The following is a 56080-nucleotide window of genomic DNA, read 5'->3' on the forward strand; positions in this document are numbered from 1 at the left end:
ATGCGTTAAGCTAACCAATACTAATTGCTCGTGCGGCTTGACCCTATAACTTTGATTGGGCCCTCCCTTAGATGGGCCCCTTGCAAAGAAACACTGCAACTGCAGTTATGCCAAAGACTTGAGATCAGACCATGATGGGCACCACAGCGTGTTACAATCACTGGCTCAGGTCGGCGCAATCAAATTAAACGCTGATAGCACCAAGCCCCAAAGCTTGATGCCGACTCTATGAATTCGCTTCGAAAGCAGCAATGCCCTGATCGACCGATCAGCGCAAAGCCGCCAAGGAGCAAAAAGTTATGCCTGATGACCATAGCAAGTTGGTACCACTCCTTCCCATCCCGAACAGGACAGTGAAACGACTTCGCGCCGATGATAGTGCGGATTCCCGTGTGAAAGTAGGTCATCGTCAGGCTTTTATACTGATCAACCCCTCTGCTCTACCGAGTAGAGGGGTTTTTCTTTTTATCTCGTCGCAGCAATGGTTTGCGGCTGGTTTGGGGGAGTTGTGATGCAGTTGCAGGATATGTTGTACTCGCAGGGTTTTGGGGTACGCCGTGTGTGCTCGGGCCTGGTGCAACAAGGCTGGGTGCAGTTGTGGGATGCGCAGGCGAACGAGTGGGTGCAGGAGACTGACTCGACCGCCGATGTGGAGCCCGAGGGCCTGCGCTACAAGGTACAAGGCGTGGAGTGGGAATACCACGCATTGGGCTATGTGCTATTGAACAAGCCAGCAGGCACCGAGTGCTCGCAAAAACCCTCGGCCTATCCCAGCATCTACAGCCTGCTGCCGGTGCCGCTGCGCACGCGTCCCAACAAGAATGCCATCCAGGGTTTGCAGGCCGTCGGCCGCCTGGACCAGGACACCACGGGCATGCTGCTGCTCAGCGATGATGGCCAGTTTATCCATCGCATGAGCTCGCCCAAAAAGCATGTTCCCAAGCGCTACCAGGTGACGGCCAAGCATGGGGTGACCGAGCAGCAGGTCGAGCGTCTGTTGGCGGGTGTGGTGCTGGATGATGATCCCAAGCCCGTCAAGGCCGCGGCTTGCGTGAAAACGGGTGACAACACCTTGGATCTGACCTTGACCGAGGGCAAATACCACCAGGTCAAGCGCATGCTGGCGGCGGTCGGCAACCGGGTGGAAGGCCTGCACCGTGCCCAGATTGGCGGGCTGGTGTTGACGGAAGCGCTCAAGCCGGGCGAATGGCGCTGGCTTACTGCGGACGAGTTGGCACTGCTCAAACCCTGACGGTTTTTGACCTTGTGTGGCTTTGGCGCAAGATCAACGATTATTTACATCGCCAATCGCCCCTTGATGGCGCTGCAATTTATCGCGGGCAGCTACACTCGCTGCGTTACTAGTAGGAATTGCTCGTGAAGCCTTTCGTTTTTGCCCGTTCCCTGATCGCGGTGATGGCCTTTGCGGCCACTGCGGTGCATGCTGCCAATCCCATCCTGGTGCTCAACTCGCTGGACGCCAACATCAGTGTGATCGACCCCACGACCTGGAAAGAGGTCAAGCGCATTCCTACTGGCAAGGAGCCCCACCATCTGTACCTGACGCCGGACAGCAAGTCGGTGATCGTGGCCAATGCCACCGGCGATTCGCTGACCTTTGTTGATCCCAAGACGGCCGAGGTGCAGCGGGTGATCCAGGGCATTTCGGATCCCTACCATCTGCGCTTTTCGCCTGACATGAAGTGGTTTGTGACGGCGGCCAACCGCCTCAACCACATTGATATTTACCGCTGGGACGGGCAAGAGCCCAAATTGGTCAAGCGTATTGCTACGGGCAAGACCCCCAGTCATCTGTGGATCGACAGCAAGAGCAAGACGATCTACTCGACGATGCAGGACAGTGATGAGCTGGTGGCCATCGACATTGCGACCCAGACTCTCAAATGGCGCACCAAGACAGGGCAGATGCCCGCTGACTTGTATGGCAGCCCGGACGATAAATTCGTTTTTGTGGCCCTGACTGGTGGTGACGGCGTGCAGGTGTTTGATATCAGCGGTGCCGAGCCCCAACTGGTCAAGACCATCAAGACCGACAAGGGCGCACACGCCTTCCGCGCGACCGGCGATGGCCGCCATCTTTTCGTCAGCAACCGGGTGGCCAATACCATCAGCAAGCTCGACATGGTGAACCAGGCGGTCGTTGACCGCTATCCGGGCCCCAGTGGCCCCGATTGCATGGATGTGAGCCCGGACGGCCGCTATATCTACCTCAGCTCGCGCTGGGCGGGCAAGATGAGTGTGATCGACACGGTTGAGCGCAAGGTGGTCAACCAGGTGAAGGTCGGCAAATCGCCGCATGGCATCTGGGTGCTGGACCACGCACCACGTTAGTGCCTTATTGAGTCGGTAGCAGAGGGGATAGCCACGCTATGCGCAGCAAGTTTTTCTGGCTTCTGGCCGCCAGTTTGGGCAGCGCTCCTGCCTTTGCTCAGGCCCCGGCTACGGTGCCTGCTGCAGCGGCCGCTGCTGAGGGCAGGTGCAGCAAGCCCATTTATTTGACCCTGGACACTGGCCATATGGGGGTGGCCGACCAAATCGCAGAGGTGCTGCGCAAGACCCAGGTCAAGGTCACCTTCTTTGCCGCCAATGAGCGCACCAAGGAGGGCGATGGCAGCCTGGGTGACCACTGGGCGCCCTGGTGGCGCGCCCGCGCCGCAGAAGGCCATGTCTTTGCCTCCCACACCTGGGACCACACCTACTGGCGTGGTGATGTCAAAGTGCCGGCAGGCGCTGCGCCCCGCTTCAAGGTCCAGCCTTCGCAAGGCCCGCAGGCCGGGCAACGCTTTGAATGGACGGCTGCGCAGTACTGCGCGCAGATTCAACAATCCGAGGACCGTCTCGCCAAGATCACCGGCGTCAAGCCCTTGCCGCTGTTTCGCGCCCCAGGCGGCAAGACCTCCCCCAGCCTGATTGCAGCGGCCAAGGGCTGCGGCTATGCCCATGTGGGCTGGTCGCCAGCAGGCTTTCTGGGTGATGAGCTACCCAGCGACAAATACCCCAACCAGCAACTGCTGGACAAGGCGCTCCGCGACATCCGCCCCGGCGATATCTTGCTCGCCCACCTGGGCATCTGGGACCGCAAGGACCCTTGGGCGCCAGCAGTTTTGCAACCATTGATTGAAGGCTTGCAGGCCAAGGGATTTTGTTTTGCCACCTTGCGTGAACATCCGCAATACAAGGATTGGATTCTTCAGCATGGAGGCTGAAAGCGCTTGCAGCGGCGCACACTGGTGGCTGCAGGGCTTGAGGCACTCATCGAACTAATGGTTAGCCATGGAATTTCTCAGCACGCTTTTTGACAACGCACAGCAGTGGCTGTTTGAGCAGCTGCTGCAGCCGCTGCTGTTCAACCTCGGCCTCGCCAGCTATCTCGAAGATGGCTATACGGCAGCCGGCTGGTTCCTGGTGGGCTGCATTCAGATCCTCATCATGGTGCTGGTGATTGCACCACTGCAGCGCTGGCGGCCCGTAGAGGCGGTGACCGATCGGCATGCGATCCGCGTGGACATGCTCTACACCTTTATCCACCGTCTGGGCCTGTTCCGTCTGGCCTTGTTCTTTACCATCGATCCGCTGTGGGACATGGTGGTAGGCGCAATGCGCGTGCGCGGCTTTGAGACCTGGCACCTGGATGCGCTCTGGCCCGGCGTTACCGACCTGGGCTGGGTGAGCCTGCTGATCTACCTGTTGGTGTTTGACTTCGTCGCGTACTGGATCCACCGGGGCCAGCACCAATTCGTCTGGTGGTGGCGGCTGCATGCCTTGCACCATTCGCAGCAGCAGATGACGATGTGGAGCGACAACCGCAATCACCTGCTCGATGACCTGGTACACGACAGTATTCTGGTGTTTGTCGCGGTGTTGATCGGCGTCGCGCCCAGCCAATTTGTGGCGATTGTCGCCATCACCCAACTGAGCGAAAGCCTGCAGCATGCCAATCTGCGCCTGTGGTTTGGCCGCCTGGGTGAGCGGCTGTGGATCAGCCCGCGTTTTCACCGCCGCCACCATGCGATCGGCATTGGTCATGAATCACCCGCTACCACCGCCGCACCCAACGCTGCCGTGAAGGTTGGCGAGGCTGCCCAGCGCACCCGCCTGGGTGGTTGTAACTTCGGTGTGCTGTTGCCTTGGTGGGATATGCTTTTTGGCACCGCCAACTTCGAGCTACGCTATGACCCCACCGGTATCCGTGATCAGGTGCAGCCCAACCGCCAGGGGCAGTTGCGCAATTACGGACGCGGCTTCTGGAGCCAGCAATGGCGAGGGCTGCTTCGCCTGGTAGGCCGTGCCTGACTATGGCGCACCGGTTGACAGCACATCGCTGAGCGGCAGGTAGGCTGCCAGCCCCGACCACTTACACAAGGAGTTCAATCCATGCCCCTCGCGTCTGCGGGCTCTCGCCTGATGTTTGATGCCTTCTGGCGTGCTGCGGCCTATTGCTTTCGGCCCCGTGTGATGCTGCTGTCGGTGCTGCCGCTCATCGTGATGCTGGCAGCCTTGGGTGGCTGGAGCTATTTCTTCTGGTCTGGCGCAGTGGCCACCATGCAGCACTGGGTCGAGACCATTGGCTGGCTGCGCACGGTGTTCAGCTGGTTTGGCAGCAGCGGCACCGAGGGTTTTGCGGCCGGCATTGCGCCCTTTGTGGTGCTGATCCTGATCACGCCGGTGGCGGCGGTGGTCGCGCTGCTGGTGATTGCGCTGCTGATGACGCCGGCTCTGGTCAACATGGTGACCGAGCAGCGCTTTGCTCAGCTGGAGAAGAAAAAAGGCATGGGCCTGGTGACCAGCGTGCTATGGGCCTTGAGCACCTCAGTGGTTGCGATTGTGGCCTTTGTCATCACCATGCCGCTGTGGCTGATTCCACCCTTGGTGCTGATCGTGCCGCCGGTCATCTGGGGCTGGCTGACCTACCGGGTCATGAGTGTGGATGCCCTGGCCGACCATGCCAGCAAGGCCGAGCGCGATACGCTCCTGCAGCGCTACCGTTGGCCGCTGCTGCTGATGGGCATCATCTCCGGCTATATCGGCATTGCGCCCAGCGTCGTCTGGGCCTCGGGCATGGTCTTTACCATTGGCTTTGTGGTACTGATACCCATAGCCGTGTGGATCTACGCGATCACCTTTGCATTTTCCTCCCTGTGGTTTATCCATTTTTGCTTGGCTGCGTTGCAGCAGTTGCGGATCGAGAATGGTGAGCCGGGTGTGCCGCTGCCGGTGAACGATCCGGTGGTGCTCGGCAGAACCGATGGCGTTTTGCTGCCCGAGGCGGGAGAGCCGAAGTAAACCATCGGTTGGCAGGCCAACCCCTTGACTTGGTTGGCGCTGCACTAAAAAGGTGCACAACTAACCATTTTGGTGCAACTGAAGCAGTTCCGCAAAGGCGATTCAGATTTGCACCATATTGGTGCTTTGGTGCACCATAGCATCGGCCGGCACGGATCTGGGTGGCCGGCTGCAAAATCCTCGGCACCCCATCAGGGCACAGGGCAAAAGCGCGGTACAGTCTGGCTTCGGGCAAAGTCCGGCTGCGGTGGCGTTGTGCCAGGCCCGCATTTTCTGGTCGGCATGGGCATGTCATAAAACTGGCACGTAAACTGCTTTATTGTTGGCACAGCCCTTTTTATTCACGATTTTCTTTGGAGCATTAGATGGCCAAGAGCGTTGCAGATGTGATGAGCATGTTGGACGAGAACGAGGTCAAGTTCGTTGATCTGCGTTTTACCGACACCCGTGGCAAGGAACAGCACGTCACGGTGCCTATCTCGCACTTTGACGAAGACAAGTTCACCTCGGGCCACGCGTTTGATGGCTCCTCCATCGCTGGCTGGAAGGGTATTGAAGCATCCGACATGCTGCTGATGCCCGATCCCAACACGGCCAACATCGACCCGTTCTTCGACGAAACCACGATGTTCCTGCAGTGCGACGTGATCGAACCCGGTGACGGCAAGGCCTACGACCGTGATCCCCGTTCCGTTGCCAAACGCGCTGAAGCCTACCTGAAGGCATCGGGCCTGGGCGATACCGCCTACTTCGGTCCAGAGCCAGAATTCTTCATCTTCGACGGCGTGCGTTGGAGCACCGAACCCAACAACCCTTTCTTCGACATCGAAGAATACGAAGCACCCTGGAACAGCGGTGCCAAGTTTGACAACGGCAACCGTGGCCACCGTCCACGCGTCAAGGGCGGCTACTTCCCCGTGCCTCCTGTTGACAGCACCCAGGACATGCGCGCTGAAATGTCCCTGCTGCTCGAGTCGCTGGGCATTCCCGTCGAAGTGTTCCACCACGAAGTGGCGGGCGCTGGCCAGAACGAACTGGGCACCCGTTTCTCCACCCTGGTGGAGCGTGCAGACTGGACCCAGGTGCAGAAGTACGTGATCTGGAACGTGGCGGACACCTACGGCAAGACCGCAACGTTCATGCCCAAGCCATACTCGGGCGACAACGGCTCGGGCATGCACGTGCACCAGTCCGTGTGGAAAGACGGCAAGAACCTGTTCGCCGGCGACGGCTATGCCGGTCTGTCCGATTTCGCGCTGTACTACATCGGCGGCATCATCAAGCACGCCCGTGCACTGAACGCGATCACCAACCCTGGCACCAACAGCTACAAGCGCCTGGTTCCTGGTTTCGAAGCGCCTGTAAAGCTGGCTTACTCGGCCAAGAACCGCTCGGCATCGATCCGTATTCCTTACGTGAGCAACCCCAAGGGCCGCCGCGTGGAAGCACGTTTCCCTGATCCCCTGATGAACCCCTACCTGGGCTTCGCAGCGCTGCTGATGGCCGGTCTGGATGGCGTGGAAAACAAGATCCATCCGGGCGAAGCCGCCACCAAGGATCTGTACCATCTGCCTCCAGAGGAAGACAAACTGGTCCCCACCGTGTGCCACAGCCTGGACCAGGCACTGGAAGCATTGGATGCCGACCGCGCCTTCCTGACCAAGGGTGGTGTGTTCAGCGACAGCATGCTGGATGCCTACATCGAGCTGAAGATGGGCGAAGTGACCCGCTTCCGCCAAGCGGTGCACCCAGTCGAATACGATATGTACTACTCGCTGTAAGCCAGTCCCTGCCAGGCTCTTGTGGCCTGGCTATTGGGGCAAAGGCGACCTGCCAGCCTTCCGGGGTGGCAGGTCGTTTTTTATGCGAAATCAGGGGGCAGGGCACGTAACCGGGCCGCGACGAATCTGTAACAGCCGGAACTGTTCGGCGTGATCTGCCTCCTTTGTAGCTACACTGCGGGTTGCAGAGGGGTGCCATCGTGCAAAGCCGCCAAAGGCTGTCACGGACATACAGGCAAAGTGGGGCGAACGGGCGAAACGGGGTTATGCATACAAAGTTGTTGTTTTTGATGGTGGCAGTGGCATCTGCGCAAGGCGCTGTGGCGCAGGATCGCATCTATCGCTGTGGCAATGAATACACCAACGATGTGGCCAAGGCGCGGCAAAAAGGCTGTGCCGTGGTGGAGGGCGCCAACGTCACCATTGTGCAAGGTACGCGCCCGCACACCTCTGCTGCCAGCCCGGCACCCGCACCCAATGCCCCAGCCGCTGCACCACGCCCCGCGCGTGCACCCGCTGCGGCCACACCCGCACCACGCTCTACCACGGCCGAAGGCCGCGCCCGCGATTCCGACGCGCGCCTCATCCTGGAGACTGAGCTGAAGAAAGCCCAGGAAAAGAAGATTGCGTTGGCGCGGGAATACAACAACGGCGAACCTGAGAAGAACGCCTTGGAGATGCGCAATCCCGCCTTCTATACCAAGCGCGTCGAAGATCTGAAGCAGGAAATCGCACGCAACGACAGCGATATTGCTGGCATCCAGCGTGAGCTACAACGCCTGCCGGCCCCATAATCAGGGCTTCTACCTTTCAGGGCACATCCCATGTCTGACCTCAGTGCCATGGATCGCGAGTGGCAGGCGCTGGAGCACATCGCCACCTTGGTCGCCGTGCTACGACTCGATGGCGCTGCAGCGAGGGTCAACGCCGCGCTGGAAAATGCGCTGGGCGTCTCACGCAAGAGCATTCTGGGCCATTATTTTGGCGGCTTTTTCCAGGATGACGAACTGATCCACAAGGCCTTGGTCGATGCGCGTGCGCAGCGCTTTTCGTCGCTGCGCTTTGAGGCGCAATTGCGGCGCAGCCTGCAGGACTCCTTTCCCGTGCATGCCAACCTCTCGTGGTGGGAAGAAGAAGAGAGCATTCTGGTGGAGCTCTGGCCGCTGGAGCAGCAGGTGCGCCAGGACCGCGAGGAGCGCGTGCGCGAGCAGGCGCTGGCCAACAAGGAGCTGATCCGCAACCTGGCCCATGAGATCAAGAACCCTCTGGGCGGCATACGCGGCGCAGCCCAGTTGCTTGAGCTGGAGCTGCCCGACGCCCAGCTCAAGGAATACACCGACGTCATCATCCATGAGGCCGACCGCCTGCAGGCGCTGGTCGACCGCTTGCTTGCGCCGCACCGCCATCCGCACACGGTGGGTGATGTCAATATCCATGAGGTCTGTGAACGTGTCTGCCAGCTGGTGCTGCTGGAGTACCCGCAGGGCCTGCGCATCGAGCGTGATTACGACACTTCGCTGCCCGAGATCCGTGGCGATCGCGAGCAGTTGATTCAGGCTTTGCTGAACATTGTGCAGAATGCAGCACAGGTGCTGGTACCGCAAATGGCCCAGGACAATGCGCGCATTACCTTGCGCACCCGCATTGCCCGGCAGCTCACCCTGGGCCGAAAGCGGCATAAGTTGGCACTGGAATTGCATGTCATCGACAACGGTCCTGGCATCGAGCCGGACATCAAGGAGCGGATCTTCTACCCCTTGGTGACCGGGCGTGATGGTGGCACGGGCCTGGGTTTGCCGCTGGCGCAGACCTTTGTGCAAAGGCACGAAGGCCTGATCGAATGCGAGAGCGAACCCGGGCGCACGGATTTCCGCATCATGCTGCCGTTGACAGACTAGGGGGCAGTTGGCTTCCCTTGCTGCAGGACCCCGGTATGTAGAACTGTAAGGGTAGGGTGATAGCGACAATGAAACCAATCTGGATAGTGGATGATGACCCATCCATCCGATTCGTACTGGAAAAGGCACTCGCCCGCGAGCAACTGCCTACGCGCAGCTTTGTGCATCCCAAGGAAGTACTCGAAGCCTTTGACAACGTGAGCGACCAGGCGTTGGCACCCTCGGTGCTGGTCAGCGACATCCGCATGCCCGGTGGCAATGGCCTGCAATTGCTCGAGCAGGTGCATGAGGACCATCCGCAGCTGCCGGTCATCATCATGACCGCCTACTCGGACCTGGACAGCGCCGTCTCGGCCTTCCAGCGCGGCGCTTTCGAGTATCTGCCCAAGCCCTTTGATCTGCCCAAGGCCGTGGAGCTGATCAAGCGCGCCGTGCAGCAAAGTGAAAGCCAGGCGCCTGAGCTGTCCCAGTCCGCCGGCAATGGCGAGATGCTGGGCCAGGCACCGGCGATGCAGGATGTGTTCCGCGCCATTGGCCGGCTGTCGCAAAGCAATGTCACCGTGATGGTGACGGGCGAGTCCGGCTCGGGCAAGGAGCTGGTCGCGCGTGCGCTGCACAAGCATTCGCCGGTGGCCGGTGGCCCCTTTGTGGCCATCAACACCGCCGCCATCCCCAAGGATTTGCTGGAGAGCGAGCTGTTCGGCCATGAGCGCGGCGCCTTTACCGGCGCGCAAACCCAGCGCCGTGGCCGCTTTGAGCAGGCCGAGGGCGGCACGCTGTTCCTCGATGAAATCGGCGACATGCCGTTTGACCTGCAAACCCGGTTGTTGCGCGTGTTGTCCGATGGGCATTTCTACCGCGTTGGCGGCCATGTGCCGGTCAAGTCGCATGTGCGCGTGATTGCCGCGACCCACCAGAACCTGGAAGACCGGGTGCACAAGGGCGTGTTCCGCGAGGACTTGTTCCACCGCCTCAATGTGATCCGCCTGCGCCTGCCACCGCTGCGCGAGCGCAAGGAAGACATTCCCATGCTGGCCCGCCACTTTCTGGCCGCCAGTGCCAAGCAACTGGGCGTGGAGCCCAAACAGCTGTCGGAAGCCGCACTGGCCCAGCTCGCCCAGTTTGCCTTCCCAGGCAATGTGCGGCAGCTGGAGAACATCTGCCACTGGATCACCGTGATGGCGCCCGCGCAGTGGGTGTCCGTGCAGGATCTGCCACCGGAAGTGCTGCAGGCTACGCCGGCTGCGCCGCTGGCCACCAGCAGCCTGCCCAGCACCGTGCAGCCAGTGCAGGCTCCTGCGCAGGACTACAGCTACCGGCCCGCTGCTGCTGATGTGCCGGCTCAGCCAGCGGCCCAGCCAACTGCCGTTTCCATGCCGGTCCACGGCAGCGCCAACGGTGCTGTCCATGGCGCTGCACCAGGCGGCGATTGGGAAAGTGATCTGGCCCGCGAGGCCGATACGCTGCTGCAGTCCGGCAGCACCGAGGTCTGGGATGTGCTGAGCCGCCGCTTTGAGTCGCAATTGATCAAGAGCGCCTTGGCTGCCACCCACGGCCGGCGCATGGAGGCTGCCCAGCGCCTGGGCATTGGCCGCAACACCATCACCCGCAAGATCCAGGAGCTGGGGCTGTCGGCCAGCGATGATTGATGCCTTAACGCATTGAGAAGCAGATAAACCGCCGCCTTCCAAGGCGGCGGTTTTGCTTACAGAGGCCAGCCATCGCTGCGGTTTGAACCGTGCCACAATGGGCGATTCCCTGTCTGCCCGGTGGTGCAATCCATGCAAAAGATGACTTCGGTGTTTTCGGCCCAGGCGTACCGCAATTCGCCCGAACGCATTGGCCGTCAGCGCTCGGCGCTGCTCAATACCTTGCGGCTGGCAGCCTCCACCGCCAATGGCATGGCCCAGCTCGCGGGCGACGCACTGCACGGCGCGATGGCCGGCGGCCTGCCACCCAAGGCCAAGGCCCTGTGGGGCAACCCGGCGCGCGAAGACAGTTACTGGCGCAGCCACTACCAAAGCATGGATTTTTATGTGGCTGGCCAGCCTTTTGAGGCCTACCGCCCGGCGCTGGCCTTGGGCTGGTATGCGGCGCAGCGCAACCCCTCCGGTTTTGATGCACTGGCCACCCAGCTCGAAGTGCAGTGGCAGCATGTGCGCGGCAGCAATCCCATGGACTGGCCCGAGGCGCGCACCATAGCGCGTGCCGCCTATGACCATGCCATCAACGGTCTCCAGGGCGAGCAGCTGTCTGCCGCCCAGGTGCAGCATGCGGTGCGCGTGCTGCAACAAGGCCTGGCCGATTGCGAAGAGTGCCTGGTGGCGGGCAGTGAGCAAGCCCGCGCGATTGCCTTGCGCAGCCATCTGTATGCGCTGGCCGAGCAATTCCGCGCGATGGACTGGCAATTGCAGGATGTGCAGCTGCAACTGGCCGAGCCCAGTCCGCTGGTGGAGCGGCCCGGATTGAGCGCTGCTGGCCGCATGCATCGCTGCTGGACCGAGTTCAAGCAGCGCGCCAATCTCGATAGCGACCGCGATCTGATTGCCGAATGCAACCTCTGCCTGGTGTTGGTCGCAGAGCGCTACCAGCGCGTGCTCGAATCGGCCTTGCCGTTGGACGTGCGGCCCCTGCTGCAAGCACAGGCGCAGCAGCTGCGCCGCTATACCGATGAGCTGCAGCACATGCAGGATGCCCGCGCGCGTTAAAATTTACTCTTTATAAGCTGTTACAAATCTCTTATGCAGCAGCCGGTAGGTGGCCTGTTTTGTTGCCTGCGCCTTGCCGTAGTTATGGTGGCAGGTGTGTAAAACTTCCCGTGAATTGGGAAAAAATTACCATTTAGGCGCCTACTTTCTCAGTGTGCGCGCGCTAACCCGCAAAAACTTGCGGCTACAATCGGGCCCGCAGAACCTGCAATCCTGCCGTCCAAGGCAGCCTCATTGCTCTTTCCTTCAATGGCGGATCGACCGCCTGTACCCGTCAGCAATGCCTGCCCGGGCTGGAAAAGCGCACACAGTCCAGCACCTCCCTGCTGATGTGCCGCACACGAGGTCCACCGCGCACTGGACGGCACCATAAATCACACACATCAAAGGTATTGGTTATGGCTCTCACGGGCAAAAAGGGCTCTTCGTCGGCGCTGTGGATTTTGGCGGCGATGCTGGCAGGCATTGCGCTGGGCTATGCCGTCAACGCAAGCGCCGATGATGCAGCCGCAGCCAAGGATATTGCTGGCTACATCTCCATCGTCTCCGATGTGTTCCTGCGCCTGATCAAGATGCTGATCGGGCCGCTGGTGTTCTCTACCCTGGTGGTGGGCATTGCGCACATGGGCGATGCAGCATCGGTGGGCCGGGTGTTCTTCAAGGCCATGATGTGGTTCCTCACTGCATCCTTGGTGTCGCTGCTCTTGGGCATGGTGCTGGCCAATGTGCTGAAGCCTGGCGCCAACCTGGGCCTGCCGCTGCCCGATGTGAGCGCGGCCACCAACCTGGCCACCGGCAAGTTCACGTTGCGCGAGTTCATCAACCACACGGTGCCCAAGTCGTTTGCCGAGGCCATGGCAAACAACGAGATCCTGCAGATTGTCGTGTTCTCGATGTTCTTTGGCGTGGCCATGGCTGCGCTGGGCGACAAGGCCAAGACCTTGCTGGCCGCCATCGATGAACTCTCGCATGTGATGCTCAAGATCACCGGCTATGTGATGAAGCTCGCGCCGCTGGCGGTGCTGTCGGCCATGGCCTCCACAGTCGCCATCAATGGCCTGGGCATTCTGCTGAAGTTTGCCGTGTTCATGGGTGAGTTCTACCTGGGCCTGTTCATCCTGTGGTCGCTACTGGTGCTGGCAGGTCTGGCCTTCCTGGGCAAGCGCGTGTTCAAGCTGCTGACCCTCATCAAAGAGGCCTTCATGGTCTCCTTTGCCACCGCCAGCTCTGAGGCCGCTTATCCCAAGATTCTCGATGCGCTCGACCGTTTTGGCGTCAAGCGCAAGATCTCGAGCTTTGTCATGCCCATGGGGTACTCCTTCAATCTCGATGGCTCGATGATGTACTGCACCTTTGCGACCTTGTTCATCGCACAGGCCTATGGCATCGAGCTGTCCTTGGGCACGCAGATCACCATGCTGCTGGTGCTGATGCTTACCTCCAAGGGCATTGCCGGCGTGCCGCGCGCCTCGCTGGTGGTGATCGCTGCCACCTTGAGCCACTTCAATATCCCTGAAGCCGGCCTGCTGCTGATCCTGGGCATCGACACCTTCCTGGACATGGGCCGCTCTGCCACCAATGCCGTGGGCAACTCGCTGGCTTCTGCTGTGGTTGCGAAGTGGGAGGGCGAACTGCTGTCCGAAGAAGACGCCGAAGCGCTGAGCCGCAAGCTCGATGCCGAGGCTGCGCTGGCGATGCATGCGCTGCCGGAGACCGACGGCAAGGCTTGATCTGGATGCTGCGCTCAGCGTAGTAGAGACAACAAAAAACGGGCTGCGGCCCGTTTTTTTGCATGGGTTGGTGGCTTGATCAGCCCAAGGTCACCACCACAGGTGCATGGTCGCTGGGCTGCTTGTTCTTGCGCGGGGCACGGTCAATCGTGCAGGCGCTCACCGAGCCCTTCAGTGCTTCGCTGACCAGGATATGGTCAATGCGCAGGCCCCGGTTCTTCTGGAAGCCCAGCATGCGGTAGTCCCACCAGCTGTAGCTTTTCTCGGGCTGCTCGAACAGGCGGTAGGCGTCGGTCAGACCCAGCGCCAACAGTCCCTGGAACGCATCACGCTCTTCCTTGGTGTGGTGGATGGTGTCGCGCAGACCATCGGGGTCGTAGCTGTCGCGGTCTTCCGGCGCGACGTTGAAGTCACCCACCAGCACCAGGCGCGGGTGCAAGGCCATCTCCGCCTTCACATAGGCTTCCAGCCCCGTGAGCCAGCGCAGCTTGTAGGCAAACTTGTCCGATCCCGGCTCCTGGCCGTTGACGAAATAGCAGTTGATCACGCGGATATCACCGGCCGGGCTGGCCACCGTGGCGGCAATGATGCGCGATTGCTCATCGGCAAACTGCGGGTTGGCACGCACCACATCCTTGAGCTCGCCCCGGCTGAGCAGGGCTACGCCGTTATAGGTCTTCTGGCCAAACGCCACCGCCTGGTAGCCAGCCTCCACCAAAGCCTCATGCGGAAACTTGTCGTCGGTGAGCTTGAGCTCCTGCAGGCCCAGCACATCAACCGGGTTGGCGGCCAGCCATTCCAGCACCTGCGGCAGACGGACGGAGAGGGAGTTGACGTTCCAGGTCGCTATGCGCATAAGAATCTTTCTTTATTTCTATTCATCAATGGATTATTGAATCAGTAGGCAGTGACGAACTCATACCGGCCATTGCGGCTGGCAGCAATTGCGACCATGAGACCGAATCAGGGTCAAACGCCATAGGCCTGTGCGATGCGTGCCAGAAAATCGGAGGCGGGTAAGGCGCCCAGTCCGAGCGCCTTGGGGTCAAGAGAGTCGTCCTTGCGTGCTGCAGCAATAAAACGCTTCATATCATCAGCGATTTTCGCCTCAAGAGGAATGCGTGTGGAAGGGGCGAGCAATTGCGAAAGTCGCAGCACATCGTTGGCATGCTTGCGGATGCTCTTGGCATCCACTTGCTCGCCTTGTGCACGGCGTGCGCTCAGCTCAAGCCAGGCGACGGCTTTCAGTGGAATCAGTCGATCCTCTCCCACCCACGCCAAGCCTTCTGACTCGCGACGCCCAGAGATGATAAATGCATAGTAGACATCGTCCAGCAAGATGGCCGACAGGCTTGAAACTGCCTCGTCGAACGGAATAGGCGTGAGCTGTCCGCTCTGGATAGGCCTCAGGCTGTCGGGCGCCCGTGAGAACAGTTCGACCATGACCGGAAAACGGTGGTCGGTCGGCTTCTGAAAGCGGTAAAAGGCAGGCCTGCCGGTGTCGCTGGCCTGTCGGATCGCATAGCCACCCGCTTCGATAAAGCGCCAGAAAGTCTCGCCGAACGCTGGCGTCAGTGCCTCCACATGCAGCACCACATCCAGGTCCTTGGTGGCACGAAAATCAAGCCCTGCCTCTTCCATGGCCAACATGGCTGCGGTGCCGCCGATCAGCATGTACTGGTCTGGGTAGTCAGCAAACCATTCGCCAAATACATCCAGTCCTTTCACCATGGCAACTGTTCCTTCACTTCATCCAGTGCGCTTTGCACCCGTTCATCAGTGGTGTCCCGCAAGCTCAGCATGAGAGAAAGGGGGTCCACCATATCGCTGTCTGGCCCTAGCGCGGGGGAGTAGTTCCATAACTGGCACTCATAGGCGTTGGGCATGCCTTCGGGCAGTTCGTCGATATCTGCTTTCAGCGTCTTCCAGTCGCTGCGGTTCACAGCGAATACGGGTGAGCGCGGTTCGGCCAGCATCGATATACGCGCAAGTGCGCTGAGGCCCGCGACGCGCATGGCAGGCTTGGTCGGTGGCGGCGTAGCTATCCAGACCCTGCGCTGCACAGGACTGCGCAGCAGGGGCAGCGCCTGCTCCCAGGTCTCAGTGGCAGAAGACTTCATGTTCAGGCACTGGGATCGGCCCGCCTTTTGCACCTCGGCAAACCCTGCCGCAACCAGCTCCCGCACCGCCCGCGAGAGCGTCATCGCCGTATAGCCCAGTATCTTCGCAGTCTCTGCGGGCTGCCATTCGGTCTCCCAGCGAGGGCGCAGCAATGCGGCAATCAACATGGCTTGGGCTGAAGGGCTAAGGGGGGTCTCCGCCGAGCGGGGGCGTTGTCGGAAATACTCGCGCAGGTCCAGCCCCAAGTCGGGCAGATAAAGCTGGTTGCCGGGAACAATAAACGGTACTTTTTGCACGATCAAGCGTTGGCGTTCATACGAGGCCAATGCTTCGGTCACATACACCACGGGCAGCCCGGCAACCGCACGCAACTTATCCAGCCGGTTGCGGATATCCGTGATGGACGCCTTGTCTGGATGGCGTTCCAGGGCCAGCAAGACCTGGTGGTCCAGAATTTCCAATTGCTGGACGTCTAAGGCGTCACGCAGAAAGTAGGGCAGGCTCTCCAGGCCCACCCACGGCGCATGCCTGGACGTGGCTACGCCCAGCGTGTCATGCAAGTATTTCTGAGCGCTGGTGGCAAGGGTGGTCACAGGAATGTAGGTGGATAACCAAATATATGAACGATAACATTGTTGCTGTTATCGTGCAAATTTAGGTTAGGCATCCCTCCAGCCATACCCCCTAACGGTTGGACCGGGACCAGCGAGGCTCCGGCCATTGACCGCACTAAAGTCATCTGCAAGACCTCACCCCAAACGCAACAAAGCCGCCGAGGCCGCGCACACCAGCAAAAACGGAATGCTGATGCGATGAAACTCCCACAGCCCATTGGGCAGCCGGGCCAGGCGCAGCGCGATCAGGTTGGCCAGGGAGCCCAGCACGCAGCCAAAGCCGCCCACGCTGACCCCGGCGGCCAGGGCGGGCAGATCGCGTACGGTGCCGTCCAGCAAGATGGTGGCAGGCACATTGCTGATGACTTGCGAGGCCACGATGGCGGCCAGGTAGGCGCGCCAGCCCTCGGCAATCGGCCACTGCTGCAGCAGGGTTTGCATAGCAGGCAAGTCAGCTACCTGGCGCAGTACCACAAACATCAGCGCAATCGTGGCCAGCAAGGCCCAGTCCACGCCGCGCAGTACCCGGGGCGCTGCCAGTGCAAACACACCAAAGACGAGGCCCAGGCCGGCCAAGGTCCAGTGGCGCTCCAGCGCGATGACAAAGGCCACAAACAGCAGCACGGCCATGGTCAGCAAACGGGGCTGAACAGCGGTGGGCGCTGTGGCTGGCTTGAGCGTGATCGCCGTGCGCGGCACCAGCCACCACACTGCCACCAGAACCCAGGCCAGCATGATGGCCACGGTCGGGCCCATCATCACCATAAAGCCCAGAAAGCTCTCGCCAGAGCGGTGCCAGAGGTAGAGGTTTTGCGGGTTGCCGATGGGGGTGAGGGCTGAGCCCGCATTCACCGCCAAGGCCTGCAGCACCACCAGCCGCGCCAGCGGCAAATGGGCCTGGGCTGCCAGCACCGCCGTCAGCGGCACCAGCAGGAAGAGGCTGACATCGTTGGTCACCAAGGCCGAGAGCAGGGCAGCCGCTGCGGTGAGCAGCAGTGCCAGGCCGCGCAAGGTCGATACCCGCGTCAGCAGCCGCTGCGCGGTGGCTTGCAGCATGCCGCTGCGCTCGACGGCCTGGGTGATCGCCAATAGGCCTGCCAACGCACCAATGGTCTGCCAATCGACCAGCGCCATGGTCGCCTGCGGGCTGCGCGGCTGCCAGACGGCGAAACCTATCGCCAGGGCCAACAGAATCCAAAGCAGCATATTGCCGCTGGGTGCGTCTTGCGGTGTATCAGAAGAGCGAGAGGAGTTCGTCATAGCGGTAGCCGAGGGAGAACACTCCGCGATAGCGGAGAAGTGGATGGATTGTGCTGCAAGTCGTGCTGCCTGCGTGCCTCAACGGGGCTGGATGGCAAATACAGAGGCCTATTCACTACAATGGCGGCCACTGCCATGAACAAGCCTCTGTCTCCCTCGCTTATCAGCACCGCCACCCCAGCCGCCAACAGCGCACAGCTGCGCCGTTCGGTGCGGGGATTTACCTTGCAGCCAGTGGCCGATGCGCTGCTGCTCGATTGCCTGCAGGAAGCGCGGCGAGCGCCCAGTGGCGCCAATTTGCAGCCTGGTTACTTTTGGCAGGTCTGCGGCGCGCGGCGTGAACAGCTCTCTGGCCGTCTGCAGCAGGCCTATGAGGCTGGCGCGCAAGAGGCGGAGGATTACGGCTATTTTCCCAACCCGCTGCCGCTGTCGCTGCGCAAGCGCCAGGTCGCGGCCGCCCAGGCCTTGTATGGTGCGTTGGGGGTGGAGCGGGGCGATGCTGCGGGGCGCGGCGCGCAGTTCGGGCGCAACTTTCGTTTTTTTGATGCACCGGTGGCCCTCATCATCACCATCGACAGCGGCTTTGGGCCAGGCGGCTATATGGACCTGGGCATGACCATCTACGGTTTGATGCTGGCGGCCCAGTCACGCGGCTTGGCGACTTGTGCTATCGGTGCGATGGCCTCCTACCCAGGGCTGATTCGCGATGTGCTGGCGCTGCCCGCCACGCAAACCGTGGTCTGCGGCATGGCGCTGGGCTATGAGGATGTGGGAGCGCCAGTGAACCAGACCTTGACCGCGCGCGCAGAACTGGACGCCTACTTCAAACGCCTCGATTGAGGAAGGCACCAGGGTCTAGCGCTCATGCCACTGCCAGCGCGGCAGCTCGCTCGCCGGGATATTGGCAATATGGGTCTCGCCCAAATTCTTTTCCAAATGGATGGCCTGGTAGTCCAGCTCGGCCGCAGCGTCTTCCAGCGCAGCCAGCAGGCGGTTGGCGTGGGTGACGACGATCACCTGGGTCTGGCGCGCAGCTACCGCTATCAGGCGGCCCAGGGCGGGCAGCAGATCGGGGTGCAGGCTGGTTTCCGGCTCGTTGAGTACCAGCATCTGTGGCGGGCGCGGCGTCAGCAACGCGGCAATCCATAGCAGATAGCGCAAGGTGCCGTCCGACAGCTCATTGGTGTGCAGCGGGCGCAGCAGGCCGGGCTGGTGCATCAGCAGCTCCAGGCGGCTGCCATCCTGGTGCACGGAGATCTTGGCGCCGGCAAAGGCATCGTCCACGGCCGCCATCAGCGCCTCGTGATCACCAATGGCGGTGATGGTTTCCCATGCGGCGGCCAAGTCCGCGCCATCGTTGCTGAGCACCGGCGTGTAGGTACCCAGCTGAGGCTGGCGCGCAGGGGCATCCACATCGCTGCGGAAATGGTCGTAAAAGCGCCAGGAGCGCAGCTGCTCGCGCACCGTCAGCATCTCCGGCGCGGCAACCGGGTCGACAAACTCGGTGAGCATGCTGGCCCAGCGCGGGATGGGGCGCTCTACCGGTTGCCAGTCCGCGCCACGGCCATCGCCGCGCAGGCGCAGCTGGGCGGCATGGCGCTCCACCAGGGTGGCGCTGGGCCGCCAGGTTGGGCCCGCCCACAATGCTTCGTGTTTGATCTCCGGATCATGCGCAAAGGCTTTGAGAATTGTGGATGGCGTGGGCATGCCAATGTCGATTGCGTAGCCAAAGCCGTCTTCATCCGATGCGAAACCCAGCTGCAGCTGCACCGGTTTGCGCCGTACCGTCCCTTGCACGGGCACTTCGCCACGGCGCATGCGTGCCGTGATTTCTTCCGGCCCGGCCCACAGTGTCGAAGCCAGCCCGCCCTCGCGCACCAGGGATCGCACCACGCCGCCATGGGCGATATCGGCCAGCAGACGCAGCGCTTTGTAGACGCTGCTTTTACCGCTGCCGTTGGGCCCCGTGATGACAGTGATCTGCCCCAGTGGCACCAGCAGCTGGCGCAAGGAGCGGTAGTTGGCAATGGCTAAGGTGCTGAGCATCCTGTCAATATAGCAGCGCTGTTTGACGCACCAGCGCCGCGCTGCCCAGGCCGCCGGCACCGGCTACCGCCGCCAGCCCCAGGGCTGCGGATGGGCCCGTCTTCGCCCGTTGCAAATCGGCCAACACGCGGACCAACGCGACAGCGGCCGATGCCCCAATCGGGTGGCCGCGTGCGATGCCACCGCCATGGCGGTTGAGCACGCTGGCATCCACAGCCTGGCCATGCAACAGTGACTGCCATTGCAGGCCCTGCACCGCAAAAGCATCGTGCAACTCGATAGCTGCCAGCTGTGTCCACGCCAGTTCCTCGCGCTGCAGCAAGGCCTGGGCAGCCTCAAAGGCCAGCACCAAGGGCATCGCAGGCGAGCCACCCAGCGACTGGTGACCCAGCCATTGCGCGCTGGGCTGCAGGCCCCAGCGGCGGCAGGCTGCTTCGCTGGCCAGCAGCACCAGCGCTGCTGCATCGGCTTTGGGCGAGATGGCGACCGTGCTGACGGCATGCGCACGGCGCGCCTCATCGGCCAGGTTTGCATCGGTCTGCGCGACCACGGGCATGCGGTCCAGCTGGCGCTGGCTCAAGGCGCGCGGAAAGGCGTCTTGCACCACCTCCGCCACGGGGATGATCTCGCGGGCCACCACGGCCGCGCTGATCAGCGCGCGCGCATGGCTGGCGGCCGCATAACTGTCTTGTACGGCGCGGCTGTAGCCGGCATCAGCGGCATAGCGGGCAGCTGCCAGCAGCAAATCTGGGTCCTCATGCGGTGCTGGCGCGAAGGGCGGGCGCTCATAGGGCGCGGCGCTGTCACCGGCATGCAAAGGGCGGGTGGCACGGATGGGCGCACGGCTCCAGGCCTCCGCGCCGCCGGCCACCACCACCTCGGCCTGGCCGCTGGCGACCAGACTGGCGCCCAGCGCGATGGCGTCGAGCCCGGCGCAGCATTGCGTATCGACCGAGTAGGCGGCGCAGTGCAGCGGCAGCTGGGCCGCCAGCGCCAGCATGCGTGCCGGGTTGCCGCCAGCGCCCAAGGCATTGCCCAGCACGACGGCATCTACTGCCTCTGCCAGCAGTCCCGCGCGTTGCAGCAGGCCCAGCAGCACGGGCGCGGCAATCTCATGCGTCTGCAGATGCTTGAAGGCGCCACCGACGGGCACCACGGCGCTGCGGGCATGGCTGGCGATAAAGACGGGCGGAGTGGGCATGCTGGCCTGTGCGATCAAGCTGTTTTGTCTGCGCTGGGCAGCGCATCTGCCAGCCATTGTGCAAGCCTGGGGTGGTCCGTCTTGCCGCTGGCCGTCTGCGGCCAGGGCGTGGCGCTGAACCAGCGGCGTGGGCATTTGTGGGCTTCCAGCTGGCTACGGCACCAGTCGGCCAGCTCGCGGGCCAGCGCGGCATCGGACAGCGGCTGCAATGGCGGCTGCGCAGCCGAGGGTGGCGCGTCATCACGCAATTGCAGCGCCACCCAAACTTGCTTGCCGCGCAGTGCATCGTCAACGCCATGCACCGAAGCAGCCGCCACGCGCGGGTGCTCGCAGAGCAGGGCTTCCACCTCTTCGGGGAACAGGTTCTTTCCCTGGGTGACGATCATGCGCTGCTCACGCCCCACCAGGGTCAGCATGCCTTGCGCATCGAGGCTGCCCATGTCGCGCACGCTGAGCCATTCGCCATCGCGCAGTGCAGCCGTCGCATCGGCCTGCGCACCCACATAGTCTATAAACAGCATGGGGCTGCGCAGCCAGATGGTGCCCATGTTGCCGCTGGGCAGCGGCTGCATGTCCGCATCGCGGATCTGCAGCTGCACATTGCTGAAGGCCCGGCCCACCACCTGCGGCGGGGCGTCGGCATTGGCATCCATCCAGGCGATAAAGCTCGATTCCGAGGCGCCGTAGAACTCCACAATCCGCGCATTGGGGAACAGCGCCTGCAGCGCCGGCGTGTGCTGGCGCATCCAGCGAGCACCGCTGATCATCAGCAGCGCCAGCGATTCCACCGGCGCGATGGCGCGGCGCTCGGCCAGCTGCAGCATCACGAGCAACTGGCTGGGCACGGCGACCAGGCAAGGCGTGGCCTGCTGGCGCAAGGTCGCCAGGCATTGGCTGGCAGAAAAGCGGGGCTGCAGCTGCATGCCGCCACCCGTCCAGATGCCCTGCAACGCACCAAACAGAAACAGCGAATGCGAGAGACTTCCAGGCGCCATCACGCAGCCGTTGGCGGCTTCGCCAAAGCTGTCCACGCAGACGCGAAAGCTCTCGCTCCAGGACTGGTGGTGGCGCCTGAATCCCTTGGGCAAACCGGTGCTGCCCGAGGTAAAGCCAATATAAAAAGGTTGCAGTGCGGCATCGCCATGCGCATCGCTGCGTGGCGTGGCGGCCAGCGCATCAATCCAGTGCTGTGCCTGCGCTTGCTGCGCGGGCGACCAGGCCTTGTCGCCCAGCGCGGCGCAGCGGCCGCTGGCATTGGTGGCCAAAAAATCGCTGATCAGCGCTGCCGGCGATTGGCTGGCATCCAGCAGGCGGGTATGGGGGGCATTCTGGGCCTCCAGTGCCTGGGCCTGCTGCTGCACGGCGGCATGCAGATCGGCAAAGCGGATGCGCTGCTGGCCGTCATCGATGGCAATAGCACCGGGCCGCTGCCGGGCCCAGTGGGCCAGGGGGCCATGCACCAGGCGTTGCCAGCCGGCCAGCGGGGCCGATGGCGCTTGCAAACCGCTCACAGGCGGCGTCCACCAAAGCGCCAGTCGGGCAGGCCGCGCGCCACCGTGTGCACAATCAGCGCCACCAGCACGCACTTGACCAGATCCCCCGGCACAAACACCAGCGTGCCGACGGCAGCCTGCACAAAGCTCAGCTTGGCCAGCAGCATCAGGCCCAGCACCCCAAACACATGGACGACCACAATACCGCCCAGCACTGATGCGGCAAAGGCGCACGCGGCCAGCCGCATCGGCGATGACGGGCCCTTGCCGGCCAAGCTGCGCATCACCAGCCCGGCAACAGCAGCGGCCAGCGGATAGGAGAGGAGATAGCCTGCGGAGGGCAAGAAAAACACGCCCATGCCGCCCCGGCCGCCCGACAGCAACGGCAGGCCCAGCGCGACCGCAGCGAGAAACAGCAAAAGGGCCTGGAAGCCCAGCGCGGCTCCCAGCATGCAGCCGGCCAGCATCACGCCCATTGTCTGCGCGGTAATCGGCACGCCCAACGGCAGATCGATTTTGGGGATCAGGCCGAAAGCGGCCATCAGCGCCGCAAACAGGGCCACCAGGGCTATGCGCTGGGCGCGGGTTTCGGAGCGGTGCTCGGCGGTCATAGGCATGTCTGTGTCTTTCAAAGAGTGGATGAGGGCGCAGCGCTGCTAGAGCTTGAGGCGAATGGACAGCGCATCGGCCACCTTGCGGGCGGTGATGAGCATATGAATGGTCAGCGGGGCCAGCAGACGCCAGCCACCTGCGCGGCCGGTGCGCACGCGGTAGGCATCGGCCAGGCGCTGCCATTGCACAAAAAACTGTTCGGCAAAGCGCAGCATCAGCCCCAACTGCAAGGCCAGGCGCTCCACCGGCAGGCCCAGGCGGGCGAGCGGCGACAGCAGCCATTCGGCTACGCCCAGCAGATCGCCAAAGCGGGTGGTCGCCGTCAGCATCGCGCCCAGCATCGTCGTGCTGACCAGGCGCAGTCCGCTGGCCAAGCCCAGCCAGGGCTGGCCGGTCGCCGTATGCAGGCCGCCCACCAGCGCGGAGGCAATCACGGCCACCACCACCAGCCGGCGCGTAGGGCGGGAGGCCGCGCCCAGACTGGCATACAGCAAGGCAATCACGGCAAAGGCCAGCGCTTGAAAGCGCAGATCGCTGAGCGCCAACAACGCCATGCTGCTCAAGGCCAGCAGCAAGAGCTTAAGCCCGGCGGGCAGCCGGTGCATCCAGCTGGAGATTTCGCTGTAAAGCGTGCCCATCACGGCGCTCCTGGTGTGGGTTGGGCGGCGGCTGCCGCATCCAGCGGCTGGGCAATGCGCGCCTTTACATCGGCCTCATAGGCCGCGCAGACCGCAGCGCCCGGGCCGTCGCCGCGCAGCTGGCCATGGTCCAGCCACAGCACGCGCTCAAAGTGGCGCACATGGTCCAGTACATGGGTGGAGATGATGACCTGGGCGGGCGCGGCATCCAACTCACGCGCCAGGCGTGCCTGGCCGGGCAGATCCAGACTGGCAAAGGGCTCGTCCAGCAGCATCACCTGCGGGGCGGCCATCAGCATTGCCAAAAAACAGACCTGCTGGCGCTGGCCCTGGCTCAGGCCACTGACGGCGCGCGGCGCCCAGTCTGCCAGGCCCCGGGCCGCCAAAAACTCCCTGGCCTGCACGATGGCTGCCTTGCGGGCAACGCCTCGGTATTGCAGGCTCAGGCCCAGCTCTTCCTCCACCGTGGGGAAGATGATCTGGTCATCCGGGTTCTGGAACATCAAACCCACCACGCCGGGCAGCTGCTCGCGCTGGCGCTGCACATCGCATCCTGCCACCAGTACGCTGCCCTGGTGGGCATGCTCCAGCCCGCAGAGCAGCCTGAACAGGCTCGTCTTTCCTGCCCCATTGTCACCGATCAAGCCGATGCGCCGCTGCGTCAGGTGCAGGCTCAGACCCTGAAACACCGTCTGCGCACCTCGGTTGAGGTGCACATCGCTCAGGCGGATGTCTGCAGTGGAAGCGGTCTGGGCCAAGGAGAGGGTCATGTTAGCGGGTTGGGGCAACGGCCGGTTGGTTGCCGCATGGTTTCAAAAGTTTGGTGACACGTCGCCGGAAAGCTTTGGCGGATTGGCAGGTTTGGTACCCCATCTCCATGCCCGGCCATTGCTGCGCAACGTGCTGTTTCGCCCACCAGTGATGGCTGGCAAAGCCCATGCAGGCGCGGCTTGCGGCCGGCTTGCAGGGCTGGGGTGTATTGTCGCACCAAGCGCTTCTCTGGGGCGAGTGCGGCGGAGGGGCAACGGCAGCGATAACCCGCCTGTTTTTGGCGGCGTTTTTGCGCGGAGTTGCCAGAGGTTGAAGCAGAAATGCCTACAAGTTCGCTTAACACTGCAGCAACATGCAGGCTCGCGCGGCCACCGGGCCTGCCGACAAGCCATCGGGTACTATCAAAAATAATAGCAATGAATGCGGTGGATAAAGGACTTGTGCTGGATCGGCTTCAGGCGCGCATATCGATTCCCAAAAAGTGCCAAGTTGGCTGTGGGGTTATCCGGCTGGTTCTGGGGCTATTTGTTCAACAAACAACCGTACAAGCACAGACGTTTTCTGACAGACAGGGGGAAATCCCCATGGTGCAATAGAGGCATTCCACAGTACCCATCCCGCGTCGGGGTGGCAGAGGCCTCTGTTCAGCAGTTCCCGTCTCGGTGGAAAGGAGGTTCACCATGTTTCACCACCACAGCCATTGGTTAGATGCAGCCTCTTTTATTGCCTTGGTGCTGGCCGTGCTGCTGGCCTTCACATTAACGATCTGGCCAGGCACCAGCGCAGCTGCGGCAGACTCGCTGGCGCAGATGTTGCAAGGCGTGATCCAGGTCTGGAACCGCCCCTGAGTTTTTAAGCTTTCCGGTCGATGCCAGATGGCATCGGCCGTCTTATGACGAGCCGCCTGTTCTCGCGACAGGCGGCTTTTTGCTGCATGCGCCCGAGACCCTAGCTCTATATATGCGTTTGGAATGAGCTGATTTCGATAATTTCTGAGTGAGCGCAAGTTGGCAGGTTCATACTCGCTGCTTAGCTGCGCTGCTGAGATAAACGTGGAATCGTTTTGTCGGGTCAGCAGCTGTTTTTCAGATTGCTCGGAGTTTTTGATGTCTGCTCTTTTTTCCTTCGCCGCTGGGCGCCGTGCCGTGATGGCTGGCGCTGCCCTTGCTTTGATCGCTGCTGTGTCTCTGCCTGCCATGGCCCAGGATGCGGCCAAGAAGAGCCTGAAGATTGGCGCTACCGCTGGCTCCAACTACGACCTGCTGCAAAAAGGCATCCTGCCGCAGCTGGAGAAAAAGGGCTACCAGATCAAGCTCATCGAGTTCAACGACTATGTGCAGCCCAACCTGGCGCTGTCCGATGGCTCGCTGGATGCCAACTTCTTCCAGCACCGCGCGTACTTTGACCAGTTCACCTCCGACCGCAAGCTGGCGCTGACGGCCGTCGTGCAAGGCCCCGTGGCACCGATGGGCGTGTACAGCAAGAAGCACAAGACCCTGGCTGATATCCAGAACGGTGCCAAGGTGGCCTTGCCCAATGACCCGAGCAACCTGGCGCGTGCACTGCTGGTGCTGCAGCAGGCAGGCCTGGTCAAGGTGAAGGAGGGTGTGAACCCTGCTCGTATCTCCGAGCTGGACCTGGCCGCGAACCCCCACAAGCTCAAGTTTTTGGCGCTGGATGCGGCCCAACTGCCGCGCGTGCTGGAAGATGCCGATTACGTGGTCGTCAACGGCAACTTTGCCGTCTCCTCGGGTCTCAAGCTGAGCGAAGCCGTGGTGCTGGAGAACACGCCTGACCAGTACCTGAACGTGGTCGCCGTCAAGACCGGCAACGAGAAGAGCGCTTGGGCCCAGGACCTGGCTGCCGCCTACCGCTCGCCCGAGTTCAAAGCCGTGGTGGACAGCCAGTTCCCCGGCTACGCCAAGCCTGCTTTCCTGAAGTAAAGCATTGCGCCCGGCGTGCCGGGCGCAGTCAGTGCGTCCGCGCCTGCACCTCGGCTTCCAGATGCCGCAGCGCGCGCAACTCCATCTGCTGCAGCTGCAGGCGCTGCGCCGCTGGCAGCTCGTCCAGCATCGATGCCGCCCCCAAGTCGCTCAGCACCGCATCGCCGGTGGCTGGGTTCCACAAGATGTTGTGGGCATATACATCCCCATGCAACATGCCTTGGCCATGCAGATGCGCCACGGCACTGCGCACCTGTGCCAGCAGGCGCTGCGCGGCAGCCGCAGAAAACCGGGCACCATCGGCATAGACATCACGTGTGCAGCTGGCCAGGCTGGGTGGGCCCGCCAAAGGTTGCAGGCCGGGCGGCAGCAATGGCAATACCATCGCCAGTTCTTGTGAGCTGGCATCCACATCCGCCTGCAAAACCGCCAGCGGTGTCAGCAAATGTGGGTGCTGTCCCGCTGCCAGACCAGCCGCCATTTCTGATTGGGGCGTGCCGTCGCTGGTCTGCCCCGCCTTGAACACTTTCAGCGCTACATCGGGCCCACCATCCACAGCGCTGGCGCGGTAGATGTGGCCGCTGGCGCCCTGGCCCAGCAGCTCCTGCCGTTGTAGATCGTCACCGCGCCAAGCCGCTGCCGCGTTGGCCTGCAGCACCTGCTGCTCACTGTGCAGGGTCATCGGGTTGCCGGCCATCGCCAGCCAGGCCAGCGCTGGCATGGCCAGCACTTCGGGCGGCAGTGCTGCAAAGCGGTTGCCGGCCAGGCGCAGCAGCTCCAGCCGGGGGCTGTGGGCCAGGCCGCTTGGCAGGCTCTGCAGCTGGTTGCAGGCCAGCATCAGCTTTTGCAGGCGGGGGCGCTCGCCCAGGGTATCGGGCAACTCCGTGATCTGGTTGTCGGTCAGGATCAGCCAGCGCAACTGCGGCGGCAGGCTGTCGGCCGTCACCGTGCGGATCTGGCAGGCCTTGAAGCCCACCATCTCCAGCCGGGGCATGCGGCCCAGCACGCGCGGCAGTTCGGTGAACGGGTTGTTCGACGCAAACAGCACCCGCAACTGGCTAAAACGGGTCAGGTCATCGGGCAGGCTGGAGAGCTGGTTGCCGCTGAGGTCGAGCATTTCGAGGGTGTCTGCGAGCGCAAAAAGCTCGCGTGGAAACTCGCGCAGACCCGCAGTCAGCGTGATCTGGCGGGCTCCGCGTAGCGCACCGCTGTGCAGCTGCTCTTGAAGGGCTTGTAGGCTTTGCATGGCTGCACAGTGTAGGTGCTGGCAGCGCATGCCAACCCCAGATCTGGCTTGATTTGGGGTGTGCGGCGATTACTGGGTTCGCTCAATGCGGGTGATGGTCAGGCTGCCGCCTTCATCCTGCACATGAAAGCGCACCTTGTCGCCCGCGTTGAACTGCGCTATTTGCGTGGCGTCCTTTAACCCGAACACCATGGTCATCGGCGGCATGTCCAGGTTCTTGATCTCTTCATGGCGAATGGTCAGCTTGCTGCCACGCTTGTCCACGCGGGTGATCTCGCCTGCGGTCATCACCGCATCGGCGGCTGTGGCTGCCATGGGTGAGGATGCCGGTGCTGCGGCCGCAGCCGGTGCGGCGCTGCCATGGCTGGCGTGGTCGGCATGGTTCTGGGCCAGTGCCGGGGTCAGCAGGCTGCATGCCAGGGTGAAGACAGCGAGGGTAGAGGCCGTGGTGTTCATTCAATGCTCCAGGTTTCAATGCAAAAGATCAGTGCTCTCAGTGGCGGTAGGCACTGAAAACGCGGGTGGTGACGTCGCTGCCACCGCCAGTCCTGGTGACCAGCAGCACATCGAACGGGTCTTTGCGGCCGCCGTAGGCGGGGCCGTCCATGCCGGGGCTGCCTATGGGCATGCCCGGTACCGCAATGCCCAGCGCCTTGGGCTTTTGCTGCAGCAGCTTGCGCACATCGGCAGGTGGTACATGGCCTTCCACCAGGTAACCACCAACCAGCGCGGTGTGGCAGGAGCCCAGGCGTGCAGGCAGGCCCAACTGGGCGCGCACGGCGTTGTTGCCGTTGTCGTGGAGCTTGGCGCTAAAGCCGGCTTGCTCCATCAGCGCGATCCAGTCCTTGCAGCAGCCACAATTCGGATCTTTCCAGACTTCGATGGGCGTGGGGGCTGGTTGGGCCGCCAGCGCCGTTTGGCCCGTAGTGACGGCAGTGGCCAGGCCTAGGGCCAGCATCTGCAGCGTGCGGCGGCGTCGGTTGTTAAGGGGGTTGCGCATGGTGGGCTCCTGGCTGTGGTTCATCGTCATTCCGTCACCGTGAACGTGCCGGTCATCCCTGCCTGGTAGTGGCCGGGGATCAGGCAGGCAAAGTCAAAACTGCCGGCGCGGTTGAAGTGCCAGACCAGGTCCTCGCTTTTTTGCGGCGCCACATGGGCCATGTTGGGCTCGTCATGCTCCATGCCGGGGTACTTCAGCATCATCTGCGCGTGCTGTGCGAGCGTAGCCTTGGTGCCCAGCACCACCTCATGCATCACCTGGCCCTGGTTGAGCACACGCAGGCGCAGGGTTTCGCCCTTTTTGACCGTGAAGTGCGCTGGGGAGAAGCGCATGTCATCACCCATGTTCAGATCGATGCTGCGGGTGGCCTGCCTGGCATCGCCGGCAATGCCCCAGTCCATTTGCACTGGGGGTGCGGGGCGAGATGCTGCCGCTGTGGGTGCAGTGGCGTGGCTTTCATTGCCGTGTGCAAAGGCGGTGCTGGCGCTGGCCAGCAGGGTGCATGCCAGCAGGTGGGAAATAGTTTTCATAGGGTCACTCCGGGGTTCAGTGGTTGGCATGGCCGTTGGCAGGGGCCGGTTTGTGTACGCTGGGCGCGCCGGGGGCGGTGCCGGGCAGGGTTTGGCGTGGTGCCTGGGCGTCCAGCGGCACACCTTGCCATTCATAGGCCACGGTGCCTGCGGGCTGGGCATACCAGCCCGGGTCGCGGTAGTCCTGCGCGGCCAGGCCTTTGCGCACCTTGAAGGTGGTGAACATGCCGCCCATCTCGATATTCCCGAACGGGCCCTTGCCGGTCATCATCGGGAAGGTGTTGTCGGGCAGCGGCATCTGCATAGCACCCATGTCGCCCATGCCGCGCTCGCCCATCAGCATGTAGTCGGGGACGATCTTCTGGATCTTGCCGACCAGGCCCTTGTGGTCCACGCCAATCATCGTTGGCACGTCGTGGCCCATAGCGCCCATGGTGTGGTGGCTCTTGTGGCAGTGAAAGGCCCAGTCACCGGGCTCGTCGGCGATGAGCTCGATCTGGCGCATCTGGCCCACGGCCACATCGGTGGTCACCTCGGGCCAGCGCGCGCTGCGCGGCACCGGGCCACCATCGGTGCCGGTCACCTCGAACTCATGGCCATGGATATGGATGGGGTGGTTGGTCATGGTGAGGTTGCCCACGCGGATGCGCACCCGCTCGCCCAGGCCGGCCACCAGCGGGGTGATGGCGGGAAAGGCACGGCTGTTGAAGGTCCAGATGTTGAAGTCCGTCATCTCGGCCACGCGGGGCGTCATCGCGCCGGGCTCCACCGCATAGGCGCTGAGCAGGAAGGCGTAGTCGCGCGCCACATCAGCGATCTGCGGGTGGCGGCCTTTGGGGTGGGTGATCCACAGGCCCATCATGCCCATGGCCATCTGTACCATCTCGTCCGAATGCGGGTGGTACATGAAGGTGCCGGGGCGGCGCGCCTCGAACTCATAGACAAAGGTTTTGCCTGGCGGGATGTGGGGCTGGTTGAGCCCGCCCACGCCGTCCATGCCATTGGGCAGGCGCTGGCCATGCCAGTGCACCGTTGTGGCTTCGGGCAGGCGGTTGGTGACAAAGATGCGCACCCGGTCGCCTTCCACCACCTCGATCGTGGGGCCGGGCGACTGGCCGTTGTAGCCCCACATGTTGACAAAAAAGCCCGGTGCCACCTCGCGCACCACGGCCTCGGCCACCAGGTGGAACTCCTTGACGCCGGCGTTCATGCGCCAGGGCAGGGTCCAGCCGTTGAGGGTGACCACCGGCTGGTAGGGTCGGCCATTGGGCGGCGACAAGGGGGCGGCGGTATCGGCGCTGGTCTGGATAACGGGCTCGGGCAAGGCGGCCATGGCTACGGGGCTGACGGCGGCAGCCGCCACGGCCGAGGCGGCGCCGGAGAAGAATTGACGGCGTTGCATATCAGTGGCCTTGGGGTTCGGTTGGGGGCGCGGCAGGTGCTGCGGTGTTGCGGGCATCGCGCACATTGGCGCCAGTGCGTGACGGCGATGTGCCGCTCAGCGCCAGTTGCAGATCGGTCTCGGCGAGCCAGAAGTCGCGCTGCGCCTCGGTCGCCGTCAGCACCGCCTGGGTGGTGCTGCGGGCCTGGGCCAGCAGCTGCCAGACGCTGACAAACATGCCGTTGTAGCGGTAGATGGTCTCTTCCTGCACCAGCTGGGCGAGGGGCAACACTTCGGTCTGCTGCTGGTGGGCCAGGTCCCAGGCGGTGCGGTAGGCGTGCCAGCTGCTGCGTGCCTCGCTGCGTGCCCGGATGGCGCTCTCGCGCAGTTGCGCCGCATTGGCTTGCACCTGGTGGCGCGCCATGCTGCTGGCCGCTGACCCCCAGTCGAACAGCGGCAAGGGCACATCCAGCTCCCAGCCCCGGGTGCGGTCCTGGTGGCCGCTGTCCCGCTCGGTGCTGGTATTGCGGCTGTAGGTGGCGCCAATGTCGCCAAACACCGCGCCCAAGGCGGCCCAGCCTTGGCGGTCGGTGCTGACCTCCAGATTGCGGCGCAGCGCGCCCAGATCCAGGCGCTTGCGCAGTGCGGTGGCCTCGGCGTCGTCGCCGCTGCGCAGCTCGCTGGCCGCTTTGGGCAAGGGGGGCAGGGCCGGGGGCAGCGTAAACGCCAGCTGCTGGCCCCACAGGCCCATGCGCTGGGCCAGCTGCTCACGCGCTTGTTGCGCTGCCAGCCCGGCCCGCGCCAGTTGTGCGGCGGCTTGCTGCTGCTGGGCCAGCTCGCGTGCCTGGTCCAGCTTGCTGAAATTGCCCACTGCGGCCATGCGCCGGGCCAGCTCGCCACCCAGGGCGGCGGCCTCGTGCATGCGGGTGTGGGCGGCCAGCGCCTGCTCAGCGGCCACGGCGTTCAACCAGGCGCGGCGCGTGTCTGCGGCCAGCAGCAAGGTTTGCTGTGCTGCCTCCAAGGTGGCTTGCTCCATCTGCCATCCTTGCCAGCGGCTGCGCCAGGGCAGGGTCAGCAGATCGACTAGGCCAAAACTCAGCTTGCGCTCGATTTCGCGCTCATGGCCATTGCGCAACCAGCCCAGAGTCAGGCTGGGGTTGGGCAGGGTGATGGCCTGCACGCGCTGGGCATCGGCCACGCCCAGCTGCGCCAGTTGCACCTGGAGGCCCGGGTTGTTCAGCAGCGCGATGCGCACCGCCGTGTCCGCATCCACAGGCTGCTGCAGCCAGGCATTGATCTGCGTCTGTGCCGACTGCCGGGCTTGCGCATCGGTGGCAGGCAGCTCGGCCTGGTCGGGCAGGCGGCCTTGCAATTGCTGGGCGACATCGCTGCGCAGCCCATCGGGCGAGACGCTGGCGCAGCCGGCGAGCAGCAGTGCGGCGGCGAGGGTGGAAAGGCGAAGGCTCAGGCGTTTCATCGCTGGCCTCCTTGCATGCCGTGCTGGCCCTGCTGGTCGTGCGCGCCATGCTCGTGCATCTGCATCGAACCGGCCGGCATGGGCTGGGGCGCATTGGGGGCCGCCTGGGCTTTTTCCCACGCGATGACATCCGCATGGCCGCGTGCAAAGCCCGCCACGGCTGCATTGGCCTGGCGCCAATCACCGGGTTCTTGGACGATGCTGCCGCTGTGGACCAGCGGCGGGTGCTGGAGCGCGGCTGTGGGCGCGTTGGGATCGGTGGCGGCGGGCGCCCCGGTTTGGGCAGATAGCCAGCTGGTGACAGCCAGCCCGCCCGCGCCGGCAAGCCAGCGCAAGACATGCGCAGTGCGCATAGGGTTCTCCTGAAAGCTTGGTCAAAGCAGACGTCTGCACGGCAGCTGCCATGCGGACGCACCTCGGGTGTCAGCGATCAGGAAATGGGTGGTTTGGAGGCTTGGGCGAGCAGCGCGCTGGCAAAGGGCGCGCTGCCGCTGGCACGGGCCAGCAAAGAGGCGGGAAGGGCAGCAAAGCCCGCTCCGTTGAACAGGTCCACCGCCGAGTGGCAAATGCCACAGGCCGAGCAGCTGGCGCCGTGCTGGGCCGGGTCATGCTCGCTGTGCTTGCCATGGCTGCTGTGGTCACCATGGCTGGTGGCCTCGATCCCGGTAGCGCAGTGGCTGTGGGTTTGGAGGGCATCTGCTGTGCCGTGCTCGGCATGGTCCAGCATGCAGCTGGCGTGGTGTTCGGCCAGCGCCACAGGCATGACCGGTGCAACGATGCCCATCGCCATGGCGTCGCCCATGAGGCCGCGCAAGGCCAGCATCAGCATCAGCAACAGGGACAAACAGGCACGCATGGTGGGTTCAGACAGCGCAGGGTTCGGAAAGTTCCGCAGCGGCTGAGTGTAGCGCAAGCTGCATGCCAGCGGTGCTGGCAAAGCGTGGCTGAACAGTGGTGCCGCGGATCCGCCGTTCCTGAGGGCAGCCCTCAGGCCCGTACACGCAGGGCCTCGTCCAGTGCGCCGGCCAGCAGATCGGCGTGTTCGGTCTCAAAGGGCAGCGGTGGGCGGATCTTGAGGGTATCGCCCAGCGGGCCACTGGTGCTGATCAGCACGCCGGCCTGGCGCAGGTGGTTGACGACGGCGCTGGCCAGGCTGCCGCTTTGCAGCTGCACGCCCCAGTACAGGCCTTCGCCGCGGATCTGGGTGATGCTGCCGTGCTGGGCCGCCAGCGACTGCAACGCCTGCTGCAGATGACCGCCGACGCGGCGCACATGGGTGGGCGCATCCATGCGCTCCAGCTCATCGAGCACGGCCATGGCCACCGCCGCCGATACGGTGTTGCCGCCAAAGGTGTTGAAGTAGCGGCAGCGCTTGCCAAATACCTCCATCAGCGGCGTCTTCAGCACCAGCGCGGCGATCGGGTGGCCATTGCCCATCGGCTTGCCCATGGTCACCATATCGGGCACCACCGATTCGCGGCCAAAGGCCCACCAGCGGCCCGTGCGGGCAAAGCCGCCTTGCACCTCGTCGGCGATGAAAAGACCCCCGCGCTTGCGCACCGCCTGGGCAGCGGCTTCCAGGATGGGCGCGGCGTCGATGTGCACGCCATCGCTGGCAAACACGGTGTCGAGCAGCAAGGCGCTGACCGGCGTGCCACGCGCTTCCAGTGCTTCGGCAGCGGCATCCACCCTTTGGGCAAAGGCAGCGGCGGCGGCCTGCGCATCCATGCCCTGGAAGGCGGGCGGGTCGATGACTTCCACATGCGCTGCCGGCGGGCACAGCGACGGCGAACATTGCGCTAATGCCATGGTTACACCGTGGTAGGCATGGCGGGTGATGATCAGGCCCTGGCGGCCGGTATATTCCTGCGCCACGCGCAAGGCCAGGTCATTGGCTTCGCTGCCAGTGCAGGTGAAAACGCTGGTGTCCAGCTCGGCGGGGAACAGCGCCCGCAGGCGCTCGGCCAGCTGCACCACGTTGTCATGCAGGTAGCGGGTATGGGTGTTGAGCAGCTGGCTTTGCGCAATGAGCGCTGCATTGACTGCTGCGTTGGCATGGCCGACCACTGGCACATTGTTGTAGGCATCCAGATAGCGGCGGCCATCGGCATCAAACAGCCAGACGCCTTCGCCGCGCACCGGGTGCAGGGGCTCGTCGTAGAACAGGCGGTAAGAGGGGCCGAGCGCGCTTTGGCGGCGCGCCAGCAGGCGCTGGTCGTCTGCAGAAAGGGTTGGCATGGCGGGGTGCTCCAAAAGTCGGGTCAGGCAGTGGCCGGGGTGGTTGCGCTGCTGGCTGCGCGCTCAGCGGCAGGGGCGGCATGGCGCTGCAGCCAGTCGCCAACCATGTGGCTGAACAAGGCCGTGGCGGTGGCCTGGCTGCGCAGGATATAGACGCGGTTCTCGGGGTAGAGGCGGGCGCGCCAGGCGGTGATCACCATGCGCTGTGTGAGCCGGGCCAGGATCAGATCGGGCAGCAGCGCTTGCTCGGCAGCATGCAAGGGCAGCAGGCTCTCATAACCGGCCAGCATCGCGGCCAGCGTGGCATCGGGCGTGTCCGTCAGCGGCATTTGGTAAGAGGCGGCAATGGCCAGATCGGCCACGCGCGGGGCCAGCAGCATGTCGCCAAAGTCCAGCACACCGGCAATGCCCAGACCATCGTCGCTGGCCAGCAGGTTGCTGGGGGAGAGGTCGTTGTGGATGGTCTGCGTGGGCAGCTGCGGGCCCAGCTCTGCCAGCCGCTGTTCAAAAGCCGTCCAGAACGCGGCAATCTGCGCGCGCAGCTGGGCATCTTCCACCACCTCCAGCCAGGGGCGCAGCAGCGGCGCGCGGCGTGCATCCCATAAAAAGGGGCGCTCGGTAGCAGGATGGGCAAAGTCCGCCAAGGCGCCATGCAGCTGCGCAATCGCCAGGCCCCAGGCCTGCCAGGCGCTGGCATGGCGCTGCAGATCGCTGCCTGCCTTGCCATCGAGAAAGCTGTAGCAGCGCACGCGCGAAAGCTCACCCTCGGGGCTGCGCCATTCCAGCCAATCGGCGCCGGCACTGCCTTCGGTGGTGGCTGGGTGCCGCAACGGATGGTGCAAGGGCACCGGCACGGCGCAGCGGCCTGCCAGGTGCTTGAGCACTGCTATCTGCATCTCCGTCTCCGCCAGCGACTCGGCCGCGCTGATGAACTTGAGCGTGACGGCGCTGCCATCGGGCGAGCGGATCAGAAAGTTGCGGTCCCGCTCACCAGACAGTGGCTGCGCCTGGCCTTGGATGCCATAGGCCACGCGGGCCAGGGCTGCTGCTTGTTCCGCGCTCACCTGGGGCACCGCCGTCAGGAAGGCTTGGCTGGCTTGGGCCAGGGCATCGGGTTCATCGGATGGGGCAGAGGCGGCGGGCAGGGGGCGGTTCATGGCGGCTGGTGGCTGCTAGGTAAAACGGATGCGGGACTTTTATTTGATGTTTGATGCATCATAAAATCTATGGCCTGATTTAAACAGCAAAGCTGCTATTGAGCATTCGGGTAAACCTGAGTGCGTAAGTTGTGCTTATGATGCATCTTGCTGCGTTGAGCGGTTCCTGGTCAGGACCTTCTCGCAGACTGCAGTCAACCACAGAACACCCCGGAGGCAAAGGGCAGATGGCAGAGCGATTTGAGAGTGTCAACACCGAGAGCAAAGGCGACCAGATTTATGCCCAGCTGGCGCAGGCGCTGGTCAAAGGGCAGCTGCTGCCGGGTGAGCGGCTGAAGATACGAGAGCTAGCGCAGCAAATGGGCACCAGCGTGACCCCCGTGCGTGATGCCATCTTGCGGTTGGTGCAGCATGGCGTGCTGGTAATGCTCAGCCCCCGCGATATACGCGTGCGGCGGCTGACCTTGGACGAGTACCTGGAGATCCGCAATATCCGCGTGGAGTTGGAAGGCATGGCCGCCAGCCAGGCGGCAGTGCGTGCCACCGCCGACGAGGTGCAGCGCCTGGCGGAGCAGGTGCAGCAAAACGAAGAGGCGGTACGGCGCGGCGACATCGCCCAGGCGATTGCGCTGAACCAGGATTTCCACTTTGCGCTCTGCCAACTGGCGCGCATGCCTTTGCTGTCCGACATCTTGTACGGCCTCTGGCTCAAGATGGGCCCGTTGATTGCACAGAGCTACAGCGAAGGCGGCCGCAGCATGATCGACCACCATTACCCCGTCGTTGAGGCCTTGCGCCGCAACGACCCGCATGCTGCGCGGGTCGCTATTCAGACGGATTTGCTGTCTGGCGGGCAGTCGATTTATGAGCGTTTTGCAATGCCTGCACAGTGACGTTGCCTTTTGCCGGGGCGCAGGCCTGAAAGATGGAAATGCCTGGGCAAGGACCATTCTGATTTGGCGCATTCACAGTTTGACTCTTGGTATTTCAAACTGTTTTAAATGAAAATAAATGTTAAGTAGACACCTTGCCCGTCCGCTCTGATGGCGTGGTAACGGCACCTTTCGGTCATTGGTTGCGAATGAGATCAATTTCTTTTTTTAAAAATTCATGTAAAACATAGGTCTACTGTGTTGTTGATCTTGGTCAAGGTAAATCGCGTTGATAGAAAACAACGTTGACCGGTAGCGATTTGTATCGTAACCTGAGCGAATATTCATTTTGTGGATAAGCATGCCTATTGCAGTGCGCTTGTCTGCATTCAATGCCATATCCGTGCGCATGGGGGAGGTCCGAATGCCAATATCACGCATCACCAAATGCAAGCCAACGGTTCTGTGTCAATCGTTGATGGTGGCCCTTTCGATGATGTGTGCTGCGCAAGTGCAGGCAGCCCCCAATTACTGGGTCGGGCCTGGTCAGATCACCGACGATACCGCGTGGTCCTTTGGGGTCGCCAATGGCAGTGGCGCCAATGTCATCAATTCCGTGGCTCCTGCAGCACTCTGGAGTGTTACAAATGCCAATCCAGGCTTTTACACTTCGCATGGGATGTATATCGGGTCTGGCGTTCCCGGTGCTTTAAACATCACGGCCAATACTGACATTTCCTCCGTTTATTTCGGGGTGGGCAACAGCGCTGACCCTGACATGCCAACGCTTTCGGTGGTGGATCCACTCTTTCGCGTAGGCGATGCCGGCGGTACAGGCACGTTGACCTTCGATGTCAGCAGCGCTCCCGTGTCATCTGGCGGCCCTCGCGTGCAGACCAGTTCCACGGGCTTAGGCGTCGGCCTGGGGGCCGGCAGCTCAGGTCAGGTAAATGCTTTGGGTGCAGGCAAGACCGCAGAGCAGTTGGGTTATAGCTCCCCGAATGCGGTGGTGTTTGGGTACTCCGATCAAAGTACAGTGATCGGTCAATTGGGTGGTCAAGGCCAGGTCCATATTGACGGGGCCGGGCTGGTGTTCCAGACAGGGGAGGCTAACCGTCCTGGTACGCCGGACCCCTTGCGGTATTTCGCCGTGGGCGATGGTGCGGGCGGCAATGGCTCGGTGGACATTTTGGGCCATGGCAAACTTGCATCCGGCAATCCGATCTACAGCGATACCTCGCAAAAAGGCGCTTTGCTGCCGTTCAGCTTTATTGGCAAGGATGCGGGCGTAGGTACGGTCACCGTTCAGGCAACGGCCAGCGGCTTTGCCAACCAAGCAGATTTCCACACGGGACTTGCGGTGGGAACCAATGGTGGTGATGGCGTCCTGGATATATTGGCGGGCGGGAAATCGCTGGTCAGCAACGGCTCAACCTATGGGTCTGCGGGGATTTGCCAGGCCAATAACTCAGCGCAGTATCCGATTGCACCCGCGTCCCTGCTGATCAGTGCAGACAGTACTGCCACTGGTTTGGTCCGCGCAAGCGGCAGCGGTACGCAATTGCTGGTGTCGGGCAAGTCCCCTAGTGAATACGATCCGTCTTCCGTCAGTCTGATCCAAGAGCATTCCATCGGTCAGGTGCAAATAGGCAGTGGCGGCAGCCTAGTGACGGCAGTGGATGCGACCGTGAAAGTCGGCGTCAACCGCATTTATTACCAGACCTCTCCAGACGGAACCCCCTTCTTTACCAATACCTTTCTGGGCGGAGTGGGGCCTGTGAACGTGGCTGGTACAGGAAGCGTTGTCTATGGCTCTGAGACTGCTACGGCCGCTGCGCCGGGCAAGATCGAGGCCTTGCAGATCAATCTGCAGTCAGCCACTGCGCAGCTGCGCTTCAACCATACGGGTAATCTGAATTTCAACCTCCCCCTGGTCGGCACTGGCCAACTGGTGCAGCAGTCGGGTACGACAGTGGTGTCTCCTACGCTGGCAGGCTTGCCGGCACTGGACCCGGCGGTATGGAAATTTGATACGGTGGCGCCGTGTGTGCCCGCGGTGGCCACGAGCTACCCAGTCGACCAGTCCGGTTTTGCCGGCGGATTGGATGTGCGAGGTGGTGTGTTGCAGTTGCCGGCCACGAATGTATTGCCCGCGTTGACAAGCACCAAGATCACAGGCGGCACCCTGGCACAAGGCGGCACAAACCAAAACCTGGGGGCGGTGACACAGACGGGAGGGGTACTGCAGCTGACGGGCGGCAGCGCACCTGGTGCCACTGATACCGCCAATGCCAGCACTTGGGCGGGTGGTGGCGGTGTGGTGCAACTCGATACGGTATTGGCGGCAGATGACAGCCCTAGTGACAAGCTCCACATCACCGGTGCGATCAGCGGCACGACCATACTGCAGATCAGCAACCTAGGGGGGGCGGGTGCGCAGACCACGGGTGATGGGATTTTGGTGGTGCAGGCTGACAGCGCCAATGCAGCCAACAGCTTTGCTCTGGCCGCGCCGTTGATCATTGGTGGCTTCCAGTACCAGCTCAAGCAAGTGGGCAACAACTGGTACCTGGCATCCAGCCCTTATGTCGGGCCGCCTGTTGCACCTACACCTGTGCCTGCCATGTCCTGGCTGGGACTCTTGGGCTTGGGTGGGTTGCTGGCTGCTTTCTCGTCGCGCTCGCTGCGCCGACGTGTTTCCGAACAGGGCTGATCATCAACGATAGCTGGTTGGCTTATGCAGATCGAGTTGGTTGATTGATGACTCAAGCGAACGCACAGCCTGCTGTGCCCATGTTCTATAGCGGATTGACCGCGCTGGATCCTGCCCTGCATCTGGGCTGGGGCTTGCGCGGTCAAGCCAACTTCTCTACAGCTGCTGCGGCCAATGCCGTGCCTTTGGGGGTGGGGGAGTTCTGGCATGCCAGTGCCCATTACCCGATTGTGTTCGGGCCTGCAGGCGTTACCGGGTTTCCGATTGCCATCACGGCTTTGGTGGAAGGGCGCAACCTGTTCGTCGATGCGGCAGGCCAGTGGTTGCCTGACAGCTATGTGCCGGCATGGCTGCGCCGCTACCCGTTCTGGATGCAGCCGGACCCCGATGGCCAGAATGCCAGTTTCTGGTTTGACCCGCATGCCCAGCAGGTGGTGCCGTTGCACGAATATGCCGATGCGCGCCCGCTTTTCGATTACCAGGGCAACCCCAACCAGGCGCTGGCGCAGATCGTGCAGTTTTGCCAGCAATGCCAAAACGATGCCAACCACACCTACGCCTTTATGCAGGCGCTGGAGCAGCACCGCTTGCTGGTAGACCGCCAGGCGACGGTAGAGCTTTCGGCGGGCCAGCCATATTCACTGGGCGGTTTTCGGATGGTTGATATGGAGGCCTACCATCGCCTGCCCGATGCCGTGCTGGGCTCCTGGGTGCGCAAAGGCTGGGCTTCGCTGGTAGCTCTGCACCATATGTCGGTGCAGCAGAACTGGCAGCGGCTGCTGGCCTTGCACCGCAGCCAGAATGGATAAGATGGCGCGGTGGCTAGTTTGATCAGCGCATGTGAGGTGGTGGCATGAGTACAGGTGGTTTCCGGATTCCTCTGCATGGCGCGCAGCCGGCCGCCATGCAGCCTGTCACCGGCACGCGGGTGCATATCGACACCCCGCATCTGGTGACCCGCAGCCTGCTGGCCTCCGATGTCACGCCCGAGTTTGCCCAGTGGTTCAACGACGCGCAGATGCTGCAGGGCCTCAATTTGGCGCCGCTGAATTTCTCGGTCGATGGCCTGCGCGCATTTGTAGCAAGTTTCGACAATGTCCAGCATTTTTTGATCGGCATCTTCAGCAAGCCGCAGGGGCAATTGCTGGGCTTCTACAACTTCAGCGTTGCGCCCCAGCACCGTGTGGCTACCCTGACCTTGGGTGCCGATCCGAAGATCAAGATCGGGCGCGAGGTTTTCTGGGAATCCTGGTTCCCGTTGTGCGATGAGATGTTCGACCATCGAGGTATCGACAAAATCACCTCCCGCGTGCTGACCACCAATCGCAAGCTGCTTTTCGCGTTGATCGACACCGAGCATTTCGTCTACGAAGCCACGCTCAAGCAAGAGATTGCGGGCAAGGATGGCAAGCGCCTCGATGTGATGGTGCTGTCTTGCTTTAAAGACCTGAGCCTGCGCCCCAAAAAAGCGAGCACGGCTCCAGCCCCAGATGCCTGAGCGAAAAATTGGCGGATTTGCGCATCTGCTCCAGGCGCTGGCGCATGCGGCCGCTTTCCCCAGTCAGTCATTGAGCTGGTTTGATGGCCGGGGCCGTCTGCAGCAGACGCTGAGTTATGCGCAGTTGCTGGATAAAGCACGAAGCTATGCCGCGCAACTGGCGCGGCGTGTGGAAGCTGTGCCTTCCCATGCCGATGGCATGGGCCCCAGGCTGGGCATTGTCGCCACGACGGGCCCGGATTTCTTGCCGGCCTTCTGTGCCAGCCAGTGGCTGGGGGGCGTGCCATGTCCACTGCCAGCGCCTGGCCCTCTGCAGGATTTCTCCCGCTACACCCAGGCGTTGCTGAATATGTGCCGCGCCGCTGGTATCAGCCTGGTCATGGGCCCCCGGCCACTGCTGGCGCAACTGCAGGCAGATGCGCAGTGGGACGTGTCTACGCTGTCCTTTGAGGAGTTGGCCGCAGAGACAGCTGATGGCCTGTCGGGGTCCCCGCCGATGCCACAAGCTGTTGCGCCACAAGCCATCGCCTATGTGCAGTTCAGCTCGGGCTCCACCGGCCAGCCCAAAGGGGTTGCCATCTCCCATGCGGCGCTGATGCACAACATCGACGCGATTCTTCAGGCAGGCATGGCGCTGACGGCCCAAGACCGCGCTTTCTCCTGGCTGCCTTATTACCACGATATGGGCTTGGTGGGCTTTGTGCTGGCGCCCCTGTGCGCTCAGGTCAGCGTGGACTATCTGGCACCGTCGGCCTTTGCCCGCAGGCCGCAGTTGTGGCCTGGCTTGATGGCCGAGCGGGGCAGCACCATCACCTATGCGCCCAACTTTGCCTGGCCGATGGCGGCCAGGTCGGCCAAGTTGGTGGACGCGCATGCACGTCTCACTGGTCTGCGTATTGCCGGCGTAGGGGGCGATTATGTGGATTACGCGGCTCTGCAGGCCTTTGCTGAGGCGTTTGCACCGCATGGCTTTGTGGCCGATGCGTTCAAGCCCAGTTATGGTTTGGCAGAGGCGACCTTGGCAGTGACGATGAGCGATAAGCCATTTGACAGCCTGCCTGCCTATGTTCATATCGACGGCCGACAGCGAGTACGTGCAGTGGCTGCGGATGACGCTAGCGCCAAGCCCCTGGTGGACTGCGGCCGGCCCTTGCCCGGCTGGACGCTGCAGGTGCGTGATGCTGCCGGCCAGAAATTGCCGCCAGAGGTGGAGGGTGATATCTGGCTGCAAGGGCCAGCCCTGCTATCGGGCTACTTCAGCGCGGGTGTGCTCCAGCCCGTTCCTGCCAGCCAAGGCCTAGCCACCGGGGACCGGGGCTTTCTCGCCGCTGGCGGTTCGCTGTATGTGACGGGGCGCAGCAAAGACTTGATCGTCATCCATGGCCGCAATGTGTGGCCATCGGATGTAGAAGCTGCCGCTAGCCAGTGTGCGGGTATTGCGCAAGAAGATATGCAGCTGTTGCATGCCAGGAGCCCTGCAATGGGCCAAACTGCTCTGGTGCTGCTGTTGCACGAGAAAGCGCTGCGCCAGTCGCCAGAGCCGCAAGCATTGGTGCTCGCCGCTGCTGCGGCAACGGCCGTGGCCGGCGGGGCCGTGCGCGCTTGCGTGGTAGCCAATGGATCGATTGCCTATACCTCCTCAGGTAAGAAGGCCCGTGCATGGACCTTGGCGCGCTTTGAGCAAGGGCAGATTCCCATCCTTGCAGACTCTGATGCAGCACCAGCGTCCGGTCTGTCCATGCTGTCTCCGCCGTCCCATCAGCACCACTAGCACTATGCTTACCGCCGACACCACAGAACCCCATCCAAGCCTGAACACCATGTCCCATCCCCAGCTTGCAGCCATCCAACGCATCATCTCCGAGAGTCTGCTGATTCCTGCGCAAAGCATCCATCTTGAAGACCCCATTGCGGGCCTGCGCAATATCGACAGCCTCTCGTTCGAGATGATCATCGTGGCAATGGAGACGGAATCGGGCCAGGCCATCGACCCCGTCAGCCTGATGCCCGTCAAGACCGTGGGTGATCTGGCCGATTTGCTGGGGCAATTGAAGGCAACGCCGCAAGGCGGCGCGTAGCGGAGTCCGTCAGCCATGGCATCTTGCGACGTGCTCACCATCATCACGGGCGCCACCCGGGGCCTGGGGCAGGCCATGGCTGTGCAGTTGCTCGCCCAGCCCCAAGCCTGCGTTTTGCATATTGCCCGCCATGCCAGCGACACCTTGGCACAAGTGGCTGCAGCGCGGGGAGCTAGCCTGTGGCAATGGCAGGCGGATCTGGTGGATGCTTCTGCGGTGGCCGCTGAGTTGGCCCAGTGGTTAAGCCAGCACGATGCGCATTGGCAAGAAATTCGCTTGATCAACAACGCAGCGGTGCAGGCAGAACAGATTGCGCCAGTGGCCATGACACCCGCCGCTTCTTTACGCCAGGTGCTGCGGGTGGATTTGGAGGCACCGATGCTGCTGACGGCTGCATTCTTGCAGGCGACGGAGGGTCACGCCGCCCACGGAACCCGGCGCAAGGTGCTCAACATCTCGTCCGGGTTGGCGCGCCTGGCGGTTGCCTCCATGGCATCGTACAGCGCCGCCAAGGCGGGTCTGGACCAGTTCACGCGTTGCCTCGCGCAGGAAGAAGCGGCCAAGTCTCAGGGCGCGCTGGTGTGCGCGCTGCACCCGGGGGTGATCGATACGGGCATGCAATTGCAGATGCGCGAGACCACCACGCAGCTCTTTCCCGCTGCCGACCGGTTTGGCCAATTGCACCTCGGGGGCCGATTGTGCAGTGCCGAGCAGGCCGCGCAAACGGTGCTGCAGGTGCTGGACGGCCCGCACTTTGGCAAACAGGCCATTGTCGAGTTGCCCGTCTGAGCGAGGGCCATCTGGCTTATGAGCGACACCGACATCTCCTCCGCGTTCTGCCACTACCTGTATGCGCTGGCGCGCGAGCAGCCCCGGCAAAATGCCGTGCGACCGCAGCACGATGGCCGCCGCATGCTGGTCATCCAGAACCTGGACGATGCCGACCGGGTGATGCGGCGCAATGCCGACAACTACCTGAAGAACTTTCGCTGGTTCACCCAGGTGGCAGGCAACTCCCGGCTGACCGACGATGGCGAGGCCTGGCGGTTTCGCCAGGAGCTGTCGCAGCCCTTCCTGGGCAAATACGATGCCAACCGTGCCTTTGCCCTCAGCAGCCTGCACGGCCGGCACATCGCCCGCCACCTCGCCTTGAAGCCTGAGGCAGATGTGTTGGACGAGGCGCTGATCCACCAGGGCATGTTGTCCATCTTCACGCAGATGTTTCTGGACGTGGAACTGGCCAGCCTGCCGATGGCGCATGGCAGTGCGTCGCGTTTGATCGAGCTGGCCTCTGCCTATGCATTTGTTGCGCCAGGACAAGAGGGCTTGGGGGGTGACAAGGCGCATATTCGCGAGATCCTGCAGCTGCGCAAAACCATTTTCACCGCCTTGCAAACGCTGCGCAGCGATACCCTGGCGCGCAGCCCGATGCTGCAGGCCATGCTGCAGGCAGAAACGGTGCCGGGCTTTGACTTTGCCTTTGAAAAAGAGCTGACCATGCTCTTTGGTGCAGGAACGGATACGGCGTCCTACTCCATCGGCTGGGCCTTGCACCTGCTGGCCACCTACCCGGAGATGCAGGAGCGCTTGCACACAGGCTTGCGCCAGGTGTATGCCAAGCACGGGCATGACCGCCAGGCATTGCAAAGCGCAGTGGCCCAGCATGCCGATCTGCGCAGTTTTGTGGCCGAGCTTTTGCGGCTCTATCCCCCGCTGCCTTTCATCACCCGCTTGGCCCAGGAGGGCGATCAGCTCTCCGACATGCAGGTGGAGCCCGGTGATGTCGTCGTGGTCTCGCTGGTGGGGGTGAACCACAAGGCCCTGGAGCGACCAGACCCCTGGAAGCCCGACCTGGATGCGGCCTCGCGCGAAGGCTTTGGCATGGGAACCGGCACTATCTCCAGCTTTGTGTGGGGCAAACGGGTGTGCGGCGGCCGCAGCTTTGCCTTGGTCGAACTGGCAACCGTGCTCAGCGTGCTGATTGTCCAGCTCCAGGCCCAGGTGTCCCGGCGGGAGCCCATCGTCTATGAATGGGTGGGACAGATGCGCCGCAAAGGTGGGCATTTGCTGAAGCTGGCAGGCAGAGGCTGATCTGTGGCGTGGGCAGCCAGTTAAGGTCCAGCCGGGGTCGATATGCCGCCACTTGCGCGGAATTTCGCGGCTGCGCATGGGTAACTCCGGTTGTGGCGCGCTACGACTTGGACGAAATCGCCTGGTCCCAGGTGCATTTTGCTGCTCGGCTCGCGATGTGCCCGTTTATATTGTCTACAGCTGACGTATTTTTGTCGTAGGACAATATGAAAATCACTGGAAAAACAATATTCGAGATCTCCGACTGCATCCGCAGCCTGGTGCGGGATGGGGACTTGGCGCCTAGCGACAGTCTGCCGCCGGTGCGCGACCTGGCCGAGGCGCTGGACGTGAACCGCAACACCGTGGCTGCCGCCTACCAGCGGCTGGTGCAGGCCGGTTTTGCGGTGGCCCAAGGCCGGCTGGGCACCAGCATTGCCTACCCGCCAACTACGGGCGAGCAGGAGGGCACCAGCCTGGAAACGCCGTTGGTCAACCTTGCCAGCGGCAACCCCGGCGCGCGCTGGCTGCCCAATCCGGTGGAGCTGTTGGCAAGCAATCCACCCGGCGCGTTTCTGTATGGCGAGCAGACGATTCTGCCCAGCCTGATGGAACTGGCCGAAGAATGGGTCAAGGCCGACTGCCCCGCCCAGCGCAGTATCGAACTGACCCATGGTGCCGTTGATGCAATCGAGCGCCTGGCAGCAGCGCAGCTGGTGCCGGGCGACAAGGTGGCGGTGGAAGACCCCTGCTTTTTGGGCAGCATCAGCGCACTGCGCCTGGCGGGCATGAAGACCCTGGGCATGGCCGTGGATGAAGCCGGAGTGCTGCCCGAGGCACTGGAGGCCGCCATTGCAGGCGGCGCCCGCGCCGTGCTGTTGACGCCGCGCGCCCACAACCCCACCGGTTGCAGCTTGAGCAAGCGCCGCGCGGATGCCTTGAAGGCCATTCTGGCGGCGCACCCGGGGGTGATGGTCATCGCCGATGACCACTTTGCGCTGCTGGCAGAGACGCCGTATTACTCGGTCATCCCCGCATCCACCCAGCGCTGGGCGCTGGTGCGCTCGGTATCCAAAGGCCTGGGGCCCGATCTGCGCGTGGCCGTGGTGGCCTGCGACCTCGAGACGGGTGACCGCCTACGGACCCGGCTGGCATCGGGCATGACCTGGGTCAGCCATTTGCTCCAAGCCATTGTGGTGGCCGCACTGCGCTCCCCAGCGGTGCGCCAGTTGCTGGGCGATGCGCGGGACGACTATGCGCGCCGCCGGTCTTTTCTGCGCACGGCCTTGCGGGCCGTGGGCATCGACACGCCGCCCCCCGCTGGCGGCTTCAACCTCTGGATTCCGCTCCCCGACGATGCCAAGGACATTGCCTATGAACTGGCCAAGCGCGGCTGGCTGGTGCGCATCGGCAATGCCTTTGAGATCCAGGATGCGTCCCAGGCGCTGCGTATCACCGTTTCCGATCTCGAGGATGAGGTCGCGCTGCGCTTTGCCCAGGATTTGAAGGCCTGTCTGGCCTGATGGGGCATGCCGAGACCGTTGGACGTAGTTAGCGGCAAGCCGTTGCAGCCGCCTGGCGCAGTGGCGCAGCAAACTCCCGCGCCACGGCGCGGTTGCGCACCGCCAACTCGCGCATGGCTGCCGAAATGGGTGCTGCCAGCTGGGCATGGCTGGCAGCTGCCCAAAACGCATCGGCCGCCTGCGCGGCCAAACTCCAGACCCGGGGCACAGCGCCAATGGTGCTGACCTTGGGCTCGATCGGCACAAGGTCCGGGTCCAGCCCACCGCCAATAGGCGCATAGCGCATCGGCAGAATGTCATAGGCGGGGGCGATGCCCAGGTACTCGCCATCGTCGCCAATCAGCAGCGAGATGTTCTCAAAATGCCGGTCGTTATTGCCGATCAGTTCGCTGAATGCGGCCATCACGCCCACATGTTCAGCATGCTGCTGGCTGAAATAATCTTCATGCACGCAGCGCGCAGCGAACTCCGGCCAGGTATCTCGGGTGCCAAAGAATTCGTCATCGACGGCGCCCGCCGAGAGCATACCTATCCGTCCTTGCTGGCCGACACGGTCAAAACGCTGGACCTCCAGAAACACAAACTCGCCCCGGGCCAGTAGCTGGGTCTTGGCGGCGGGAACCCCGACATCGGCCAACGCGCTCAGCGCCAGGTGCTCCAGCGGCAGCAGCTCGGCCATGCGGCTGCCCAGGCGCGCAAACTTGACGATCACCGAGCCCGAATCCTCCGCCACCCAGAGGAACTTGGGCTGCTCGCCGCCAGCGCTCGATCCATAGGATTCATTCTTCAGCTGCTGCGCAAGCTGCACATACACGTCCAGCTTGTGCTGGGCTGGCGGCCGGGGCTGCTGCAGCAGGTCCATCTCGCGCTGCAAAGGCTGGTCGCCAAAGATCAGGTTACCCGGCAGGTTCAGTCCCTGGGTGAACAAAAAGGCAATGCGGTGATCGTCGCTCCAATCCTTGAGGCTGGCAGGGAAGGGCTGGTTGCGCGCCGCCGTCTGGGCTTGCTGGCGTCCCAAAAAGCCCGATGGCGCAGCAAACAGCATATAGGGCGGCAGGCCATCGTAGAGGCGGATGGCGCCCGCATCCTGGCGCTCCAAGGTGCTGCCACCCACGAGAAACTCAAGATCCGCGTAGGGAACGATATGGCCGCTGGAGAGAAAGCGGTACACCCGCTGGCGCGGGTTGAGCCCCAGCGGCAGCTTGCGCAAGAGCGCATATAGCGGCGCGCGCTGGCCCGGTTCCCGGAACATTGTGACCGTGGCAGATAGTTCACGAATAGTTCGCGACAACGTCGGCTGGCTGATGCCCAGCGACTCCAACAGCTGCTGACCAGAGCGCGGCCCGCCCGACAGCGCACGCTCCACGGCTTGGTGGAGATCACTGATGGCGAGTCGTGGAGCGCTTGGCATATGGCGTGGCTGAATAGTTCAAGAATTCTATATGAATCCTTTGCTCTCTGCTTTTCAGTAGCAGTTGCCGGCACCCTGCCGCTAGCCTGCGGCCGCCCCCTGACCCAAGCGCAAGGTATTCACCAGCAAGTTGTATAAGCTGTCCACGGCCTTGGAGCGCCGCGATTCCTTGCTCCGGTACACAGCCACCTCCATCGGTGCCAGAGGGCCCAGCCCATGCTTGCTGCCCAGCACCTGCAGATGGGGCGGGGCGCTGCATTGGGTCAACGCGGCAACGGCCAACCCGCTCTCAACGGCGGCAATCTGCCCGGCCAGGCTGGAGCTGTTGTAGACCACGCGGTGCTGGCGCCCTTGCTGGGCCAGCGCATGCAGGGCGCCGCGCCGGGCCAGGCTGGCCTCTTCATACACCGCAATCGGCAGGGGATCGCGCCGCCACAGCTCGAAATGCTCAGACCCCACCCAGACCATGGGCTCATGGAACAGCAGGCTGCCGCGCCTGGCGTGGTCGCGCGAGACAAGAGCCAGATCCAGCTCGCCCGCCGCCACGCGGGGTATGAGCGCGGTCGATTGCTCGCAGCTGAGGATGATCTCCACGCCGCTATGGCGGGGCGCAAAGCGCCTGAGCACGGGGGTGAGGTACTTGGCGGCATAGTCATCGGGCACACCCAGGCGCACACTGCCTTTGAGCGCCTCGCCCTGCAGCGCAAACTGCGCCTCGCTGTGCAGATCCAGAATGCGCCGCGCGTAGCTCAGCAGGCGCTGGCCCTCCGGCGTTATCTGCTGGCTGCGGCTGTCGCGCTCCAGCAGGCGGTGGCCGACGGCCGCTTCGAGCTTTTTGAGCTGCATGCTCACGGCGGACTGGGAGCGGTACACCTCGCCGGCCGCGCCAGACAGCGATCCGGTATCGACCACCGCGACAAAGCATTTGAGCCAATCCATCTGAAGATCTTGCGAGGTTGCAGGCATAGGGTTTCGATAAACGAATAGCTGATGCAAGAATTATGCGCTTTTCGATTGGTGGCCTGCGCCGCACACTGGCAGCCATGAGCCGATACCCAGACCCAGCGCAGATGGCCGCTGCAAGCATTGACCAAACCACACAAGCTGCATCCCGTACCCCGGGCGACGCCCTCGGCGGCGTGCTGCCCTTTGTGCTGGGCAGTGCGCTGCTGGGCAGCATTGGCATTTTTGTGCACATGGCGCAGGCCGGAGCCTTGACGGCGACCTGGTTCCGCTGCGCCTTCGGGCTGCTGGGGCTGACGGCCTGGCTGCTGTGGCGCGGGCAACTGCGCTTTCTTCGGTTGGATCGCAGCACAGCAGTCTGGGTGTTGCTGGCCAGTGTCCTGATGGTCCTGGGCTGGGTGCTGTTCTTCGCAGCCATGGAGCGCATCTCTGCCGGGGTGGCCGTGGTGCTGTTCCATATGCAGCCCATGTGGGTGCTGGTGCTGGGCGCCCTGTGCCTGGGCGAGCAGCCAGGCCGCAAAAGGGTGGGCGCCGTGGCAGTGGCCATGCTGGGCTTGGTGCTGGCCACGGGCATCTTGGAGCAAGCCGCATCGCAGCAGGGCACGCAAGCGCAGTATTGGCTGGGTGTGGGCATGTGTTTGCTGGGCGCGTTTTTAACTGCCGCCGTCACCGTCATTGCAAGGCGCCTGCGCGCCATGCCCGCCGGCGTGCTGGCCTGGTGGCAATGCGCGGTCGGCAGCGCCGTGCTGTGGATGGCGCCTGCCATGGAAGGCTGGCCGGCCTGGGGCGCCGCCTGGGGCTGGCTGGCGGCCCTGGGCCTGGTGCATACCGCTACCGCCTATGCCCTTATCTACACCGGTATGGCCAGGCTGCCCACGGGGCGCATTGCGGTGCTGCAGTTTGTCTACCCTGCGATCGCCATCCTGGTGGACTGGCAGTACTTTGGGCACCGGCTGGGCACGCTGCAGATGGTGGGGGTGCTGGTGATGGGAGCGGCTATCTGGTATGCGGAGCGCCGGGCATCTGGCAAAACAGCCTGATCGTCAGGGCCTAGTGTCGCTTGTTCAGCCACACGAAGACGGCGAAGCCGAGCCAGGTCAAGACCAAAGGTATCAGTGACCAGATGAGCGCGTTTGACTTGCTGAAGATCGCATAAAGCGCTGCACCCAGCAAACCGCTCAGCAGAACATGGAGCTGCGGCCGATTGCGCGCTAGCTTGGCCACGACATAACCGGAGAGTACGGGCGGAAACAGCAGGAACAACACGACCAGAAAAACCGGCGCGAATCCGTAGAAGGGGGTGTCGGGCAATAAGGCGGTTAGCAGCGCAAACGTGATCTTTTGCAGTACCAGGGTAATGGCGCCATAGCTCAAGGCAAAGGCGATCAGGATCGCTTTCAGGTCAATGTTGAAGATCATTTCTGTAGCTCTAGCTTCGTTATGGCGGCCTGGCCTGGCATGCATCAGATGCGGTGGAGGACGGTTGGATCGAAATGCATCGACCTCATTTTGAGGTCTCCACCAGTCTGTTTTGAACACTTGCTTGTCCGCCACGGTATTTCCTCAAGTCCTTTTTATGGCGTTTAGTGGGCCTCACCTCCGCTGCTACCGTTGTAGCCGTAAGAGTGGCGCATAGCCAGACCCCGGTGATGCTGGCCAGCAGTGTCACACCGGGGCTGTGAATGAAGCTGCTTAGATTCAGGTATCTGCGTTCTCAAGCGCATCACAAATCAGCTTGGCAGCACCGGGCGCATCAGCGGCGCCAGGGAACGACCTAACTCCGCATATCCTGCAAGCGGTAGCCGAGCACCGCTGCGACGATCAAGCCCATGCCAGACCACTGCAGTACGCTGGGATGGGCGCCAAACCACAGCAAATCCACGGCTAACGCGACAGCAGGGTAGACAAAGCTCAGCATGGCTACCGCAGTCGCAGCCAGGCGCTGAAAGGCCCCATACATCAGCCCATACATGAGCGCGGTGTGCACCAGGCCCAGGATGAGAACGCAGAAGACTGTCTTGGTCGATGGCAGTGGGGCGCCGGTCCCCCACATCTGCAGCAGCATGGGTGTGGACCACAAGGCCAGCGCAGCGCCGCCGACCAGCATCTGCACCATGGCAATTTGCGCAGGCGCGATGCCTTGTACGCGCCGGGTGCTGATCACGGTGACGGTGTACAGCGCAGCCGCCAGCAGCGCCAGCACGATGCCCCAGACCGGCGCGCTGCCCTGCAAGCCGACGCTGGCGGCTGAATCGTTGCCGAGCCCACTGCTCAGTACCACACCAGCCAGCGCTGGCAGCATCCACACCAGCTTGCGCCAGCCGATGGCCTCTCCGCCCAGTGCGGCAGCCAGCACCAGCATGAAAGGCTGCACATGGTAGACCACAGTGGCGATGGCAATGCCCACATAGGCATAGGCATGGAACAGCATGACCCAGTTGGCCACCAAGGCCAGGCCGCCGATCAGCATGGCGGTCCAGGCCCTCCGGCCCGGCGGCACCCAGGCGCGCTGCCACCATAGCCACAGACCCAGACCCAGGGCGCCCAGCAGGCATCGCAGCAGCACCACGCTCTCGACGGGCAAACCGCTCTCGATGACGACCAGGCCAATCGTGCCGGAGAGCACCATGGCGGCAAGCATGCGCCAAGTGCCTCCTGATGGGCGTGTGGAGTTCAGGGGTGTGGCCGCTGCTGCTCGCTGCAGGGCTGCTGTGCTTGAGGGGTTCATGGTGCTATCCGGCGTGGTGTGATGCCAGCGATGGTCGTTCCTCTGTAAAAATTAAACAATACGGCTTTCATTCAATTTATTATTGAAGCTGGAACAACAATAAAACCCTTATGCGCACCGATACGCTCCCCCTTGCCGATATGCAGGTCTTTGCCCAGGTCGTCGCCCAGCACAGCTTTGCGGGCGCCGCGCGGCACTTGCGCCTGACCACGGGTGCTGTCAGCCGCAGCGTAGGCAGGCTGGAGTCCGAGCTCGGCGTCAAGCTGCTGCACCGCACGACGCGGTCCTTGTCATTGACGGAGGTGGGCGCCGCCGTGCATGCCGATTGCGTGCTGATGCTGCAAAGCGCCGAGCAGGCGGTATCGCGTGCGACGGCCCACCGCCAGCAGCCGCAGGGCATCTTGCGCATCAACGCGCCCTTGGTGTTTGGCGATTGGTGGCTGGCGCCGCTGCTGCCGGGTTTTTGTGCGCGCTTCCCCGAGGTACAGGTACAGCTGAGCATGAGCGACGCCATGGCCGATCTGACTGCCGAAGGCCTGGATCTGGCCATCCGCATCACCGCTGCCGATGCGCTGCCACCTGCCATGGTGGCCAGGCCGCTCCAGCCCGTGGGCTATGTCTTGGTGGCGAGCCCCGCCTATTTGCAGTCCAGGCCCCCGATCACCCAGCCCCAGGATTTGCTGGCACACCCGTGCATGAGCCTGGGCTACGGCCCCTTCCAAAACCTGGTGGAACTGGTGCCAGTCGATGCACCTACTGCCGCCGTTACCAAGCTGCGGCTGAACACCCCCATCACCATTGCCAGCAGCCAAGGCTTGCTCAATGCGCTGCAGCGTGGCGCTGCCTCAGGCATCGCGCTGATGGCCGATTTTCTGGCGCGTAGCCATCTGGCGGATGGCCGTTTGGTGCAAGTGCTTCCCCGCTGGCAGCTGGCGGGCAGCTACGCTCCGCGTATGGCCTACGCCCTGCACGCCCCGGGGCCGCACATACCGCTTAAATTGCGCGCGATGCTGGACTATTTGCAGAGCCAGTCTGCTTCGGCATCCGCCTAAGCGCGAGTCCTAGACACGGACAGGCCAGGGGGTGGGGTGATCAACTGCGCCATTAGCCGGCGCCGACGGGCGAGGCCTCCGCAGAAGCAAACATCCGCGCACAAAGATAGTCCACCAGCGCCCTGACCTTGGGCGATGCATGCCGCCCTGCAGGCCACAGGATGTGGAACACTCCTGTGCGCTCAGCCACCCCCGGCATGACCTGCACCAGCCTGCCATCGGCCAGCGCATCGCCGATGGCAAAGTCCGGCAGGCAGGCGATGCCGCGCCCCTGGAGGGCAAAGCAGGCGCGGGTTTCGATGTTGTTGCAGACCATGGACACCGGCAGGTTGACGGGCTCACCCTCATCCGCTGGCGGAAGTGGCCAGGCCTCTAGCTTGCCGCTATGGGGCCAGCGGAAATGCATGCAGCGGTGGGAGGACAGGTCTTGCACCCTCCGGGGTGTGCCGTGCGCGGCCAGGTATTCCGGCGACGCTACCAGCAGCATCTTGAAATGGCCGAGCTTGCGGGCCACCAGGCGCGAATCGGCAGGCTCGCCGGTGCGCACCACGGCATCAAAGCCTTCTTCCACCACGTCCACCAGGCGGTCGGAAAAATCCAGGTCCAGCTGGATGTCCGGGTAGTCGCGCATGAAATCGGCCAACACTGGCAGCACCAGGGTACTGACCAAGGGCAGGCTCACCCGCAGCCGCCCCCGGGGTGCCGACGAGGCTTGTGACAGCTCCGTCTGTGCCGCCTCGATCTCTGCCAGGATGCGCCTGCTGCGCTCCAGCAGCAGCAGGCCTTCGGCGGTTGGGGTGATGCTGCGGGTACTGCGGTGGAAAAGGCGCACGCCCAGCTTCTCTTCCAGCCGCGCCACGCTTTTGCCCACCGCTGATGAAGAAATGCCCAGCAGCCGGCCCGCCGCCGTAAAGCTGCGGGTCTCTGCGACCTGCACAAACACCGTAAATGCGTTGAGGCTATCCATAGCTTGTCACCTGCGTTTCTGGGCCCAGCTTGCTGCCGTTGATTGCGGACATTGCAGTCCTGAAAGTGCGGAACTCTATCCTAGTTTTTCTTGCGTCGCCGGCTGCCTAAGCTGATGTCTGTGTTCCAACCAAGGCGGCGATGCAATGGATTTATCAGTTTCAGACATGTACAGCGGCGAAGTGCGGCAGGGTGCTTCTGGCAGGGCAGCGCCGTGGGCGCCGGTGGCCCAGGCATTGAATGCGGCCCTGGCTGAGCAGCGCCTGGTGGGTGCGGTGGTGCTTGTTTACCAGCACGGCCAGCCACTGTGCCGCATGGCCGCAGGCTGGGCCGACCGTGAGGCCCGCATGGCAATGGCCGAGAACACCGTGTTTCGCTGGGCCTCCGTCAGCAAGCCCGTCGTCAGCGCTGCGGTGATGCGGCTGGTAGCGGAGGGGCGCCTGAGCTTGGACGAGCCGATCACCACCTGGCTGCCGAGCTTTTGCCCCCGCTTGCCCGATGGGCGCCAGGCGCGCATCAGCCTGCGCCAGTTGCTGAGCCACACCGCCGGTTTGGGCTACCGCTTTTTTGAGGCGGACGGGCAGGGGCCCTATGCCCAAGCGGGGGTATCCGACGGCATGGATGCCAGCGGCATCGATCTCCAGGAGAACCTGCGCCGCATCGCCAAGGTGCCGCTGCTGTACGAGCCAAGCACCGGCTGGGGTTACTCTTTGGCGGTGGATGTGCTCGGTGCGCTGGTCGAGGCGGTATGCAACACCCGCTTGCCGCAGGCAGTGGAAGCACTGGTGACGCGCCCCTTGGGCATGGCCGATGCCGGCTTTGTCTGCCGGGATGCGGCGCGCCTGGGCACGCCCTATGTCAACGGTGGCCCGGTGCCCCATCGCCTTCGCGAGGGCGAGGTGGTGGCCCCGTTCGAAGGCACGGTGGGCATCGTCTACAGCCCGTCTCGCGCCTTGGATGCAAGCGCCTTTCCCTCTGGCGGCGCCGGCATGGTCGGCACGGCCGATGATCTGCTGCGCCTGCTGGAAGCGCTGCGCAGCGACCAGGGCGGCTGGCTGCCCGAGCACCTGATCGCCGAGATGGCCCGTGACCAAACCCAGGGGCTGGAACTGGCCGCTGGCCCGGGCCTGGGGTTTGGTTTGGGCTTCTCGGTGCTGCGCGATCCCGCGCTGGCGCAGTCACCGGAGTCGCCCGGCACCTGGCGCTGGGGCGGCGCCTATGGCCATGCCTGGTGGGTAGACCGGCCCCGAGGGCTCACGGTGGTGGCGCTGACGAATACCTTGTACGAGGGGATGTCCGGGCGGTTTGTGACGGAGTTGCGGGATGCCGTCTATCAGTGCATCCCGCGGTGACCGCCTAAGACTTCGTAGCGCATGAGGTAGGGATCTTCTTTTCAGCGATGTACCAGCTTTGCGGCGCAGTCCATCTCAGGAACGTCACGCGCATACTGCTGCACCACTGGCTTTATCGCATACAGATATACAACGCCAAGTGCTTGCCAGAGGCCGAAGACATCGCATTCTTGTCCAAGGCCAAGTCCTCACTCATGGGCATAAACCATCGGCACAAAGGCCACACCATGGAGCCGCTTTGGGCCAGCCACCGCAACAAAGCCCAGGCGTTCATAGACCGGGACTGCATGAAGGGATGCGTTGACAGTGAACGTGGATTGGCTTGACCGTTGCTTGGCATGCAGCCAAAGTGCGCGAGCGATACCCCGGCCTTGGGCATCCACCCTCACAAACAGATGGTAGACATGCGAGCCATCGCGCAGCGCCACAACGCCACACAATCCGGCTGCGTCCTCTGCAACGTAATGCTTGAATTGCGAGGATCTGGGCCGCTCGGCGTGGGCCGAGGGGCTCAGTCCCGCCATGAAAGGAGCGGCCTGCGCAGAAGCCGGATCAGCGAGGAAGTAATGCGCCAAGCCGATGACAAGGTGGCTGGCCGCTTCTGCATCGAACGCGGTTGCTTGACGAATGGTGAAATTCATAGGTGCTCAGGACGGATCAACAGACGCGGGGTTTCGCAGGGACTGACCTTCAACCGGCCCTCGTGCAGGCTGTCTGCCGCAAAAGCCGCTGATCTGGCCGGCACACAGGCTCCCCATTGCCAGGCTGCCAAAAATCCATGACATCAGGGTTGACCGTCGTGTGTCTCGCTCACCCCTGCAAGGGCCACCCAGGGCCGACGCCGTTTCGTCCAGATCTCCCGCTGTGGGGTTCCCAGCGCATCGCGTTGCTGGAGGACGCCGGTGCGCAAAGAGTAGGCCTGCGGATTCTCCACGGCACAGGCATACAGTGGGCTGCCACAGGTCTCGCAGAACGCCAGATTGCGCTTGGTTCCGCTGGCCGTTGTCTTGACGAAGGTGCGCGGCACGCCCTTGGTCAGTTTGAAACCGGCCGCCGGGGCAGAAATATTGGCTCTGAAGGCAGAGCCCGAGTGCGTTTGGCAATCGAGGCAATGGCAGATCGTCATGCTGCCGGGTTGCACCTCTGCCTCAAATTCAATGGCGCCGCATAGGCATCGGCCTGCTACTTTCATGCGCATCCTTTTTAGTAACGCCGTCGCAGTGGCGTTGATATGTCGGTCAGGGCTAGGGATGGCCCAGGCTTTGCAGTCGAGCCCATCACCCCAGGTTCGGCAGGTCAGAGGTCCACAATCACCAGAATGCCCTGGCTGCCGGATAGAACAGCATGAGGAACGCCAGCCTCGGCCATGTACATCTGACCCGCTTCCACACACAGGGCCTGGCCGGCCACTTCCAGCATCATCTGGCCACTGACGACCAGCAACGCCTCGTCGTAGTCGTGCACCTCTTCGCCATAGGGCATCTGGTCCATGCGCAGCAACTTGATGTTGGACGCGCCCACTTTGCCCAACACGGTGGAACGCCACGCAGCGGGCAGACCATCGGCGATGGCATGGAGGTCAAATAAGGACATGCTTGTCTACTTTTCAGTCTCGATCAATCAGCAGCCACCATCCGTGCGCGTCGCAAGCACCGCAGATGCGCTGAAAGAACTAACTTTACCCGAAGGGCGCATCGGTTTCGTG

Annotated in this window: 54 protein-coding genes and 1 rRNA gene; 26 read left to right on the forward strand and 29 right to left on the reverse strand. The window is 63.0% G+C overall.

Features of this window, described 5'->3' with window-relative positions; all coding sequences use genetic code 11:
- Positions 1-302 precede the first annotated feature (302 nt).
- From rrf to LPW39_RS16100, 12 genes are all read left to right on the forward strand, one after another.
- Positions 303-415: ribosomal RNA gene (rrf, locus tag LPW39_RS16045) — 5S ribosomal RNA — on the forward strand.
- Between the two features lie 96 nt (positions 416-511).
- Positions 512-1252 carry a 16S rRNA pseudouridine(516) synthase gene (locus LPW39_RS16050; RefSeq protein ID WP_230777340.1) on the forward strand — a complete coding sequence of 247 codons (741 nt, stop codon included), beginning with the start codon at positions 512-514 and terminating at the stop codon, positions 1250-1252.
- Between the two features lie 164 nt (positions 1253-1416).
- Entirely contained in the window at positions 1417-2352 is a 936-nt protein-coding gene (locus LPW39_RS16055) for a YVTN family beta-propeller repeat protein (RefSeq protein WP_230778304.1), read from the forward strand.
- Between the two features lie 38 nt (positions 2353-2390).
- The gene (locus tag LPW39_RS16060; RefSeq protein ID WP_407928859.1) at positions 2391-3227 is read left to right on the forward strand and encodes a polysaccharide deacetylase family protein; all 837 of its coding nucleotides are present in this window, start codon (positions 2391-2393) and stop codon (positions 3225-3227) included.
- 67 nt (positions 3228-3294) lie between these two features.
- Positions 3295-4314 (forward strand): sterol desaturase family protein, encoded by a 1020-nt coding sequence (locus LPW39_RS16065; RefSeq protein ID WP_230777342.1) that lies wholly within the window; start codon positions 3295-3297, stop codon positions 4312-4314.
- Between the two features lie 81 nt (positions 4315-4395).
- On the forward strand, positions 4396-5304 hold the full coding sequence (locus LPW39_RS16070; protein WP_230777344.1) for an EI24 domain-containing protein: 909 nt from the start codon (positions 4396-4398) through the stop codon (positions 5302-5304).
- A 365-nt stretch (positions 5305-5669) separates the two neighbouring features.
- Positions 5670-7085: a type I glutamate--ammonia ligase gene (glnA, locus tag LPW39_RS16075; RefSeq protein ID WP_116927832.1), complete on the forward strand. Its 1416-nt coding sequence runs from the start codon at positions 5670-5672 to the stop codon at positions 7083-7085.
- Positions 7086-7351: 266 nt separating this feature from the next.
- Positions 7352-7879 (forward strand): hypothetical protein, encoded by a 528-nt coding sequence (locus LPW39_RS16080; RefSeq protein WP_230777346.1) that lies wholly within the window; start codon positions 7352-7354, stop codon positions 7877-7879.
- A gap of 30 nt (positions 7880-7909) precedes the next feature.
- The gene (gene glnL, locus LPW39_RS16085) at positions 7910-8983 is read left to right on the forward strand and encodes a nitrogen regulation protein NR(II) (RefSeq protein WP_230777357.1); all 1074 of its coding nucleotides are present in this window, start codon (positions 7910-7912) and stop codon (positions 8981-8983) included.
- A gap of 68 nt (positions 8984-9051) precedes the next feature.
- Positions 9052-10632 carry a nitrogen regulation protein NR(I) gene (gene ntrC / locus LPW39_RS16090; protein ID WP_269075862.1) on the forward strand — a complete coding sequence of 527 codons (1581 nt, stop codon included), beginning with the start codon at positions 9052-9054 and terminating at the stop codon, positions 10630-10632.
- A 132-nt stretch (positions 10633-10764) separates the two neighbouring features.
- The gene (locus tag LPW39_RS16095) at positions 10765-11691 is read left to right on the forward strand and encodes a ferritin family protein (protein ID WP_230777359.1); all 927 of its coding nucleotides are present in this window, start codon (positions 10765-10767) and stop codon (positions 11689-11691) included.
- Positions 11692-12089: 398 nt separating this feature from the next.
- Positions 12090-13421, forward strand: a complete 1332-nt coding sequence (locus tag LPW39_RS16100; protein ID WP_230777361.1) for a dicarboxylate/amino acid:cation symporter — start codon at positions 12090-12092, stop codon at positions 13419-13421.
- Positions 13422-13500: 79 nt separating this feature from the next.
- Here the strand turns inward: LPW39_RS16100 and xth are convergent, their stop codons facing one another.
- From xth to LPW39_RS16120, 4 genes are all read right to left on the reverse strand, one after another.
- Positions 13501-14277: an exodeoxyribonuclease III gene (gene xth / locus LPW39_RS16105; RefSeq protein ID WP_230777363.1), complete on the reverse strand. Its 777-nt coding sequence runs from the start codon at positions 14275-14277 to the stop codon at positions 13501-13503.
- A 113-nt stretch (positions 14278-14390) separates the two neighbouring features.
- The gene (locus LPW39_RS16110) at positions 14391-15152 is read right to left on the reverse strand and encodes a hypothetical protein (protein WP_230777365.1); all 762 of its coding nucleotides are present in this window, start codon (positions 15150-15152) and stop codon (positions 14391-14393) included.
- A complete protein-coding gene (locus LPW39_RS16115) occupies positions 15146-16135 on the reverse strand; it encodes a hypothetical protein (RefSeq protein WP_230777367.1) in 990 nt (329 codons plus the stop codon). The genes LPW39_RS16110 and LPW39_RS16115 overlap by 7 nt, the downstream gene beginning before the upstream one ends.
- 156 nt (positions 16136-16291) lie before the next feature.
- Positions 16292-17416 carry an SLC13 family permease gene (locus tag LPW39_RS16120; protein ID WP_230777369.1) on the reverse strand — a complete coding sequence of 375 codons (1125 nt, stop codon included), beginning with the start codon at positions 17414-17416 and terminating at the stop codon, positions 16292-16294.
- 135 nt (positions 17417-17551) lie between these two features.
- Between LPW39_RS16120 and LPW39_RS16125 the strand changes: the two genes are divergently transcribed.
- Complete coding sequence (locus tag LPW39_RS16125) at positions 17552-18256, forward strand: nitroreductase (protein WP_230777370.1); 705 nt, start codon at positions 17552-17554, stop codon at positions 18254-18256.
- 15 nt (positions 18257-18271) lie between these two features.
- Here LPW39_RS16125 and LPW39_RS16130 read toward each other — a convergent pair whose 3' ends face one another.
- From LPW39_RS16130 to LPW39_RS16160, 7 genes are all read right to left on the reverse strand, one after another.
- Positions 18272-19462: an AAA family ATPase gene (locus tag LPW39_RS16130; RefSeq protein ID WP_230777372.1), complete on the reverse strand. Its 1191-nt coding sequence runs from the start codon at positions 19460-19462 to the stop codon at positions 18272-18274.
- A 4-nt stretch (positions 19463-19466) separates the two neighbouring features.
- Positions 19467-20663 carry a thiolase family protein gene (locus LPW39_RS16135; RefSeq protein ID WP_230777374.1) on the reverse strand — a complete coding sequence of 399 codons (1197 nt, stop codon included), beginning with the start codon at positions 20661-20663 and terminating at the stop codon, positions 19467-19469.
- Positions 20664-20677: 14 nt separating this feature from the next.
- Entirely contained in the window at positions 20678-22174 is a 1497-nt protein-coding gene (locus LPW39_RS16140) for an AMP-binding protein (RefSeq protein ID WP_230777376.1), read from the reverse strand.
- Complete coding sequence (locus LPW39_RS16145; RefSeq protein WP_230778312.1) at positions 22171-22767, reverse strand: biotin transporter BioY; 597 nt, start codon at positions 22765-22767, stop codon at positions 22171-22173. The genes LPW39_RS16140 and LPW39_RS16145 overlap by 4 nt, the downstream gene beginning before the upstream one ends.
- 45 nt (positions 22768-22812) lie before the next feature.
- Positions 22813-23406: an energy-coupling factor transporter transmembrane component T gene (locus tag LPW39_RS16150; RefSeq protein ID WP_230777378.1), complete on the reverse strand. Its 594-nt coding sequence runs from the start codon at positions 23404-23406 to the stop codon at positions 22813-22815.
- Positions 23406-24176, reverse strand: coding sequence for an energy-coupling factor ABC transporter ATP-binding protein (locus LPW39_RS16155; protein ID WP_230777379.1), 771 nt, complete (start codon positions 24174-24176; stop codon positions 23406-23408). The genes LPW39_RS16150 and LPW39_RS16155 overlap by 1 nt, the downstream gene beginning before the upstream one ends.
- 686 nt (positions 24177-24862) lie before the next feature.
- The gene (locus tag LPW39_RS16160; protein ID WP_230778349.1) at positions 24863-25375 is read right to left on the reverse strand and encodes a hypothetical protein; all 513 of its coding nucleotides are present in this window, start codon (positions 25373-25375) and stop codon (positions 24863-24865) included.
- Here LPW39_RS16160 and LPW39_RS16165 point away from each other — a divergent pair.
- Entirely contained in the window at positions 25284-26120 is an 837-nt protein-coding gene (locus LPW39_RS16165; protein ID WP_230777384.1) for a MetQ/NlpA family ABC transporter substrate-binding protein, read from the forward strand. The genes LPW39_RS16160 and LPW39_RS16165 overlap by 92 nt on opposite strands.
- Positions 26121-26148: 28 nt before the next feature.
- On the opposite strand, the gene LPW39_RS16170 is transcribed toward LPW39_RS16165, so the two are convergent.
- The 10 genes from LPW39_RS16170 to LPW39_RS16215 form a co-directional block, all read right to left on the reverse strand.
- Entirely contained in the window at positions 26149-27366 is a 1218-nt protein-coding gene (locus tag LPW39_RS16170) for a leucine-rich repeat-containing protein kinase family protein (RefSeq protein WP_230777386.1), read from the reverse strand.
- A gap of 69 nt (positions 27367-27435) precedes the next feature.
- A complete protein-coding gene (locus LPW39_RS16175) occupies positions 27436-27822 on the reverse strand; it encodes a copper-binding protein (protein WP_230777388.1) in 387 nt (128 codons plus the stop codon).
- A gap of 37 nt (positions 27823-27859) precedes the next feature.
- On the reverse strand, positions 27860-28366 hold the full coding sequence (locus LPW39_RS16180) for a DUF411 domain-containing protein (RefSeq protein ID WP_230777390.1): 507 nt from the start codon (positions 28364-28366) through the stop codon (positions 27860-27862).
- Positions 28367-28392: 26 nt separating this feature from the next.
- A complete protein-coding gene (locus LPW39_RS16185; protein ID WP_230777392.1) occupies positions 28393-28896 on the reverse strand; it encodes a cupredoxin domain-containing protein in 504 nt (167 codons plus the stop codon).
- A 16-nt stretch (positions 28897-28912) separates the two neighbouring features.
- The gene (locus LPW39_RS16190) at positions 28913-30298 is read right to left on the reverse strand and encodes a multicopper oxidase family protein (protein WP_230777394.1); all 1386 of its coding nucleotides are present in this window, start codon (positions 30296-30298) and stop codon (positions 28913-28915) included.
- Position 30299: 1 nt separating this feature from the next.
- A complete protein-coding gene (locus tag LPW39_RS16195; RefSeq protein WP_230777402.1) occupies positions 30300-31754 on the reverse strand; it encodes a TolC family protein in 1455 nt (484 codons plus the stop codon).
- Positions 31751-32107: a hypothetical protein gene (locus tag LPW39_RS16200; protein ID WP_230777404.1), complete on the reverse strand. Its 357-nt coding sequence runs from the start codon at positions 32105-32107 to the stop codon at positions 31751-31753. Before LPW39_RS16200 ends, LPW39_RS16195 begins: the two co-directional genes overlap by 4 nt.
- 77 nt (positions 32108-32184) lie before the next feature.
- Positions 32185-32598, reverse strand: a complete 414-nt coding sequence (locus LPW39_RS16205; protein WP_230777406.1) for a hypothetical protein — start codon at positions 32596-32598, stop codon at positions 32185-32187.
- Positions 32599-32741: 143 nt separating this feature from the next.
- Positions 32742-33992: an aspartate aminotransferase family protein gene (locus tag LPW39_RS16210; RefSeq protein ID WP_230777408.1), complete on the reverse strand. Its 1251-nt coding sequence runs from the start codon at positions 33990-33992 to the stop codon at positions 32742-32744.
- 23 nt (positions 33993-34015) lie between these two features.
- Positions 34016-35149 carry a phosphotransferase gene (locus tag LPW39_RS16215; RefSeq protein ID WP_230777422.1) on the reverse strand — a complete coding sequence of 378 codons (1134 nt, stop codon included), beginning with the start codon at positions 35147-35149 and terminating at the stop codon, positions 34016-34018.
- 227 nt (positions 35150-35376) lie between these two features.
- On the opposite strand from LPW39_RS16215, the gene LPW39_RS16220 reads away from it, so the two are divergent.
- The 9 genes from LPW39_RS16220 to ptsJ all read left to right on the forward strand — a co-directional run bounded on the left by LPW39_RS16220 (position 35377) and on the right by ptsJ (position 45903).
- On the forward strand, positions 35377-36042 hold the full coding sequence (locus tag LPW39_RS16220; protein WP_230777425.1) for a GntR family transcriptional regulator: 666 nt from the start codon (positions 35377-35379) through the stop codon (positions 36040-36042).
- Positions 36043-36382: 340 nt separating this feature from the next.
- A complete protein-coding gene (locus LPW39_RS16225; protein ID WP_230777427.1) occupies positions 36383-38734 on the forward strand; it encodes an autotransporter outer membrane beta-barrel domain-containing protein in 2352 nt (783 codons plus the stop codon).
- A 47-nt stretch (positions 38735-38781) separates the two neighbouring features.
- The gene (locus LPW39_RS16230; protein WP_230777429.1) at positions 38782-39543 is read left to right on the forward strand and encodes a SapC family protein; all 762 of its coding nucleotides are present in this window, start codon (positions 38782-38784) and stop codon (positions 39541-39543) included.
- A gap of 44 nt (positions 39544-39587) precedes the next feature.
- On the forward strand, positions 39588-40232 hold the full coding sequence (locus LPW39_RS16235; RefSeq protein ID WP_230777431.1) for a GNAT family protein: 645 nt from the start codon (positions 39588-39590) through the stop codon (positions 40230-40232).
- Positions 40225-42003, forward strand: a complete 1779-nt coding sequence (locus tag LPW39_RS16240) for an AMP-binding protein (RefSeq protein WP_230777441.1) — start codon at positions 40225-40227, stop codon at positions 42001-42003. Before LPW39_RS16235 ends, LPW39_RS16240 begins: the two co-directional genes overlap by 8 nt.
- A gap of 49 nt (positions 42004-42052) precedes the next feature.
- On the forward strand, positions 42053-42310 hold the full coding sequence (locus LPW39_RS16245) for an acyl carrier protein (protein WP_230777442.1): 258 nt from the start codon (positions 42053-42055) through the stop codon (positions 42308-42310).
- Between the two features lie 15 nt (positions 42311-42325).
- Positions 42326-43099, forward strand: coding sequence for an SDR family NAD(P)-dependent oxidoreductase (locus LPW39_RS16250; protein ID WP_230777451.1), 774 nt, complete (start codon positions 42326-42328; stop codon positions 43097-43099).
- Between the two features lie 18 nt (positions 43100-43117).
- Positions 43118-44401 (forward strand): cytochrome P450, encoded by a 1284-nt coding sequence (locus LPW39_RS16255; RefSeq protein WP_230777453.1) that lies wholly within the window; start codon positions 43118-43120, stop codon positions 44399-44401.
- A 206-nt stretch (positions 44402-44607) separates the two neighbouring features.
- Positions 44608-45903 carry a MocR-like B6 salvage transcription factor PtsJ gene (ptsJ, locus tag LPW39_RS16260; RefSeq protein ID WP_230777455.1) on the forward strand — a complete coding sequence of 432 codons (1296 nt, stop codon included), beginning with the start codon at positions 44608-44610 and terminating at the stop codon, positions 45901-45903.
- Between the two features lie 28 nt (positions 45904-45931).
- On the opposite strand, the gene LPW39_RS16265 is transcribed toward ptsJ, so the two are convergent.
- Together LPW39_RS16265 and LPW39_RS16270 are read right to left on the reverse strand one after the other, a co-directional pair.
- The gene (locus tag LPW39_RS16265; RefSeq protein WP_230777468.1) at positions 45932-47314 is read right to left on the reverse strand and encodes a HipA domain-containing protein; all 1383 of its coding nucleotides are present in this window, start codon (positions 47312-47314) and stop codon (positions 45932-45934) included.
- 81 nt (positions 47315-47395) lie between these two features.
- The gene (locus LPW39_RS16270) at positions 47396-48253 is read right to left on the reverse strand and encodes a LysR family transcriptional regulator (protein WP_230777471.1); all 858 of its coding nucleotides are present in this window, start codon (positions 48251-48253) and stop codon (positions 47396-47398) included.
- 104 nt (positions 48254-48357) lie between these two features.
- Here LPW39_RS16270 and LPW39_RS16275 point away from each other — a divergent pair, with 104 nt between their 5' ends.
- The gene (locus LPW39_RS16275) at positions 48358-49317 is read left to right on the forward strand and encodes a DMT family transporter (RefSeq protein WP_269075863.1); all 960 of its coding nucleotides are present in this window, start codon (positions 48358-48360) and stop codon (positions 49315-49317) included.
- Between the two features lie 10 nt (positions 49318-49327).
- Here the strand turns inward: LPW39_RS16275 and LPW39_RS16280 are convergent, their stop codons facing one another.
- Both LPW39_RS16280 and LPW39_RS16285 read right to left on the reverse strand, forming a co-directional pair.
- Entirely contained in the window at positions 49328-49831 is a 504-nt protein-coding gene (locus LPW39_RS16280; protein WP_230777474.1) for a hypothetical protein, read from the reverse strand.
- Positions 49832-50051: 220 nt separating this feature from the next.
- Positions 50052-50918 (reverse strand): DMT family transporter, encoded by an 867-nt coding sequence (locus LPW39_RS16285; RefSeq protein WP_230777476.1) that lies wholly within the window; start codon positions 50916-50918, stop codon positions 50052-50054.
- A gap of 197 nt (positions 50919-51115) precedes the next feature.
- Here LPW39_RS16285 and LPW39_RS16290 point away from each other — a divergent pair, with 197 nt between their 5' ends.
- Positions 51116-52057: a LysR family transcriptional regulator gene (locus tag LPW39_RS16290; protein WP_230777486.1), complete on the forward strand. Its 942-nt coding sequence runs from the start codon at positions 51116-51118 to the stop codon at positions 52055-52057.
- 52 nt (positions 52058-52109) lie between these two features.
- On the opposite strand, the gene LPW39_RS16295 is transcribed toward LPW39_RS16290, so the two are convergent.
- Positions 52110-53024: a LysR family transcriptional regulator gene (locus tag LPW39_RS16295; protein ID WP_230777488.1), complete on the reverse strand. Its 915-nt coding sequence runs from the start codon at positions 53022-53024 to the stop codon at positions 52110-52112.
- Positions 53025-53169: 145 nt separating this feature from the next.
- Between LPW39_RS16295 and LPW39_RS16300 the strand changes: the two genes are divergently transcribed.
- Positions 53170-54375, forward strand: coding sequence for a serine hydrolase domain-containing protein (locus tag LPW39_RS16300; protein ID WP_230777490.1), 1206 nt, complete (start codon positions 53170-53172; stop codon positions 54373-54375).
- Positions 54376-54563: 188 nt separating this feature from the next.
- Here the strand turns inward: LPW39_RS16300 and LPW39_RS16305 are convergent, their stop codons facing one another.
- The 3 genes from LPW39_RS16305 to LPW39_RS16315 all read right to left on the reverse strand — a co-directional run bounded on the left by LPW39_RS16305 (position 54564) and on the right by LPW39_RS16315 (position 55968).
- Positions 54564-55016, reverse strand: a complete 453-nt coding sequence (locus LPW39_RS16305; protein ID WP_230777492.1) for a GNAT family N-acetyltransferase — start codon at positions 55014-55016, stop codon at positions 54564-54566.
- 143 nt (positions 55017-55159) lie between these two features.
- Entirely contained in the window at positions 55160-55567 is a 408-nt protein-coding gene (locus LPW39_RS16310; protein ID WP_230777495.1) for a GFA family protein, read from the reverse strand.
- 104 nt (positions 55568-55671) lie between these two features.
- Positions 55672-55968 (reverse strand): cupin domain-containing protein, encoded by a 297-nt coding sequence (locus LPW39_RS16315; protein WP_230777498.1) that lies wholly within the window; start codon positions 55966-55968, stop codon positions 55672-55674.
- Between the last annotated feature and the right edge of the window lie 112 nt (positions 55969-56080).

This window comes from Comamonas koreensis (assembly GCF_021026195.1).
Lineage (GTDB): Bacteria > Pseudomonadota > Gammaproteobacteria > Burkholderiales > Burkholderiaceae_C > Comamonas > Comamonas koreensis.

Coding starts and splice junctions, on each gene's coding strand:
- LPW39_RS16295 (WP_230777488.1), bottom strand. CDS start 53,024: ATGGATAGCCTCAACGCATTTACGGTGTTTGTGCAGGTCGCAGAGACC.
- ntrC (WP_269075862.1), top strand. CDS start 9,052: ATGAAACCAATCTGGATAGTGGATGATGACCCATCCATCCGATTCGTA.
- LPW39_RS16305 (WP_230777492.1), bottom strand. CDS start 55,016: ATGAATTTCACCATTCGTCAAGCAACCGCGTTCGATGCAGAAGCGGCC.
- LPW39_RS16130 (WP_230777372.1), bottom strand. CDS start 19,462: ATGCTCAGCACCTTAGCCATTGCCAACTACCGCTCCTTGCGCCAGCTG.
- LPW39_RS16060 (WP_407928859.1), top strand. CDS start 2,391: ATGCGCAGCAAGTTTTTCTGGCTTCTGGCCGCCAGTTTGGGCAGCGCT.
- LPW39_RS16070 (WP_230777344.1), top strand. CDS start 4,396: ATGCCCCTCGCGTCTGCGGGCTCTCGCCTGATGTTTGATGCCTTCTGG.
- LPW39_RS16230 (WP_230777429.1), top strand. CDS start 38,782: ATGACTCAAGCGAACGCACAGCCTGCTGTGCCCATGTTCTATAGCGGA.
- glnL (WP_230777357.1), top strand. CDS start 7,910: ATGTCTGACCTCAGTGCCATGGATCGCGAGTGGCAGGCGCTGGAGCAC.
- LPW39_RS16290 (WP_230777486.1), top strand. CDS start 51,116: ATGCGCACCGATACGCTCCCCCTTGCCGATATGCAGGTCTTTGCCCAG.
- LPW39_RS16265 (WP_230777468.1), bottom strand. CDS start 47,314: ATGCCAAGCGCTCCACGACTCGCCATCAGTGATCTCCACCAAGCCGTG.
- glnA (WP_116927832.1), top strand. CDS start 5,670: ATGGCCAAGAGCGTTGCAGATGTGATGAGCATGTTGGACGAGAACGAG.
- LPW39_RS16095 (WP_230777359.1), top strand. CDS start 10,765: ATGCAAAAGATGACTTCGGTGTTTTCGGCCCAGGCGTACCGCAATTCG.
- LPW39_RS16210 (WP_230777408.1), bottom strand. CDS start 33,992: ATGCCAACCCTTTCTGCAGACGACCAGCGCCTGCTGGCGCGCCGCCAA.
- LPW39_RS16175 (WP_230777388.1), bottom strand. CDS start 27,822: ATGAACACCACGGCCTCTACCCTCGCTGTCTTCACCCTGGCATGCAGC.
- LPW39_RS16220 (WP_230777425.1), top strand. CDS start 35,377: ATGGCAGAGCGATTTGAGAGTGTCAACACCGAGAGCAAAGGCGACCAG.
- LPW39_RS16185 (WP_230777392.1), bottom strand. CDS start 28,896: ATGAAAACTATTTCCCACCTGCTGGCATGCACCCTGCTGGCCAGCGCC.
- LPW39_RS16195 (WP_230777402.1), bottom strand. CDS start 31,754: ATGAAACGCCTGAGCCTTCGCCTTTCCACCCTCGCCGCCGCACTGCTG.
- LPW39_RS16170 (WP_230777386.1), bottom strand. CDS start 27,366: ATGCAAAGCCTACAAGCCCTTCAAGAGCAGCTGCACAGCGGTGCGCTA.
- LPW39_RS16160 (WP_230778349.1), bottom strand. CDS start 25,375: ATGGCAGGCAGAGACACAGCAGCGATCAAAGCAAGGGCAGCGCCAGCC.
- xth (WP_230777363.1), bottom strand. CDS start 14,277: ATGCGCATAGCGACCTGGAACGTCAACTCCCTCTCCGTCCGTCTGCCG.
- LPW39_RS16145 (WP_230778312.1), bottom strand. CDS start 22,767: ATGACCGCCGAGCACCGCTCCGAAACCCGCGCCCAGCGCATAGCCCTG.
- LPW39_RS16100 (WP_230777361.1), top strand. CDS start 12,090: ATGGCTCTCACGGGCAAAAAGGGCTCTTCGTCGGCGCTGTGGATTTTG.
- LPW39_RS16240 (WP_230777441.1), top strand. CDS start 40,225: ATGCCTGAGCGAAAAATTGGCGGATTTGCGCATCTGCTCCAGGCGCTG.
- LPW39_RS16135 (WP_230777374.1), bottom strand. CDS start 20,663: ATGCCCACTCCGCCCGTCTTTATCGCCAGCCATGCCCGCAGCGCCGTG.
- LPW39_RS16180 (WP_230777390.1), bottom strand. CDS start 28,366: ATGCGCAACCCCCTTAACAACCGACGCCGCCGCACGCTGCAGATGCTG.
- LPW39_RS16080 (WP_230777346.1), top strand. CDS start 7,352: ATGCATACAAAGTTGTTGTTTTTGATGGTGGCAGTGGCATCTGCGCAA.
- LPW39_RS16120 (WP_230777369.1), bottom strand. CDS start 17,416: ATGACGAACTCCTCTCGCTCTTCTGATACACCGCAAGACGCACCCAGC.
- LPW39_RS16315 (WP_230777498.1), bottom strand. CDS start 55,968: ATGTCCTTATTTGACCTCCATGCCATCGCCGATGGTCTGCCCGCTGCG.
- LPW39_RS16055 (WP_230778304.1), top strand. CDS start 1,417: ATGGCCTTTGCGGCCACTGCGGTGCATGCTGCCAATCCCATCCTGGTG.
- LPW39_RS16155 (WP_230777379.1), bottom strand. CDS start 24,176: ATGACCCTCTCCTTGGCCCAGACCGCTTCCACTGCAGACATCCGCCTG.
- LPW39_RS16270 (WP_230777471.1), bottom strand. CDS start 48,253: ATGGATTGGCTCAAATGCTTTGTCGCGGTGGTCGATACCGGATCGCTG.
- LPW39_RS16255 (WP_230777453.1), top strand. CDS start 43,118: ATGAGCGACACCGACATCTCCTCCGCGTTCTGCCACTACCTGTATGCG.
- LPW39_RS16250 (WP_230777451.1), top strand. CDS start 42,326: ATGGCATCTTGCGACGTGCTCACCATCATCACGGGCGCCACCCGGGGC.
- LPW39_RS16235 (WP_230777431.1), top strand. CDS start 39,588: ATGAGTACAGGTGGTTTCCGGATTCCTCTGCATGGCGCGCAGCCGGCC.
- LPW39_RS16310 (WP_230777495.1), bottom strand. CDS start 55,567: ATGAAAGTAGCAGGCCGATGCCTATGCGGCGCCATTGAATTTGAGGCA.
- LPW39_RS16200 (WP_230777404.1), bottom strand. CDS start 32,107: ATGCGCACTGCGCATGTCTTGCGCTGGCTTGCCGGCGCGGGCGGGCTG.
- LPW39_RS16150 (WP_230777378.1), bottom strand. CDS start 23,406: ATGGGCACGCTTTACAGCGAAATCTCCAGCTGGATGCACCGGCTGCCC.
- ptsJ (WP_230777455.1), top strand. CDS start 44,608: ATGAAAATCACTGGAAAAACAATATTCGAGATCTCCGACTGCATCCGC.
- LPW39_RS16225 (WP_230777427.1), top strand. CDS start 36,383: ATGCCTATTGCAGTGCGCTTGTCTGCATTCAATGCCATATCCGTGCGC.
- LPW39_RS16050 (WP_230777340.1), top strand. CDS start 512: ATGCAGTTGCAGGATATGTTGTACTCGCAGGGTTTTGGGGTACGCCGT.
- LPW39_RS16275 (WP_269075863.1), top strand. CDS start 48,358: ATGAGCCGATACCCAGACCCAGCGCAGATGGCCGCTGCAAGCATTGAC.
- LPW39_RS16165 (WP_230777384.1), top strand. CDS start 25,284: ATGTCTGCTCTTTTTTCCTTCGCCGCTGGGCGCCGTGCCGTGATGGCT.
- LPW39_RS16215 (WP_230777422.1), bottom strand. CDS start 35,149: ATGAACCGCCCCCTGCCCGCCGCCTCTGCCCCATCCGATGAACCCGAT.
- LPW39_RS16300 (WP_230777490.1), top strand. CDS start 53,170: ATGGATTTATCAGTTTCAGACATGTACAGCGGCGAAGTGCGGCAGGGT.
- LPW39_RS16285 (WP_230777476.1), bottom strand. CDS start 50,918: ATGCTTGCCGCCATGGTGCTCTCCGGCACGATTGGCCTGGTCGTCATC.
- LPW39_RS16190 (WP_230777394.1), bottom strand. CDS start 30,298: ATGCAACGCCGTCAATTCTTCTCCGGCGCCGCCTCGGCCGTGGCGGCT.
- LPW39_RS16065 (WP_230777342.1), top strand. CDS start 3,295: ATGGAATTTCTCAGCACGCTTTTTGACAACGCACAGCAGTGGCTGTTT.
- LPW39_RS16125 (WP_230777370.1), top strand. CDS start 17,552: ATGAACAAGCCTCTGTCTCCCTCGCTTATCAGCACCGCCACCCCAGCC.
- LPW39_RS16110 (WP_230777365.1), bottom strand. CDS start 15,152: ATGGTGAAAGGACTGGATGTATTTGGCGAATGGTTTGCTGACTACCCA.
- LPW39_RS16245 (WP_230777442.1), top strand. CDS start 42,053: ATGTCCCATCCCCAGCTTGCAGCCATCCAACGCATCATCTCCGAGAGT.